Genomic DNA, 57,671 nt, shown 5'->3' with positions numbered 1-57,671 from the left:
TGCGAAAAAGCAATGATGTCATTTCCGGCCTGACGACATCGGCCATGATCTGGGGGGCAGCGGGGCTCGGGCTTGCTACGGGAGCCGGTTTTTATAAAGAAGCGTTTGCCAGTCTTCTGTTCATCCTGATCAGCGTGGAGTTTCTCCCATGGGTGGTCAGAAAAATCGGCCCCGACCGCCTGCAGGAAAAAGACATCCGCATCAGAATGTCGCTTTCTGATAAAGACAAAATGACAGAGATTTTAAAAGAAATGAAAAGAAGAGATATCAAAGCACACTCCGTTCGGATCGACGACCTGGGCGAAAAGGATTTTCCAATTATGGAAGTGAAGGTCCGCGTCCATAAAAACAGATACACGACCGATGTCTACTATGACATTAAAGCCATTGAAGGCGTAGTCGGCGTGAAGTGTGATACATTATAAAAGCCAATGGGACTGGAATCCCATTGGCTTTTTCTATCTACACCAGTGCTGAAAAATCAAATGCTGTAATCGGCGTGCCATTCTCTATATCTCTTCTGAAACCGGCCAGCATTTCTTTTTCTTCTTCTCCTATTGTGTTAAGGTCAAACATCTGATGCAGCAATCCGTAAATCAGCATATGGCGAAGGCGGAGGAAATCAGGTATTATCATCAGCCATGCAGGGTCAAGCTCATTTTCCTCCCAGTACCCTTTCATAAAATGCGTCATAAATTCTTCTGTAAACGCAGCTTTATCATCATATGGCACAACAGGATACCACAGGACATTGTAGAGAAGAATGCTAATATCGTTAACAAACCAGTTGTAGCCGATATCATCAAAATCAAATGCCGTGATTTTGCCATGATCCCAGTTAAAATTGCCATGGTGCAGATCCGCATGCACCAAGCCGTAGTTGTCCTGGCTTTTCGGGAGCCTCCGCAGTTCATTCATCAAAGAATCGGCTTGCTGAAACACCTTTATCTGATCTTCAGGCACATATTTTCTCAGCTTTAATTGCTCCTCTTCATCCCATTCCTGTCTTTTGAAAGCGGGATTGCTCAATTTGTAGCTTTTTGTCAGGCTGTGCATGCTGCCTGTGTATCTGCCAAGCTCATAAAATAGCGTTTCATTCCAGTCCGATTCATCCACTTTTTGCCCCGGAGCTTTCTCATACACTCTCAATAAAAATGACCCGCCGTTTCCGTCCGGCACTGCTTCTACGTCTTTTCCGTTCAGCGACGGGAGCGGTTTGGCTATTGAAATTCCCCCTATTGCAAGGTGACGGAGCCATTCCATCTCTCCCATTATATAATCAGAAGATCTCCGAATCGTATGGGTAATCTTTAAAATATAAGGTTGATTGTCTTTCATACATTCATATACATAGTTTTCCGCATCAGCCAGAAAACGCACCTGATCTTTTGAGAAACCGTATCTCGCTGCAGCTTCTGCCAAAACCTGCTCTTCATGAAATATTTTTTTGATATCTTTATGCACGTCTAACATCCTTTCATTGCTATAGATTTGATAATGATTGTTTTCACACGATTTCCAGCATCAACATACCTCCCCTTGATTTGTGTTTCGGCAGAAGCGAAAATAATTTCCCTTTTCCTGTTAATTGTAACATAAAAACCCTTGTGCCAATATGGCACAAGGGTTTTCTATCAGTCATAAATGTGAACAGTCGGCTCTTTATCTCCGGCATTGCGGATAATGACCGCTTCCTGTCCGTCTGAGGACGTGATATTGACTTCGACATCAACTGAGCTCTTAGAGTAGTAGTCCATCACTTCACCCGTTAAGAACTGGGTAAACGCGACAACTTCACTTTTTCCGTAGAATTGCATTGGTATGTCAATCTTCATTTTCTTCATTTCATCATTTTCATACAGCGCTGTACCGACAACGCCTGTATAGTTCGGGAAATATTCTTCAATTGAGTTTTTGAACCGCTTAAAGACCTCGGTGTCATCCGGGTATTTTTCTGCTGTGGTTGTATCTGCCGGATAGAATACATATTTTTCATTGATGTCATCCCAATTTGAGATATCAGTAGAGCCTGCTTTGACCTCTGTTTTGGCGATGAAGTTCCCCGGCACAATCGATGTTTTTGACGCCTGCTTGTAGAGCGCGACGGTAATCGGCACATTCTTCAAGTTATCTTTTTTGCGGAGGCGGTTAATAACCTCCTGTGCAATTTTTTCTCCCTGCTGGCGAAGCGTGCTGTCCTTAATCTCCACTTCTTTTTGCGGATCGCCTGTTTTTTCACGATAGTAATACACGGAGTTTAATGCCAGTCCGATCATGACGCCGCCAAGCTGGATAGAATTCTTGTCTTTTCTGACTAAATAATCGTGCTCAAGCATGGATGCTAAATAAATCGGGCTGCTTTCGTTCTTTTCTTCTGTTGAACCAGAACTCGGGAGCGCTGGATTCAAGCCTTCATTTTTGAAGTTTTTATCATCTTTTTCGGCTTTTTTCAAATCAGAGCCCGTTTTTTTCCGTGCCAGCCAGCTTAATACTGTATCCTCATCTAAGTATTGTCCTTCTTGGAACAGATAATCTTCAGTCGAGAAAGAATCTTGGGCAAGACGCATCAGCCCTGTTTCAAACTCGTCAATGTCCAGCCTAGTATTCAGCTGTTCCGTTGTTAAGCCGCGCGCTTTGCCTGCCTTAAATGGCAGCACCATTTTGTAATAGGAGTCAGAGATATTATATTTCGGGACAATCGCTTTTTCTGACGATTTCGCCGTCTTTTGCGTAATCTCTTCCTCCTTCTCCCCCCCGAAACCTGACGAGCAGGCAGACAGCATTAATACTGCCGCCGTTGCCGCCAATGCCAACGTCTTTTTCAATAGAAAACACTCCTCTTATTTCTTTAGCTCTCCCATTAACTGTTCTTCATTCCACACTTCAATGTTCAGCTCTTGTGCTTTTGTCAGCTTGCTTCCCGCCGCTTCTCCGGCGATGACTAAGTCTGTGTTTTTGCTGACGCTTCCAGTCAGCTTTCCGCCCAGCGCTTCGATTTGCGCTTTGGCTTCGTTTCTTGACAGCTCTTCCAGCTTTCCTGTCAGAACAATTGTTTTACCGGCAAAGTAAGAGTCGCTGTCCTCTGCTTTTACTTTTTTCGGGCCTTTGTAGAGCGTGTTTACGCCCAGCTCCTGAAGTTCATTCAAGAGTTCAAGCATTTCTTCTTTATGAAAATAGGTGATCACAGCATCAGCCATTTTTTCACCGATTTCATCTACCGCGAGAAGTTCCTCTTTAGAGGCTTTTTTCAGGTTCTCCAAGCTTTCAAAATGCATGGCAAGCGTCTTTGCGGCCTTTGATCCGATAAAACGGATGCCAAGCCCAAACAGCAGGCGCTCTAACGAATTTTCTTTTGATTTTTGGATGGAGCTGATCAGGTTTTCAGTGGACTTTTCGCCCATGCGCTCGAGCTGGATGACTCGTTCCTTCGTCAGCTTATATAAATCTGCCACATTGCGGACAAGGTTTTCCTCAAACAGCTGTGTGATCACTCGTTCGCCGAGCCCATCAATGTTCATGGCATTGCGGGAAACGAAATGGATCAGCCCTTCCCGGATTTGCGCCGGACATTCAGGGTTAATGCAGCGAAGCGCCACTTCTCCTTCGATCCGGACGAGCTCACTGCCGCATTCAGGACATTCCGTCGGCATACTGAATTCCTTTTCTTCTCCTGTGCGCTGTTCAACGAGGACATTCACAACTTCCGGGATGATATCGCCCGCTTTTTTGACGACAACCTTATCCAAAATCCGAATGTCCTTCTCTTTAATTAAATCTTCGTTATGAAGGGATGCTCTTGAGACCGTTGTGCCGGCAACTTTTACCGGCTCAAGAATCGCGGTCGGCGTGATCACACCCGTTCTGCCGACATTTAATTCGATATCGAGAAGTTTCGTCACGACCTCTTCAGCAGGAAACTTATACGCGATGGCCCAGCGCGGGCTTTTCGCCGTAAAACCGAGCTCCTCCTGCTGATCGAGGGAATCGACTTTAATGACAATGCCGTCTATTTCGTACGGCAGGTCCGCGCGCTTCGCCTGAAGCTCATCGATTAGCGTAATGACTTCTTCTATGTCGCCGCATTTTTTTCGTTCCTGATTCGTTTTAAATCCGAGTTCGTCGAGAAAATCAAGCCCTTGGCTTTGCGTCTCCACACCCATCTCGTCAAGCTCCGCTATACTGTAGACGAAGATATCGAGGTTTCGTTTCGCTGCAATTTTCGGATCGAGCTGCCTGAGAGATCCCGCCGCGGCATTTCGCGGATTGGCGAACGGCTCTTCCTCATTTTTAATCCGTTCCTCATTGAGTGCTTCAAACGAACGCTTCGGCATATACGCCTCGCCGCGCACTTCGATTGACAGCTCACGGTTCATTTTAAGGGGGATATTGCGGATCGTCTTCAGATTCTCCGTGATATCCTCTCCCGTCGTCCCGTCACCTCTTGTGGCCCCTCTGACAAAATAACCGTCTTCATAACGGAGAGAAACAGCAAGACCGTCTATTTTCAGCTCCACATTATACGCCACATCATCGCCGACGGCTTGGCGCACACGGCGGTCGAAATCACGAAGATCATCAGCATTAAAGGCGTTGCCCAGACTGAGCATCGGTGTGCCGTGGGTGACTTTTTGAAACGCTTCAAGCACGGCTCCGCCGACGCGCTGCGTAGGAGAGTCAGGCGTTCTGAGGTCTGGATGCTCCTCCTCGATCGCGATCAGCTCCTGCATCAATCTGTCATATTCCGCATCAGGGACGCTCGGTTCATCTAGGGTGTAATATTCATAGCTATACTTGTTGATGGTGCGGCGCAGTTCTTCTGCCCGCTGCTTCGCTGTTTCTTTGTCCATCTGCTTCTTCCTTTCCTCTTCGATTACTGCTTTTCAATAGGAGCAAATGCTGCTAACAGGCGTTTCACGCCAACAGGGCTCGGGAAGGCAATATCGAGCTCCGTCCCTTCTCCTTCGCCTTTCACGCTGACGACAGTTCCTGTTCCCCATTTTTTATGGCCCGCCTTATCTCCGACTGCCCAGTTTAAGGTGTCGCCGCCTGTTTTGCTGGCGTAGGATACGGGGCGTGAAACAGGGCCGCGTCTCGGCTGCATTTTTCTCGCAGACGTCGCTCTCGTTTCTTTTTTCTCATTTAGGTTTTCCAATAAATCATCCGGTATTTCAGCAATGAAGCGAGATTCCGGGTTCATATTTGTCCGGCCAAACAAGGTGCGCATTTTAGCATTGGTCAGATAAAGCTCCTGTTCAGCCCTTGTAATCCCAACGTACGCAAGGCGGCGTTCTTCTTCCATTTCCGCTTCCTCCATGAGTGAACGGCTATGCGGGAAGACGCCTTCTTCAAGCCCCATCAAGAAAACAACCGGGAACTCCAGTCCTTTCGCGGCGTGCAGTGTCATCAGGGTGATCGCATCCTTGCCGCCTGACTCTTCCTCCTTCTGATCGAGCTGATCAATATCTGCGATTAACGCCAAGTCTGTCAGGAACGCAACGAGTGTCTTGTCTTCACTTTTCTGTTCAAAGTTTTTCGTAACAGACAGGAACTCGTCGATATTTTCTAAACGGCTTTGGGCTTCGATCGATTTCTCAGCCTTCAGCATTTCTCTGTATTCCGTCTTATCAAGAATTTCTTCTGTCAGCTCTGTAATGGATAAGTAATCCTGCATATTTGTCAGGTTTTCAATCATCTGTCTAAAGCTGTCAAGCGCGTTTGCCGCTTTGGCACTGACGCCGATAAAATCAACCTGCTGAATCGCTTGGAAAAAGGACAAGCCGTTTATGGCCGCATACGAAGCGATTTTTTCAAGTGATGTCGCGCCGACTCCGCGCTTCGGCACATTGACAATGCGCGTGAAACTGATATCGTCATCCGGATTGGATACGAGGCGCAGGTACGCAAGAATGTCTTTAATTTCTTTTCTGTCATAGAACTTTGTGCCGCCGACAATGTTATAGTTCAAACCCGCTTTGAGAAGCGTTTCCTCAATCACACGGGACTGCGCGTTTGTCCGGTATAAAATGGCGATATCCGACAGCTTCCGCTTGCCTGTGCTGTGAAGCTGATGAATTTTGCCGGCCACAAACTGTCCTTCACCGAACTCATTATCACCGCGATAATAGGAAATCTTGATGCCTTCATCGTTTTCCGTCCACAAATTTTTCGGTTTGCGGTTAGAGTTGTTTTTAATGACCTCGTTAGCCGCGCGCAAAATCCGTTTCGTTGAACGATAGTTTTGTTCTAGCAAAATCACGCTTGCATTCGGATAATCTTTTTCAAATGAAAGAATGTTGGTGATATCCGCGCCGCGCCATCTGTAGATTGACTGATCAGAATCCCCCACAACGCAAAGGTTCTGGAAACGCTCGGCAAGCTGCTTAACGAGCATGTATTGCGCCCTGTTCGTATCCTGATACTCATCAACGTGGATGTACTGGAATTTGCGCTGATAAAATTCAAGCACTTCAGGCACTCTGTCAAACAGTTTAATCGTCGTCATAATTAAATCGTCGAAATCGAGCGACTGGTTTTTCAATAGCTTCTTCTGATAATCAGCATATACATCGCTGACCACCTGATCGTAGTAGCCGCCAGCAACTTTAGAGAATTCCTCCGGTTCGGTCAATTCGTTTTTTGCACTGCTGATCGTGCCGAGGATGCTTCTCGGGTCAAACTTCTTCGGATCAAGATTGCGCTCCTTCAAAATCCCCTTGATCACTGAAAGCTGGTCCGCCGTATCAAGAATGGAGAAATTTCGGTTGATCCCAATCCGGTCGATATCTCTGCGCAAGATCCGCACGCACATACTGTGGAATGTGGAAATCCAGATATCGTCCGCGCCGGGTCCAAGGATGCTTTCTACACGTTCTTTCATTTCGCGTGCCGCTTTATTTGTAAATGTGATCGCCAGAATGTTCCACGGCGCCACATGCTTTTCTGCCATTAAATAAGCAATTCTGTGTGTCAGGACACGCGTCTTTCCGCTTCCCGCTCCCGCCATCAGCAAAAGGGGCCCGGCCGTTGTTTTGACTGCTTCCTGCTGAACGGGGTTTAAACCGCTTAGTAATTGATTGCTAATATAATTCAAAATTTGTTCACCCGCCTATACAAAACATATGTTCTATCATAAACCAAATCCGTACAATTTACTACTCGCCTTTCACAGCCGCTACTGTTTTCAAAGCCCTGTCAAAATCTTCATACACAGCATTGCCTACAACGATCACGTCCGCATGCTCTGCGTACTGCTTGGCCGTTTCCGCATCCTTGATGCCGCCGCCGTAAAACAAGGTGGACGTTTCCAATACAGCCTTCGTTTTCTTGACAGCTTCTATGTCTCCAAGCACGCCGCTGTATTCTAAATAAAAAATCGGCAGTTGCAGCAGCTCCGACACACGCGCATAGGCGACAATATCATCCATATTCAGATCGGCGTCCGCTTCAGTCAGTGCCGCGGCTTTGCAATCTGGATTTGCGATGCAGTAGCCCTCCGCCACGATTTCTTCCATAGACATCAGTTCTCCGTATTCCTTCATGGCTTTCTGGTGCATTCCGACAATCCAATCCGCGTTTTTGCTGTTTAATACACTCGGAATAAAATATAAGTCAAAGCCGGGAACGATCGCTTCAATCGCTGATACCTCAAGGACACACGGTACCAAAAACCGTCTTACCTTAGACATCATCCGCAGGACATTATCCTCTGTCACACCATCACTGCCTCCGATAATGACCGCATCCGTTCCTGATTCGCAAAGAATCTCCAGCTGTTCGTCAGGCAAATCTTTATTTGGATCGAGTTTAAAGACATGCTTCCACTCTGTTACATCGTACACGTCATACGTTCCTCCATTCGTTTGTTACCATTTAAACATTATAACAAATTCACATAGCGCGGAAAAACGGAAAAAGCCGTTAATCTCGTTATTCACTGAAAAAGGTGTTTTGATTCTATTTTCATAAAAAAAGAGAGCATATGGCAGTACCTGCATGGTGAGTCCTGTATCGGCAGGAGCACACATTTTTCACCAGATTCCTTCTGCTATTGTTTGGAAAGTGTTCTACTGTGGAAATGGTTACATAAAAAGGGAGGCTGAGAGATGGAAACCATCATAATAGCACTCATCGCATTTATCATTGGGATCATCGCTATCCCGATCGTCTTGTTTGCCTGGATCTACATAAAGGATGAAAAACAGCAGGAGCACTCAATTCTTCGCAACTATCCCGTCATCGGAAGGTTTCGGTATATCCTTGAAAAAATCGGGCCGGAGCTCAGACAGTATTTATACAGCAATGACAATGAAGAGCAGCCATTTTCACGAAAGGAATATGAGCAAACCGTCATCTCCGGCAAATACAAAAGCAGAATGATGGGCTTTGGATCTGTAAGAGATTTTGATAAACCTGGCTATTATATCCGTAACGCTATGTTTCCAAAACAAAGGGAAGAAATGCACGTAAATCAAACGCCAAAAATTGAAACCCAAATCTATAAAATGGATGCTGACAATCTATTCAAACGCAAGGAGCATGCCGAACATATCAAGGCAGACCCGTATTTTCTCCATCCTGATGATGTACAGGTGATTGGCGAGCATACATGCGAGAAGCCATTTTATGTGAAGGGCTTAGTCGGCCAGTCCGCCATGAGCTACGGTTCTCTTGGAGAACGGGCTGTTACGGCGCTCTCAAAAGGGCTCCATCAGGCAGGCGGCACCTGGATGAATACAGGTGAAGGAGGATTGTCTGAGTATCACTTAAAGGGCGGCGCCGATATCATTTGCCAAATCGGACCGGGCCTATTCGGCGTGCGCAAAAGAAACGGGGAATTTTCGTGGGAGGAATTTAAAAGAAAAAGCAGGATTGGCCAAATTAAAGCGTTTGAGCTAAAGCTGGCACAAGGAGCGAAAACCCGCGGCGGCCATGTGGACGGCGCCAAAGTATCAGAGGAAGTGGCAGATATTCGGAATGTCGAACCTGGAAAGTCGATTGACAGCCCGAACCGCTTTTATGAATTCTCAAACCCTCCTGAAATGCTCGACTTTATTGAAAAACTTAGAGATGTCGGACAAAAGCCAGTCGGCATCAAACTGGTCGCAGGGCATCCTGAAGAATTGCATGAGCTTTTCTCTCATATGCAGAAAAGCGGAAAGCATCCGGATTTTATCACGATCGACGGAAGTGAAGGCGGTACCGGAGCTTCCTTTTACGAGCTCGCGGATACAGTCGGCCTTCCGATTATGACAGCGTTGCCTATTGTTGACACGCTTCTTAAACAGTACGGCTTGCGCAGCCAGCTGAAAATCTTTGCTTCCGGAAAGCTCCTGACTCCTGATAAAATCGCGGTCGCCTTAGCCCTCGGCGCTGACTTTGTCAACATCGCACGCGGCATGATGTTTTCCGTTGGCTGCATCCGCGCTCTCGTCTGCCACACCAACACCTGTCCGGCAGGTGTGGCGACGACAGATCCGAAATTGCAAAAAGCACTGAGCGTTGAGGAAAAACAGCATCGTGTCTGCAACTACGTTATTTCCCTGCGCGAGGGACTGTTTAACCTTGCAGCCGCAGCGGGGATCAATTCGCCGATTCATTTTTCCAAGGAGCATGTTGTCTATCGGAAAGAGGATGGCAGTCTCATCGATATCGACAACCTGATCCATCAATTTGTTTCATAAAGAAACCGCCCTTGCCGAACGGCAGGGCGGTTCTATGTTATTTTGAAGAAGACTCAGTTTCCGTCTCCTTCACACGGTCAAGCGCCATTTCATAAGCGTCATTTCCGTAATTTAAGCAGCGTTTCACACGGGAAATCGTAGCCGTGGAAGCGCCTGTTTCTGTTTCAATCTTATGATACGTGTTTCCTTCGCGAAGCATGCGCGCCACTTCAAGGCGCTGAGCCAGCGATTGAATTTCGTTAATTGTGCATAGATCATCGAAGAATCGGTAACATTCCTCCAGGTCTTTCAGCGATAAGATCGAGTTAAATAACTGGTCCAGCTCTTTGCCGCGTAATTTATCGATTTGCATCGTTACACACCTTCTCCTTTACTAATGGAAGCCGCATCAAGATCAGGTACGATATTGATCCAAGTCTTTCCTGGCACAAACGGAAGCCACTTGCCGTCTTTTACCGGCACAATTCTGCCATTCACTTGTTTCCAGTCTGTTTCAATGACGTTTCCGTGCTGAAACAACAGACCTTTTCCTCCTGATTCCAAGTCGATGTCCCGCCTTCCATCTTGATCAATAATATGATGGCTGGCTTCAACAATGAAAATATTTTGCATTGCAACCGGCTTTCCGGTTTCCCGGTCTGTCGTTATGACACCATCAGAGCTTCTTGTATAAGATTCAGCTTTTTTATCATAGTTGTATTCGACAAGATTTGTAACGTTTTTTGTTCCATAATCTACCCGAACATTGTAAGATTCATTTGCAGGTTTTGCATCTGATGTTTGAAACAGCAGCGGATTTGTTTCCTGCTTCAGCTTATAACCCTTTTGTTCTGCCGCCTTTTTTATGTAATCATAAGACGTATAGGAATTGTGGGGCGGTTTGCTGAAATCAGCTCTCCAAAATAAGCTTCCGTCAAAATCCAATCCGTTTATATAATCGGCAGCTCCGGATTCTAGCTGCTCTTTGGCGCCGGGACTCCAGCCGTGATGGACAAATATGCTGTCAAAGCCATTGCTGAGAGTGACGAAACATTCCCGCGCGCTCCGCACAGGTCCGACAGTTTCAGGCATCTGGCTTTGGAAAATGGCCAGAAATCTTGTGATTTGCCCTTCGGCTAGCGCTTCTATGACAATGTCGGCTTTAGACAGACCCGACTGCGGCCTCGCCTTCGGGTGATTGTTCACCACAACAGCAACAGGCCGGCGTTCAGTCACCTTCTGTTCAGTCTTTAGCCCCGTTAAAGGAGCTTTCAGCTTCTTTGCAGTATCCGGGACAGCATCCTTCTGCTGGCAGGATACCAGCAGAAAAAACACGAAACACAGCGCGCAAACTGTCATCCATTTTATCATATGTCGGCTCCCTGCTCTTTTATATTTTAACGCATTATCGATGGAAAGAGTACAGTTTTTTTCATGACGTCGAAGATTCCTCTTGGCGTAATGCGTATATACGGAAGGTGCGTACTTTGCAAAAAGAGCAGCGTATAGATAGGATCGCAAAACTCATAGCCTCTTTCAGTCAAAAGATCTCTCAGCTTTTGTTCCTTCTCAAGCACGACTTCATATGCTTCCGAAGAGGCGCAGCCGCACAGCGCAAGCGGAATTTCATACAGAATGCTGCCATTTTCCGCCAGAACAATTCCTCCTCCAATTTCTTTCATGCGGGCGAAAGCGAGCAGCATATCCGCTTTATTTTTTCCAATCGCGACAATGTCGCCCGTCGTCGTAAAGGAACTTACAAATCCCTGCACGCTTGAGGCAAACCCTTTTATCATCGTATTGACGCGCCATTTCCCGTGTCTGTCGAGCATCGTCAAATAACTTTCATCATGGTCAAAGGAGAGCTGTTCCATCGAATTGTCGATCTCAATCATATATGGCTCCATAATAACCGCATTCCGCATTTTCACGCCCATCGGCATAGAAAACTGCAAGTCATCCATCGTCATATCATATGAAAGCTCAAGCGGGACAAGACCGCCTTTGTGCCAGTCCGTCTTTGTAAACGCCTTCAAATCACAGCCGTCTTCACGCAGAATGGTCCCTTTTGACAGAACAGTCACGGGATTCGGATTTAACGGATCTTCCAATATGTTCAGCGATGCCAGTCTACCCGGTCCGACAACTCCTAAATAATCATCCATTTGGTAATACTTTGCGATATTAAATGATGCCATATTGTAGGCATCGATTGCAGGTACGCCTTCTTCTAAAGCGATGCGAATCAGCTCGTTTGTCATGCCGCCTTTATAGAAATTCGGGGTTGCGCCATCTGTCGTGTAAAAGAAGTGGTCATAATAACGGAAGCCCTTCTCATGCAGCTCTTGCAAGATTTTTCTTACATCGGGGCGAATGGAAGAGTTCCGAAGGGAAACATAATAGCCCAGTTCCAGCCTTCTCATCACTTCATCACCTGTCATCGCTTCATGATCACAATCCGCACCGAACAGCTTCATTTTTGTAAGCGTTTTATCAGATGCGCCGGGAAAATGCCCTTCAATGCGTTTTCGCTGTTTCTTTGTAGCTTGCATGCAGTGGAGCATTAAATCATCACCATCTACCAAGCGAGGCCATCCGGTCATTTCTCCGCCTTGAATCACATCCGGATGTTCAATCCACTGTTTTCTGACGTCAAATGGAAGGACGTGGTCCTCGTTCAGAACCTCGGTCTGGAGGTCATAGCGTGACCACCAAAAATACTGGACAGGCTGCTTTTTGAGTTCATTCAAAATCGTAAGCGCTTTCTTTTTTCCGCTTTGCAAAAGCAAAAATAAGTTATCATTCACGAATGTCGTTGTTCCGTATTGAGACACATATTCCGCCAGTGTTTGGGGATTATATATTTGAAAAGGATGTGCGTGCGGTTCAATATAACCTGGCACAATGTATTTTCCTTCACAATCAATCGTATGAATTTCTTCGGCTCTATTCGGAAGTTCATGACCCACATAAACAATGCGGTCCTGATAAATCCAAATGTTTTTTTTCAGCCATTGTTTTACATATGGATTTAAGACGAGAGCATTCCGTAAAAGGAGCGTTGGAAGCAGCTTTGAGTCTACAACATCAACCTGTGCCCTGATGTCTTTGTTTTTCCAGTTAAAGGTGCGTTCGGACATTCACATACTCTCCTTTACATGTATTAGACTCATGGTATCACATCCTTCCTCATCACGCACGATAAAAACGTTACAAATTTTTGAAGGTTCGGTTAAAAAACTTTTTTAAGTAAAAGGAGCGGATTTCCTTGAAGCCAAACATCAGTCTCATCAATGCCGTGTTCAGAATCGCCTGCGGATTGACGATTATGTCAGCCGCCAGTGCAAAGTTTACGAAAAAACCTTGGTGCAGAATGCATCTCTTTTACATCTTTATGGGGGCCATGAAAGCGGGTTCGGGAATCTTGCGCTTCTGTCCTGTGACCTACATGTTTCAACACAGTGATTCTGGAAATAACGAGCATCAAAACGGATAAATGGAAAAGCTTGATCACAAAACGTGATCAAGCTTTTTTTTATGCCCACCCTTTGTTTTCATATAGAAATATCCTGCAGCTGCCAGCACTGCCGAATAAAGCAGTGCCCAGCCGCTGAATGAATAAATCACCGCGCACGCGACAAATGCCCCGAGCGCCATCCACCAGCCTATATCTCTCCTGCCCAGCAGTTTCAGTGCTGCCGCCATTGTACATATGTAAGATGCGATAAATGCCGCGCTCGGCCCTTTCAACAGAGTCGTCAAATCGATTTGAAACAGACCATGCGCCGCAAGCACTAAGCCAAACACTGCGGCCATCGCTGTCAAAACGCGAATAGGCGTACGTTTTGTCGCACTGAGTTTTCCAAAATATACAGGAATGTACCCCTCTTTCGCCAATGCGTACACCATTCTTGAAAAACCAGCAATATTGGCATGGATGGTGGCGAATGTAATAAACAGCGCTAAACATACCGTAACATATACACCGCTTTCCCCTGCTCCTTTTGAGATGAGCATGGCAAGCGATGCAATTTCTCCATTCTCTCCATATGAATGAGTCCCCACCGTCACAAATGACAGCATGATATACAGCCCTGCCACACAAGACGCTGCCAAAAACAAGCTGAGCGGGACATCTTTTTCAGGGCGATGAAATTCCTCAGCCAATGGGGTAATCATTTCCCAGCCTACAAAAGAGAAAAAAATCATAACAGAAACAGATCCCGCGGCAGACCAGCCATGCGGAAGAAACGGTTTGAATTCTGCTATCGTGACGTGTGGCAATGACACAGCAATAGAAGTGACAAGCAGAAATACAATGACACATATAACGAGTGTACTGATGTTTGCTGATAGTTGAATCCCTTTCATATGAAGCAAAATAGATATAGCCAGCATACAACCAGCAATCGATGTAACCTGCCAATCGGCCGCCTCTGTGACGTAACTGACGTAATGCGCGCCAGTCAAAGCGATGATGGGAACGCCGATCGGAACGGACCCTAACATGATCCAGCCCAAAATAGCCCCGGCTTTTTTCTGAAAGGCCAGCTGCACATAAGCAGTGATTCCTCCCGCACTAGGCGCAATTTTCACAAGCCGTGCCAGCGTGCCGACGAGAAGAAAAGATAAAAAAGACATGAATACTCAGACAAATAAAGAAGCCGGACCGGCCGTATCCGCGGTAACAGACGGCAAAATTAATATCCCGCATCCTAAAACCGCCCCAATCGTTAACGCCGTCCCTTGTATCCAAGTAATAGAGCGCTGTAATTCTGGCAACATGATGCCTCCTCTCTGATTGATGGCTTTATTATAGAAAAAATAAGACGGCATCCATATGCTACAATGAAGGTAAGTCAACAGCATTGCCTTATTATCAAAGGAATTTTCATTCATTCGCCTAAATATGTAAAGGAGCCGGACAAATGGACGATACAGACCTTCAGATTCTCTCGCATTTGCAGCGAAACGGCAGATTAACGATGGTTGAGCTGGGAAAGCTTGTCGGACTCAGTTCGCCAAGCGCGGCGGAGCGTGTCAGGAAGCTTGAAGACAAAGGAGTGATTACCGGCTACAGCGCGAATATCTGTTACGAAAAACTAAACAAGCATGTCACCGCTTTTATTCTCATGGAGCCAAAAAGCTGTAAGCACTACGCCGCCTTTGCAACATCGCATCCTGATGTAGCAGAAAATCACCGCATCACAGGGATGTACAGCTATGTGACAAAGGTCGTGACTGAATCGGTACATACGCTTGAGGATTTTATTGACGCCTCGATGGCCCATGGAAAACCAACCACACTCGTTGTGCTTTCTTCTTCCAGCTGCCATCCCGCTTTTTGATAACAAAAAAACCCGCAGCTAATCTGCGGGTTTTCCTCAGTTATTTTTGAGCAGCCTTTAAAGCGCGTGCCCCAATGTCTTTTCTGAAAAAGAGTCCCGGTTTGAAAATTTCATCAACCGCTTTGTACACTCGGTCTCTAGCCGCTTCAAACGATTCATCAAAAGCTGTCACATTGGCGACGCGCCCCCCGTTTGTAACGAACTCTCCGCCTTCTGCTTTCGTTCCGGCATGGAAGACCACGACCTGCTCAGTTTCCGCAGCAAGGCTGCCGATCGGCGTGCCTTTTGCGTAGCTTTCCGGATATCCTTCAGAAGCAAGCACCACACTAACAGCAGCGGTATCCTTCCATCTTAAGTCAACTTCCTTATCATCTAAAAGATCAAGAAGCACCTGTACCAGATCAGATTCCATGCGCGGAAGCACGACCTGTGTTTCCGGATCGCCGAAACGGGCATTAAATTCAATGACCTTCGAGCCGTTTTCAGTAAGCATCAATCCAGCGTACAAAACGCCAGTGAAGGAACGGCCTTCTTGTACCATTGCTTTTGCGGCCGGCTTAACGATCGTTTCTACAGCATGGCGGACCGTTTCTTCCGAAATTTGCGGAACTGGAGAGTAAGCGCCCATTCCGCCCGTATTCGGGCCTTTGTCTCCGTCAAACGCACGCTTGTGATCTTGGGCAATCACCATTGGATACACCTTTTCCCCTTTGACAAAGGCCATCAGAGAAAATTCTTCACCAGAAAGATATTCTTCAATGACAACGGACGCGCTCGCATCACCGAACTTTTCATCTTCAAGAAAGTCATGCAGACACGCAATTGCTTCTTCCTCTGTCATAGCCACAGTAACGCCTTTTCCAGCTGCAAGTCCATCTGCTTTTATCACAATCGGAGCACCTTTTTCCTGCACATATGCCTTCGCCTCTTCAAAGGATGTAAACGTGTCGTATTCTGCGGTCGGAATGTCGTATTTCTTCATTAAATCCTTAGCGAACTGTTTGCTTCCTTCGATGATCGCCGCGGCTTTTGACGGGCCGAACACGCGCAGACCCGCTTTTTCGAATTCATCCACCAGGCCTTCAATTAAAGGAACCTCAGGGCCGACAATGGTTAGGCCGACCTGGTTTTCTTTTGCAAACGAGACAAGCCCTGCGTGGTCGCTTTCCTCAATGTTTACAAGCTGTGCGGAAGCTTTCATGCCGTCATTTCCAGGAGCTGCAAATACATTCTCGACGAGGCTGCTTTGCGCTGCCTTCCACGCCAGTGTATGTTCTCTTCCGCCTTTACCGATAATTAATACATTCACGTCGTTTTCATCCCCTTAATGTTTGAAGTGTCTGATGCCGGTGAATACCATGGCAATGCCGTATTCATCCGCTTTTTTGATGGAATCCTCGTCACGCACAGATCCCCCCGGCTGAATGATAGCCGTAACGCCCGCTTTTGCTGCTTCTTCAACAGTATCCGGCATTGGGAAAAATGCATCAGATCCGAGCGCGCTGCCTTTCGCTTTTTCCCCTGCTTGCTCGATTGCGATTTTTGCCGATCCGACGCGGTTCATTTGGCCTGCTCCCACGCCGACTGTCATGTTGTCCTTCGCGAGAACAATCGCATTTGATTTCACATGCTTCACGACTTTCCAAGCAAGCTTCAAGTCTTCCCACTCTTGCTCGTTCGGCTCTCTTTTTGTCGGAATGCTAATCTCAGCATCATCAAAGCCGTGCATATCTAAATCTTGAATCAATAGCCCGCCTTGAACGGATGTCAGCTGTTTTTCCTTTTGAACAGCAGCAGATACGTCAAGCGTCAGCAGGCGGAGATTTTTCTTCGCAGTCAGGACGTCGAGCGCTTCTTGGCTGAATGAAGGCGCAATGATGATTTCTAAGAAAATGTTATGAAGCGCTTCGGCAGTTGTCTTGTCCACTTCACGGTTCAACGCGATAATGCCGCCAAAGATAGATGTTTTATCCGCTTCAAACGCTCTGTCAAACGCTTCGGCGATCGTTTTTCCTGTTCCCACGCCGCACGGGTTCATATGCTTCACGGCAACCGCAGCCGGTTCAGTGAATTCACGAACGATTTGAACTGCCGCATCCGCGTCTTTAATGTTGTTGTAAGAAAGCTCTTTTCCGTGAAGCTGTTCTGCTTGCGCAATGGAGCCTTTGACAGGAAGAGCTGTTTGATAGAAAGTTGCTTCCTGATGCGGGTTTTCTCCATAGCGAAGCGATTGTTTTTTCTCAAATGTCACAGTGAATTGCTCTGGTTCTTTTTCACCGACAACATTTGTCAGATAGTCAGCGATCAGTGCATCATATGCCGCAGTATGACGGAATACCTTTGCCGCGAGCTCGCGTTTTTTCTGAAGAGATACGCTGCCTTCTTCTTTGATTTGATTCAGCACTGGGCTGTAATCGGCCGGATCGACGATAACCGTGACATCCTGATGGTTCTTTGATGCCGCACGCAGCATGCCAGGTCCGCCGATGTCGATATTTTCAATCGCTTCTTCATACGTGACGTCTTCTTTAGAAATCGTTTCTTTAAATGGATAGAGGTTGACGACAACGAGGTCAATCGGCTGAATTCCGTGTTCATTGATCTGCGCCATATGCTCTTCATTGCCGCGAACCGCCAGAAGGCCGCCGTGAATATTCGGGTGTAGGGTTTTTAACCGGCCGTCCATAATTTCAGGGAAGCCTGTCACTTCAGAAATTCCGATCACATCCACACCGTTTTCTTGAAGAAGCTTTTTCGTTCCGCCTGTGGAGATGACTTCAACGCCAAGATCTGTCAGTTCTTTTACGAAAGGAACAAGATTTGTTTTATCTGAAACACTGATTAACGCACGTTTAATGGTCATGCCTTTTCACCTCTGTTATTTAATCCTAATAGCTGTTTAATCACACTCGGATACCATTTATGCTCAAGCTTGTGAATCCGCTGTTCGATTGTTTCCAATGTATCATGTTCATCAATTTCGATTGCCTTTTGAGCGATGATCGGACCTGTATCCATTCCTTCATCGACATAATGCACGGTGATTCCAGCCACCTTCACACCCGCCCGGTATGCCTGTCCGACTGCGTCGATTCCAGGAAACGCCGGAAGAAGCGACGGGTGAATGTTAATGATTTTTCCTCCATATGCTTGAAGGAGCGTATCACCGATCAGCCTCATATAGCCGGCAAGAACAATCAATTCAACCTCGTGAAGACGAAGCTGTTCAATGATGGCTTGTTCAAATGCAGCCTTGTTTTCATAAGACTTGGGCTCAAATGCAAAGGAAGGAATATGGAATGCTTCCGCCCGTTCGATGACTTTCGCCTGCGGTTTGTCGCAAACGAGGAGCGCTGCTGACGCATCCCAGTTCTCCTCCTTCAAACGCGTGACGATGGCTTCGAAGTTTGAACCGTTTCCTGATGCAAATACCGCAAACTTTTTCATGAAAGTGCCGCACCGCCGAATGTGACGCCTTCACCTTTTTTCACACGCCCGATTAAATAGGCTTTTTCGCCATGGCTTTCAAGCGTTCCGATCACATCTGTCAGATGCTCTTCTTTGACAGCCAAAACAAAACCAATACCCATATTAAAGACGTTGAACATGTCTTCTTCCTTTAGCTTGCCGTACTCTTGCAAGAAAGAAAAAATTGGCGGGATCGGCCATGAGCCATGATCAATTTCCGCACTTAAGCCTTCCGGAAGCATACGCGGAATATTTTCAATAAATCCTCCGCCTGTCACGTGCGCCATGCCGTCGATTTTTCCGCTTTTGACCGCGGCAAGCACAGGCTTCACGTAAATCCTTGTCGGTTCAAGCAATTCCTCGCCAAGCGGGCGTTCAAACGGCTCATATGTTGTATCGAGGTCCAGCTCCGCATCATCCAGAAGCACTTTTCTGACAAGGGAAAAGCCGTTACTGTGAAGGCCGCTGGAGCTGAGGCCGATCAACAGATGGCCCTCTTCGATATTTTCTCCAGTCACGATTTCGTCCTTTTCTGCCACTCCGACTGAGAAACCGGCAATATCGTATTCATCAGCTGTATAGAGTCCCGGCATTTCAGCCGTTTCACCGCCGACTAAGGCTGAACCTGATTGCTCACAGCCTTCCGCAACACCTTGTACAATCTGTTCAATTTTCACTGGGTCCGCTTTGCCGACCGCTAAATAATCGAGGAAAAACAGCGGCTCTGCACCTTGTGCCAGCACGTCATTGACACACATTGCAACAGCATCCACGCCAATCGTGTCATGCTTATCCATGGAAAAAGCGAGCTTTAATTTTGTGCCGACACCGTCCGTTCCCGAAATGAGAACTGGTTTTTGATAAGAAAGCTCAGACAGGTCAAACATGCCGCCAAAACCGCCAAGGCTGCCCATAACGCCAAGCCGTTTCGTGCGCTCCACGTGTTTTTTCATTCGTTTTACAGCTTCATATCCGGCTTCGATGTCAACTCCTGCGTTTTTATATGCTTCAGACATCCTATTCACTCCTTTAAGGCGCTTTTCAAAATATTTCCCCGAACGAGGGCAGAAAGAGAAAGGCAGCCGAACTGCGCTGCCTTTATGTCATTTTTCAAGTTTTATTTGGTTAATACTGCTTCTTTTACGTGAGGAAGCACTGTATCGTGGTAAATTTCAGTCGGATATTTTCCTGTAAAGCAAGCGAGACACTGTCCGCAATTCGAGTCATCGTATTTTCTGCCGATGCCTTTCAGCAGCCCTTCCACACTCAAAAATGAGAGGGTATCGGCTCCGATTTCCTGACGGATTTCTTCAACAGAATGCGAAGACGCGATTAATTCTTCATGTGTGGACGTATCAATGCCGTAAAAGCACGGATGAGCGATCGGCGGTGAACTGATTTTCACATGCACCTCTGTCGCACCCGCTTCTCTAAGCATCGTGACAATCCGGCGGCTAGTTGTTCCGCGTACGATAGAGTCATCCACCATCACGACGCGTTTGCCTTCTACAACCCCGCGCACCGCAGACAGCTTCATTCTGACGCCTTGCTCACGCAGAGCCTGGGACGGCTGAATAAACGTTCTGCCAACATAGCGGTTTTTGATTAAACCGAGCTCATACGGAATGCCTGTTGCCTCTGCATAGCCGATCGCCGCAGAAATACTGGAATCCGGAACCCCGGTTACGACGTCAGCTTCAACTGCGGATTCCTGAGCCAGCATTTTTCCAAGGTTTTTACGGGCACTGTGTACGTTAATACCGTCAATATTGCTGTCTGGTCTGGAGAAATAAATGTACTCCATGCTGCAAATGGAACGGTTGATATTCATGGAAAAACGCTCTGATTTCATTCCTTCATCATTAATGATCAGCATTTCTCCCGGCTCTACCTCGCGAAGGTACGTTGCGCCGACGACGTCAAATGCGCATGTTTCTGATGCGACCACATAAGCGTCGCCCATCATGCCGATGGATAGCGGTCTCAGCCCGTTTGGATCAAGTGCGACAATCATTTCTGTTTCGGTCATGATCAGGAACGCGTAGGCGCCTTTCAGCATAGAAAGCGAGTTTTTAATTTGGTCCTTCAGCGTGAAATGTCCGCTTCTTTTGATCAGGTGAGCCAAAACCTCTGTATCCGAAGAGGTTTGAAAAATACTCCCTTGATTTTCGAGCTGCTGCTTCAGCTGAGTGGCGTTGACAAGGTTTCCGTTATGAGCAAGCGCCAGGCTGCCGTTGTTTTGGGAACGGAAGAGGAGCGGCTGAACATTTTCGTATCCGCCGCCTCCAGCCGTTGCGTACCGAACGTGCCCGATAGCGCCTTTTCCCTTTACTTTGCTGAGTTCGCCGTTTTGAAATACTTCAGTGATCAGCCCTTGGCCTTTGTGCGCCGTCAGCTTTTCACCGTCAGTCGCTACGATGCCCGCACCCTCCTGTCCTCGGTGCTGAAGGCTGTGGAGACCGTAATACGTGATCTGCGGGGCTTCTTCATGTCCCCAAATCCCAAAAACGCCGCATTCTTCATTTAAGCCTTTGATTTCAGCAAGCATGGGATAGCTCCTTTCCATACGCGTTCAAGCTCTTTCGTTTGCGCATGAATCATTTGTTGTCCGTCTTGGTTTTGAATCGCCAGAATTCCGTCAGCTGTTACCTCACCAATATGAACCGCATCTTTGACAGTTGCTTCAAACGCAGCTTGATGTTCTTTTTTCACTGAAACGACGAAGCGGGATTGAGATTCAGAGAATAATAATGCCGCTTCCCCTTCTACAGTCACATTAGCGCCAAGGTTTTCCGTCGTCATGACACTTTCCGCAATCGCTACGCCTAAGCCGCCTTCAGACACATCATGCGCAGATTGAACGAAGCCTTTTTTAATCGCGTCAAGCAGTGCTTTTTGACGAGACAGCTCTACATCAAGATCGATTTGCGGCGCTTTGCCGTAAATACGGCCTTCTGTCATTTTTTGCAGCTCGCTTCCGGCAAACTCTGGTTTTGTTTCACCGATCACATATACGAGATCTCCCGCTTGTTTGAAATGCTGTGTTGTAATGTGTGCTGTATCTTCAATTAAGCCAACCATGCCGATAACTGGTGTCGGATAGATCGCCGTGCCGTTTGATTCGTTATAAAGCGATACGTTACCGCCGATAACCGGTGTGCTGAGAACATTGCACGCTTCGCTTATGCCGTCTGCCGCTTTTTCGATCTGCCAGAAGATTTCCGGCTTCTCCGGGTTTCCGAAGTTAAGGTTATCTGTGACCGCAAGCGGTTCTGCGCCTGAGCAAATGATGTTGCGCGCTGCTTCAGCGACAGCAATTTTCCCTCCGACTTCAGGATCAAGATAGAGATAACGCGCGTTACAGTCTGTCGTCATCGCCAGCGCCTTTTTCGTTCCGCGGATTCTGAGAACACCAGCATCAGACCCAGGAGCGACAACTGTATTCGTGCGCACCATGTAGTCATACTGATCATAAACCCACTCTTTACTCGCAATCGTCGGCTGCTGAAGAAGGGCCTTCAGCGTTTCATTCGCATCTTCAATTTGCGGAGCCGGAACGTCCGTTTCCAAAAACTCGCGATAATAAGCAGGCTCTTGAGAAGGCTTATGGTAAACCGGTGCTTCTTCTGCCAAGGCATCAACAGGCAGCTCGCACACAACCTCTCCTTTGTGTGTCAGGCGAAGCATTTTATCATCTGTCACATGTCCGACAGAAACCGCTTCAAGATCATACTTGTCAAAAATATCGATGATTTCCTGCTCACGTCCGCGCTCAATAACCAAAAGCATCCGTTCTTGTGATTCAGAAAGCATCATTTCATACGCGGTCATGCCTGTTTCTCGCTGAGGAATCAGGTCAAGGTTCATTTCAATGCCAGAACCGGCTTTACTTGCCATTTCTGCACTTGAGCTTGTTAAACCGGCAGCTCCCATATCCTGAATGCCGACTAAGGCGTCGCATTGGATGACTTCCAGACATGCTTCAAGCAAAAGCTTCTCCATAAACGGATCGCCGACTTGGACAGCAGAACGCTTTTCTTCAGACGAGTCTGACATTTCTTCAGAAGCAAACGTAGCGCCGTGGATGCCGTCACGCCCTGTTTTCGCTCCTACGTACATTACTGTGTTGCCGACACCCTTTGCCTGGCCTTTTTTGATGTCTTCATGGTTGATTAAACCGACGCACATGGCGTTGACGAGCGGATTTCCTTCATAGCTGCTGTCAAACTGCACTTCTCCGCCCACTGTCGGGATGCCGATACAGTTGCCGTATCCGGCGATACCCGCTACTACTTCTTCAAACAAGTACTTCACGCGTGGTGAAGTCAGTTCACCAAATCGAAGAGAGTTCAATACAGCGATTGGGCGTGCACCCATTGAGAATACATCACGGATAATTCCGCCTACGCCAGTCGCAGCGCCTTGGTAAGGCTCGAGAGCTGATGGGTGGTTATGGGATTCAATTTTGAACACAACCGCTTGGTTATCACCGATATCAACGATTCCGGCGCCTTCCCCCGGCCCCTGCAGCACACGCTCGCCGCTTGTCGGGAATTTACGCAGAATCGGCTTTGAGTTTTTATAGCTGCAATGCTCAGACCACATGACAGAAAAAATTCCGATTTCTGTGTAGTTCGGCAATCTTCCAAGAATGGATTCTATCAATGCAAACTCATCATCACTGACACCCATTTGCTGATACAGTTTCTCTTCTTTTATTTGTTCTTTACTTGGTTCAAGCAGTAGTGACATGAGTTTCCCTCCAATTTTTCACGATAGACTGGAACAATTTAAGACCGTCGGCGCTTCCAAGCAGTTCATCGACCGCGCGCTCAGGGTGAGGCATCATGCCTAATACATTGCCTTTCTCATTCACGACACCGGCAATGTCGCTGACACTTCCATTAATATTAGAGCCGTATGTGAAAGCAATTTGATTGTTTTCCTTTAATGTAGCAAGCGTCTCGTCATCACAGTAGAAATTCCCTTCACCATGGGCAACCGGGATTGTAATCGATTCTCCCTTTTCGTAGGAAGCTGTGAATAATGTTTCGTCGTTCTGAACAATCAATTCAACCGGACGGCAAATGAACTTCAGATCTTTGTTGCGTCTCATTGCGCCTGGCAGCAGCCCAAGCTCCTGTAAAATCTGGAATCCGTTACAGACGCCAAGAACAGGTTTTCCTTCAGCCGCTGCTTGTTTGACAGCTGGCATAATATTCGCAAATCGGGCGATGGCACCGCATCTTAAGTAATCGCCGTAAGAAAATCCTCCCGGAATTAACACGCCGTCGAAGCCGTCAAGACTTGTTTCCTCATGCCAGACGTATTCCACTTCATGGCCGAGCTCATCCTTTACAGCATGATACATATCGATATCACAGTTGGAGCCGGGTAACACAATCACCGCAAATTTCACTGTGCGACTACCTCCTCAACCTCGTATCTGTAATCTTCTATCACTGTGTTCGCAAGAAGTTTTTCGCACATTTCTTTCACTAGCACGTCAAGATCACGGTCAGATTTTTCAATGGTAAGCTCCATGTATTTCCCGATGCGCACATCTTGAACTTCGTTATAAGTTATACTGTGCAAGGCATGCTGGACAGCGCTCCCTTGTGGATCTAGTACACTTTCTTTTAAGCTGACATAAACTTTTACTTTATACATGATGAATGCCTCCCAGTCTTTTGAAAATCTCTTCGTATGCGTCGGTTAAGCTTCCCAGATTGCGTCTGAATAAATCTTTATCCAGCTTTTCGTTCGTGTCTTTATCCCACAAGCGGCATGTGTCAGGAGAAATTTCATCCGCCAAAAGCACTTGCCCTTCTGCATCTAAACCGAATTCAAGCTTGAAATCTATTAATCTGACATGACAATCGTCGAAGATGCTTTGAAGCTCTTCATTTACTGTTTTTGTAATGGACTTAATGGTTTCTACATGCTCAGGAGTCGCCGCCTTCAAAAGCCAAATATGATCTTCTGTGATGAGCGGATCACCCAGCGCGTCATCCTTGTAGTAAAACTCGATAATCGGCTGCTCAAGCTCCGTGCCTTCTGGAATGCCGAGACGTTTGGACATGCTTCCTGCCACAACATTTCTGACCACGACTTCAAGCGGCACGATCGTTACCTTTTTAATGAGCTGTTCTGTTTCAGAAATGCGCTCGATAAAGTGATTGTTAATGCCCTTTGTATGAAGATGTTTGAAAATCAAGCTTGAAATCTCGTTATTTAAGCGCCCTTTCCCGCTGATTTCTGCTTTTTTCTCGCCGTTAAAGGCAGTGGCGGAGTCTTTATACACGACATACAGCGTGTTTTCGTCATCGGTTTTGTAGATCTTTTTTGCTTTTCCTTCGTATAAAAGTTCATTCTTCACAATATTCACGGAAGGCCTCCTAACCCGAATGTTGGGAATTTTCAAACTGCGGCGGCTTAGAAGAAGCCGCTAAAAGCTTCTTCTATGCTAAACCTAAACGTTCAAAGATCAGATCAACATTTTTCAGATGGTAATTGTAATCAAAGCAGTCAGCAATTTTTTCCGGACAAAGACGTGACGTGATTTTCTCTTCCGCTTCCACAAGCTCGCGGAACGGCACTTGTTTTTCCCACGCTTCCATTGCCTTCGGCTGCACTGTATCATAGGCTTCTTCACGAGTCAGGCCTGTGTCAATCAAAGCAAGCAGCACGCGCTGAGAATAGATAAGGCCGAGAGTGCGGTCCATGTTGCGTTTCATGTTTTCCGGGAAGACCGTTAAGTTCTTCACGATGTTGGAGAAGCGGTTCAGCATGTAGTTCAGCGCAATTGTCGCATCCGGAAGAATAATCCGTTCTGCTGAAGAGTGAGAAATATCGCGCTCATGCCATAATGGAACATTTTCGTAAGCTGTCATCATGTAGCCGCGGATCACGCGCGCCATGCCTGTCATGTTTTCAGAGCCAATCGGATTTCGTTTATGCGGCATTGCAGATGAACCCTTTTGCCCTTTCGCGAAAAATTCTTCAACTTCACGTGTTTCACTCTTTTGCAGTCCGCGGATTTCCACAGCAAATTTCTCGATGCTTGTCGCGATCAAAGCAAGTGTTGCCATATAGTCAGCATGGCGGTCACGCTGAAGGGTTTGAGTTGAAATCGGTGCTGCTTTCAATCCGAGCTTCTCACAGACATATTGTTCAACAAATGGATCAATGTTCGCATATGTGCCGACAGCGCCGGAAATCTTTCCAACCTCAATGCCTGCTTTCGCTTGTTTAAAACGCTCAAGATTACGTTTCATTTCTTCATGCCAAAGCGCAAGTTTTAAGCCGAAAGTTGTAGGCTCAGCGTGTACGCCGTGCGTGCGCCCCATCATGACTGTGTATTTATGTTCTTTCGCTTTTTCTTTTATAATGTCAACAAATCTCTCAAGATCCTTGAGCAGAATATCGTTTGCCTGTTTTAATAAGTAGGAAAGTGCCGTATCAACAACGTCAGTTGACGTTAATCCGTAGTGCACCCATTTTCTTTCTTCGCCCAGTGATTCGGAAACGGCGCGTGTAAAAGCGACAACGTCATGGCGCGTGTCCTGTTCGATTTCTAAAATGCGGTTGATGTCAAATGACGCGTTCTCACGCATAACCTTTACATCTTCTTTCGGAATGACGCCAAGCTCCGCCCACGCTTCACAGGCAAGAATCTCTACCTCCAGCCATGCTTGAAATCTGTTTTCATCCGTCCAAATCGCGGACATTTCAGGTCTTGAATAACGTTCGATCATTCTGCTTGTCCTCCATCTCTATTCATCCATTTATTTGTGATCTCCTGAATCCATTCGTCTTCAGGCTGCTTCATAAATGTAATATGCCCCATTTTGCGGCCTTTTTTGATTTCATGTTTTCCGTATATATATAGCTTTGCCTCTTTTAAAAGCTCCGGGTCTTCCTCAACAAGCTTTACTTCATCGCCGAGAAGATTCACCATCATGCCCGGCTTCAGCAAATCTGTCTTCCCAAGCGGAAGCCCGCATACCGCTCTGATATGCTGCTCAAACTGGCTCGACTCGCAAAGGTCCAGCGTATAATGCCCAGAATTGTGCGGTCTTGGCGCCAGTTCATTGACCAAAAGCTCTCCGTCCTCTGTCAGGAACATCTCAACAGCAAGCGGTCCGACAAGGTTAAGCTCATCTGCAAGCTTAACTGCGAGATCAGCAGCCTTCTGCTGAATCCCTTTCTCTACCCGTGCGGGCACGATGCTTTGGAAAAGAATATTGTTGTGGTGAATGTTTTCAGCTGTCGGAAATGTTGAAATTTCACCGTTTACCGATCTAACGACGATCACCGACAGTTCCATTTTAAAAGAAACCCAGCTTTCAAGAATGCAAGTTCCGTGTTCTAACAGAGCGGCTGCCTGCTCCATTTGCGCCTCTTCTTTTATCACAAATTGGCCTTTGCCGTCGTACCCGCCGCGACATGTCTTCAGAACTGCGGGCAACCCGAGCTCCTGTACCGCCTGTTTCAATTCATTCTTTGTTTTGACGATGCTGTACGGTGCGACTTCACAGCCCGCGGATTGAATTGCTTTTTTCTCTGTTTCACGGTTTTGGGTAATGAGCAGCAGCTCACTTCCTTGCGGGAGATACGCATGATCTTTCAGCCAATGCAGCGCATCATAGTCGATGTTTTCAAACTCATATGTGATGATATCGCTGATTTCTGCCAATTTTCGAATCGCTTTACGGTCATTATAATGAGCGGTAATTTCGACATCCGCAACCTGCCCGCACGGCGAATCTTTCACCGGATCAACGACCGCGACTTTATACCCCATTTGTTTGGCGGACACAGCCATCATTTTCCCAAGCTGGCCGCCGCCGATAATGCCGATTACAGCTCCCGGATAGATGATTTGTTTAGACAAGCTGATCACTGCTTTCTAACACTGTCTGTTTTGTATTTTCTCTTCTCTCATCCAGCTTACGGGCAAGGTCTTCGTCAAATGCTGACAAAATTTGCGCCGCTAACAGGCCTGCGTTCACAGCACCCGCTTTGCCGATGGATGTTGTCGCAACAGGCACGCCTCCAGGCATTTGGACGATGGAAAGAAGTGAATCCATTCCGTTCAGCGCCTTGGACTGAACCGGAACTCCAATGACTGGCAGTGTTGTTTTCGCAGCCGTCATCCCTGGCAGATGCGCCGCTCCTCCGGCACCGGCAATAATCACCTTGATGCCTCTTTCTCTAGCAGTTTCAGCATATTCAAACATGAAATCAGGCGTCCGGTGAGCGGAAACGACCTTTTTTTCGTACGGAACATTGAGTTCGTCAAGTATGTCGCATGCGTGTTTCATTGTCTCCCAATCGGAAGTGCTTCCCATGATGATTCCTACTAGCGGCTGCATTCTGTTCCCCACCTTCTAATGCTTTTGTTTTCAGAAAATAAAAAATACCCGCTCTGCATTGCACTTATGAGGAAGCAATACAAACCGGGCATGGTACATGTATCGTCAGTCGTTCGCTTCTGCGATATATCCATGTCAGTTTTATCGATCACTTTCCTGCATAGTCCGGCAATTTACGGTTGCCGGGTAGAAACTTATGGGCCATATTCCCAAGATTATATGAGGTCGTGTTTTGATTTCATGTTTATCTTAACAACGGACATGGATAATGTCAACGATATTATCGAACGATACAAAAATTCATTCTACTAATGTTCGTGTTTTAGATCAATTTCCCTTCAAATACGATTTTTTTCCCGCACGGAACGATCTGAATTGACCCATTTTCCTTTTTTTCCATAAAAATAGGCTCTTCCATTCGCCTTACAGGCAGATATCCTTCTTCTTTCATTTGCTGAAGCACCGCATCAATCGTTTGCTGCTCTGTCACTTCAAACTTTTTCTTCTTCGGCTTTGCCATTATTCTTTAATTCTCCTCTTCTTTACCGCTTTGACCCAGAAGCCGCCGTGGATTGTTTTTGGTTCGTACGCAATAATAAAGGCTTTTGAATCAAGTGTTTTAATCGTATCATATAGCTGGAGTTCATATTTTCTCGGCGTCAGGATCTGAAGGGCTGTGCGGTCGCCTTCAAGCCCGCCTGCCACCCAATTTGTCACGCCGTAGCCTTTTTCACGGAGCTGCTTCGGAAGATCAAGATCGAGCTCCTTCGTAATCACATTGACCATAATATAGCCAAGCGCCAATTTTTCTTCTATTTTCATGCCGACAATTACGCCTAGACCGTAACCGAGCGCATACGCGATCACATTTTGAATCTGGTCTAAGTTATCGAGCACCAGACTCAGCCCTGTCACATAAACCAGTATTTCAATCGTACTGATGCCGGCCGCTAAATAACGCTGTCCTTTCAGCGTTAAAATCATTCTTATCGTAAAAAATGACACATAGACAATATTAATAATGAGAATTATGAGAACCATGGCTATCCCATTTGATAAGATGGTTTGCATCATTTTATTCATCCCCCTACTCTTCAGCTTGCACAAAGCATTCATATTCTACTAGAGAAATGAGCCGTTTACAATCAGCTTCGCCCGTAAGTTTAAGCAAAATATTTCGACATGCTTTTATGAGTTGAACAGTAGTAGTTTACCCTCTTTCTCGCCTTTTCAAAATCAAAACAAAAAAGCCCGCTTTTCAGCAGACTCACCTCTTTATATCTATTGTCAGATCTCTTTTTTCATTTTCTGAAGGGACTTGTATTCTTTCTCAAGCTCACTCAGCGTGTAGTCAGCAAGCTGTTCCCCTCTTCCTTGATAAAATTCCGAGAGCAGTAATTTGGTTTTTAAAAATTGTTTCTTTTGATTAATTGCTCGGCGAAGCACATCAGCCATGTCCATCATCCTCCTTAAACATAAAGGTTTTTCGCTGGACGTTTTCAGCATTTTCCCCATCATACACGGGTTAATCCTACAAATCAACTATGTTTTTTAGATATATTTGTAAAAAGTGTGACATAAAAAAACCGGCTAGGATTAGCCGGTTTTTTCATTAAAGCGGAATCAGCGACGCCGTAAAATATTCCGAAATAAAAGGCCAAGTCACTGCCGTAAACAGCAGCGCTATCGCAACCACTGCAAATACACAATAGATATAATCAATTGGTGCATCTTGTGCCGCCTGGTACACACGCTGTACATACAGCGCGATGATAAAAAAGATGGAAAACAAGATCAGCACCGTAAACAGTACTGTCAGCATTGGGATATTTACGATCGCAAAGATCAGCCAAAGGATTGAAACAGCAATTATCGGTACAAGCAATGAACCCAATACGGCAGCTGCTTCTCTGAACGTCACCTTCTGCTTCATCATATAGCGGGAGACAGCCCATATAGCAAAGACCATTACCGCGAAAAAGATCAGCAAATACACAAGAACAACTAAAAACCCGTCATAGAAAGCATGATGGCGTTCTCCGAAACCGAGCGGCCGATTCCAGCTTGCCTTTAACTGAAACCAATTCCCAATTGAAAAAATGATACTGAATATAAGCATTGAAATCAGACCGTACTTATAATGAGAAAAACCATCCGTTACGACAGTTTTCGCCGGAGATTTTAAAATCGAGAACGCAAATCCGCAATATCTGTTGATGGCTGCCCAAACAGACGCAAGCTTGTCTTTAACAGTTGATTCACCGCGTTCCTGGCGCGGTTTCTGCTTTTGTTTTTGCTTCTGCTTGCTTTGCCGGCTCGCCTTTCTGGACATTCTCGATAGCGGTTCTTCATCTGCATCTATTCTTTCACTCTGGTTAATTTCTTCTTCAAACGTTTCTTTTCTTTCTTCCGTCATGTCAGCAACTCCTATCAAAAAAATACGGCGGAATACCATTCAGCAAGAAAATAAAACACTTATATAAGGTACCGAAGCCTTCCTGAACAGTCAAGTCATTTCCATTTAAGTAAAGCATGGCGGCACATCTACATGACGGTATATCGTATGAAATGGTTTTATCTTTTGCAACAAAAAAACCAGCTGCCTGTGCAGCTGGTTTTTCATTCCTTATTTTAAGAAGATAAAGTACAGGATAAATACGATAAACAGCCCGTACATGATTGGATGAACCTCTTTGGCTTTTCCTTTGCACACCATTGTAATCGGATAGAAAATAAATCCGATGGCAATACCAGTCGCGATGCTGTACGTTAACGGCATCATGATCATGGTAAGGAAAGCAGGAACGGCCACTTCGAACTTATCCCAAGCGATTTTGCCAAGCGGCGCCACCATCAATGCACCAACAATAATAAGCGCCGGCGCTGTTACATTTGACGTAACGACTGATAGGAGCGGAGAGAAAAACGTAGCCAGTAAAAAGAGAATCCCTGTTACAATTGCGGCAAATCCTGAACGGGCACCCGCAGCGACACCTGAGCTTGATTCCACGTAAGAAGTTGTTGTAGACGTACCAAGCACGGCACCGATCACAATAGAAGATGAATCAGCTAAAAGCGCACGGCCCGCACGCGGCAATTTGTTTTCCTTCATTAAACCAGCTTGTGTTGCCACAGCAACAAGTGTACCAGCTGTATCAAAAAATCCGACAAACAAGAATGTTAAAATAACGATCAGCATTTGTACGGAGAAAATATCCGGGAGGTGAATCCACGCTTGTCCGAAAGTCGGCGCAAGGCTTGGCACACTGCCGACAATTTGAGTCGGAACCGGAACCAAACCGAAAATCATGCCGGCAACCGCTGTTAACAGCATCCCGATAAACACGCCTGCGTTCACGCGAAGCACCATTAAAATAACCGTGACAATCACACCGAAAATCGTTAACAGCACAGGACCGCTGTGAATGTTTCCGATCGTGACGAGCGTAGAAGGATTCGCTGTAATGATTCCTGAACCTTGTAATCCAACAAATGTAATAAACAGGCCGATCCCCGCACCGACTGCCAATTTCAGCTCAGGCGGAATGGCGTTGATGATTTTTTCACGAAAACCTGTTAAAGAAAGAGCAACGAAAATAAGACCTGAAATAAAAACACCAGACAAAGCTGCCTGCCATGAAATACCCATACCAAGGACAACAGAAAACGCAAAAAACGCGTTCAGCCCCATACCCGGCGCGATGGCAATCGGATATCTCGCTATTAATCCCATTAAGATACAGCCTGCTGCAGACGCCAGCGCTGTCGCTGTAAAGACTGCACCCTGGTCAATTCTCAGCGCCTCCGGAAAATCTTTCACGCTCTCCAAAGCAAGCGTAATCGGATTGACGAACAAAATATATGCCATAGATAAAAAAGTCGTTAATCCGCCAATGATTTCATTGCGATAGCTGGTGCCCAGCTCATCAAACTGAAAAAACGTTTTCAAGCTATTTGACTCCCTTCACTCTTTGCTATTTATTCTGTCCTGAAAACGCCAAATAAAAAACGCCCCAATACATTTTGGGACGCTTGACTACAGACGGATTTCAGTTTGAATAAATAAACGTGTTTTATTTATATCAAACGAAAGAAATGTTTACGTAGTCAAGCCATTTACGGTAGCTTGGTAGAGACTTGCGAGCCATATTCCCGCGATTATACGAATTCATCTTATTTGATTTCTGTGTCTATTGTACCAACTTCATTTTGAATTGACAATATAAACAACGAACATTACTTATTAAAAAAATTGGTTTATTCGTCTATTGACTAAATTGGCAACAATGATAAAAACCGTATGCATGACTTCATACGGCTTTTCAACTTATGATTATTTTATCTTGAAGGCTGACTCACCTGATGCACTGGTACAGTAAACGAGAATGGCTTTAGTTGAATCAGGTCATTTAAAACGCCTTTATCAATATACAGACCGTATTCATTAAACTCAAAATGCTTTAAAGACAGCTTATCAAGATAAGCGTCATCCAGTTCAAAAGTTGATACCATTTCGGCTGTGTCCATATTCTTCACTTCAGCTTTATTCCATTTCAAATAATAACCTTCTTCATAATAAGCCATTGGATCAGACCATGATTGCATTTTTTTCATATCACCAAGGCCAATCATTTCACCTATATTCACTAAGTCATCTTTTGACATATTTGAAGTATCAACTCCAGTGAAACGGTAATGAACCAATACTTCCCTCCCCTCTTGTTTAATGTTATTGATTTCTATCCCTATGTTTTGATGCTTTGTTTCCGAAAGACGATACGGCATCTCTGCATTTAGAGGGACGATTTCACTGCCCTCAGCCTCAGATCTAATATCTGCAATTAATGTTAGCTTTTTCGCTTTTGGATTGATTGGTGATTCTAACTGTGTTTGTCCTTTTGCTCTTACCGTTCTCTCGTTTACCTTTATGCGATCTCCAAGTTCGATGTTTGATGCTGACATCTCATATGTGTTTCCTAAATCATCTTTAACTTCGTTAATTTCAACCGTATCATGCTTTGCTATGCCTTGATAATCGATTGTAAATTGAAGGACAGATCCAAGTTTCCCGTTTTCCACTTGAATATTGGAAAATTGATAACGATTATGATAAGCCGATATAACTTTTGAGCTTTCTAAATAACCCGCATTCTTTTTGGTAATAGGCAGTTTGAATCTCCAATTTCCCTGTATTTCATTGATATGAGTAATTACAAAGGGCACGGTTTCCCCATTTTTTATTTCAGTACCATTTGTATAAATCCTTAATTGTCCTGCGTATTGCTTGTTATTTAATTTTTTAAGCATTAAGGAATCGTAGTTGATTGAAAAGTTGTCGCTATAACTCGTTTCGTCGACATCATACATGATCTCTTTTTCATCAGAGTGGAAGTTATCAACAGTGAAGTTATAAACAAGCTGTCCGGCATCGTAATAGGAGCTGTTTACAGAAACAGTGATTCCCCTGGAGTCTGCTTTTTCATTTAAAGCTGTGACCAAATTGCTTTTAAACAATGATAGACCAACTTTATCTTGAAAATCCTTATAAATTTGTCCGACAATGGGTATGCTCCCCATCGCTTTGTTTACAGAGGGAAGAAAAAGACCAGATGATAAATACAATATACATACCACAGCAGCAATAGCCATTCCATTTGTAATAGTTCGTGCCCATTTAAAACGGCGCCTTGTGTTACTTTCATTTTCAGCACGAACGACAGCTTGATGTATTGCCTTTTTGAGTGCTTTCTTTGGCACTGCTATGTCATCATACATCTGCTTCATTTGGTGTTTGTCCATTTGTTTTGATCCTCCTTTTCCAGCTCCTGTTTCAATGCTTTTCTCGCTCTATGTAAATGGGTTTTAATTGTGCCTTCTGCCATTCCTGTTTGTTCAGCTATCATTGATATTGAATAATCTTGAAAATAATAGAGCTGAATCGTGAGCTGAACATGTTCATCAAGTAAATCAATCGCATTTCGCAAGTCTATGTATTCCTCAATATTTGCTTGATTAGTTCCAGCATCATGATGTTTCTCAAACGGAACCAAATCTCCTTTCTTTTTATTCATGGCAAAAATGGTATGAATCAATATTCGAGTAAGCCACGTTAAAAAATACTTTGGCTCTTTTAGTTTTTCTATACTGATAAAAGCTTTATAAGCTGTTTCCTGTACAGCATCAAGTGCATCTTCTTTATTTCTTAAATAGAGATAAGCTGTTTTATATAAAGTCTCCTGATGTGCCAGCATAAGCTTTTCAAAGGCCCGAGCATTTCCTTTTCTCGCCTTTGTAATCAATCTTTCTTCCTTCACCTTATCCACCTCCTATGTTGTTAGATACGAAAACTGTCGAAACGGTTTCAAAAAGTTAACAAAAAAAACGCCCCTTTTGAAAGGGACGTTTTTCCTTTGTTATTTACTTATTCCCACTCAATCGTCGCAGGCGGCTTACTTGTAATATCGTACACCACGCGGTTAATGTGCTTCACTTCGTTTACGATACGTGTCGAAATGACTTCAAGCACATCCCACGGGATACGCGCCCAGTCAGATGTCATGCCGTCGATTGATGTAACGGCGCGGATTCCGATTGTGTAATCATATGTTCTTGCGTCACCCATAACACCAACGCTGCGGATGTCAGGAAGAACAGTGAAGTATTGCCAGATATCACGCTCTAACCCGTGATTTGCAACTTCTTCACGCAAGATTGCATCTGATTCACGAACGATTTCCAGTTTTTCTTCTGTTACTTCGCCAAGAACACGGATTCCGAGGCCCGGTCCTGGGAACGGCTGACGCCATACGATTTCATCCGGAATGCCGAGCTCTGTGCCAAGCGCGCGCACTTCGTCTTTGAAGAGCGTGTTTAACGGCTCGATCAGCTCAAACTGCATGTCTTCAGGAAGTCCGCCGACATTGTGGTGAGATTTGATCGTTTGCGCCGTTGCTGTACCGCTCTCGATGATATCTGTGTAAAGCGTACCTTGTGCAAGGTAGTCGATGCCTTTGAGCTTGTCCGCTTCATCATCAAACACGTAAATGAATTCATTACCGATGATTTTGCGTTTTTGTTCAGGATCAGAAACGCCTTTTAGTTTGTTTAAGAATCGATCTTTTGCGTCTACTTTAATCACATTCATGTTAAAGCCTTCGCTGAATGTTTTCATAACACCCTCAGCTTCGCCTTTACGGAGAAGACCATGGTCTACAAAGATACAAGTCAGCTGGTCGCCGATCGCTTTATGAATCAAAACAGCAACAACAGAGGAATCAACGCCGCCGCTTAGCGCGCAAAGAACCTGTTTGTCTCCGACCGTTTCACGGATTTTTTGCATTTCGATTTCGATAAAGTTCTCCATTGACCATTCGCCTTCGCATTCGCAAACACCGAATACAAAGTTTTTCAGAAGATCATTGCCGTATTCAGAGTGGCGCACTTCCGGGTGGAACTGAACGCCGTACCATTTTTTGTCCGCTTTGCTCATTGCTGAGTTCGGGCAGTGATGGCTTGTCGCGTCAACAGTGAAGCCTTCAGGAACTTCTACAACCAAATCACCGTGGCTCATCCAAACCACTTGTTCATTTGGAAGATCTTTGAACAAATCAGGTGTGCCTTCGATGCGGATGTTTGCTTTCCCGTATTCACGCTGGCTTGCTGCTTCAACTTTACCGCCAAGGTAATGAGTCATCAGCTGCATGCCGTAGCAAATTCCCAAAACAGGAATATCAAGCTCGAAGATTTTCTCGTCACAGCGGAAAGAGTTTTCATCATACACACTGTTTGGACCGCCGGATAAAATAATTCCTTTTGGATTCATTTTTTTAATTTCTTCAGCCGTCAATGTATGTGGATGCAGCTCGCTGTAAACACCGAATTCACGGATACGGCGTGTAATCAGCTGGTTATACTGACTGCCGAAATCAAGGACAAGAATCATTTCATTCACTAACTTTGTCATGGTTGTCACCTAATCTCCTCTAAGTTTTTTGACACAGAAAAAAACGAGGACAGATATGAAGCTCGCTCCGCCCTCTTGGCAAGGCCGTTTGCCGGAGTCAGGCCAACTCGCTCCCAGACTCCGATAATATTCACTAATTCTAACAACACGTTGATAAGCGGTCAAGACCATCTTCTTTTAATTAAATTTTCCCATAACTCTCTGGAATCATTCCAAAGCACTGAAGAATCTTCATTTCTGTAAAGCGCCCTTTCATAGCTTAATGTCAGCTTTGACATGTCTTCTATGTCGTATTTTTCATCAATTCGTTTTGCATAATCACGCAGCGTTTCACTGCCTCGTTTCGGCAGCCCTTTTCTCTTCAGTTGTTTCAGAAGCGCGTCATATGCCTCAAAAAACGCGTGCTGATCGCTGCGCCGCTTCAATTTCCTCACGGCGAAAACAGGAATCCATAACGAGCGGAAAACATACAGCAATACAGCTGCCACCAGGAGGACTGCAAGAACCGCAAGCGCTGCATACAAGCCCGCACCTGCATTAGTATGTGAAGCGGACGGCTTTTTAGAAACAGCTGGCTCCCGTTTTTCCTTTTGTTTTTCTTCTTTTTGCGGCTGTTTTTTCTCTTCTTTCTGTTTCTCTTTTGCTTTCTTCGGCGAGCTGCTGTTATCGCTGCCGGAGTCCTTTGTGTCAGAAGAAGTAAATTGAGCCGGATTTGTAAACCCTTTAGTCGGCTCAAATGTAACCCAGCCCTGTTCCGGGAAATACACCTCTACCCAGGAATGGGCATTGTTATTTGTCACTTCGTAAATGCTGCCATTTTTGTTCCCTGCTTCTTTGTATTCGCCGGACGTATAACCCTTTACCCAGCGGGCCGGAATGCCGGCCGAGCGCAAGAGCACCACCATGGCGGAAGAAAAGTTATCACAATAACCCATTTTCGTTTCAAAGAGAAATTGATCGACATAATCTTCATCATTCTTCGGAATGGTCACGTTTTCTGTTTCATATGTGAACGCATTTGACCCTAAATAGTCCTCAACCGCTTTCACCTTATCAAACATATTGTCGTGATCCTGAGTCAGTTTGATCGCAAGGGTTCTCACCCGCTCTGGCAGTGAATCTGGAAGCTGCATGTAGCGATCGCTGAATGTGTATTCCTCACTGTTTTTTCTCACTTTTACCTTTCTCAGTTCATCCAGCTTATAGACCGGGGAATTGTACGTTACAGTATAATTTCCCATATTTCTGATTTCACCGGCTTGTTCACTGATCGGAGAAATTTGCTCCGTGTTGCCGTTCATTTCAAGTGAGACAGCCTGCTTTGGCTGAATGGTTTCCGCACCAATCGGATACATCAGATGATTATACCCGTAGTGCTTATCGACTTTTACACGGACGGTGCGGCGCTCTGTCGCAACCTTATGGTCAAACCACAGATTTTCAACTTTTCCATTGCTAAGCTGATACGACATGCCTGTGTCTGTTTCAATCCAGCCTTTTCCGGTATACGTGTCCTTCGTTTCCACACGGAAATACGTACGCTCTTTTCCCTGCCATGTAAAAACAGGTGTAGCATCCTGCTGGAACGGGCCGCCGAGTGATTCATCATGATTCCCGTATCCGATTTTGCTTTCCCCTGCAGACACGCGGTCTTGATGAGTGATTTTTTTAAGAAAAGGCACCGGATCAGGCCAGGCCGGCTCTGATTTTGGAGCGGCGAGTCCGAATCCCGTTGCAGCCAAAACCAATACAGATAAAGGAAGAAACCATTTCAGGACAGATGTTTTTGGCAGTGTGATTCTTTCCATCAGCTTAATGCGTTCCAAGTATAAAAGGCCCAGCATAAAGAAGCCGATCAGCACGATACGGATGACGGCAAAAGTGGCATCATATGGCGTAAAGGTATCAAGAATCGTAATATACGCTACTGTCATCAAAAAGAAAAACAAAATTCTTCTCTGGTAAATCACCCAATAATGCAGGAGATAGACCAGCAGCCACAGCAGCACAAAAAACAGCAGGGTCCGAAATGAAGGGATCATGTCATTCCATTGCCCAGATTGAATCAACGTGATATTCAGATAGACATCCTGCAAAAAAGAGCTGACCCAGCTCAAGTCGAATATAGATCCTTGATAAAACAGGATGTGTATCGAGATCAATGTAAATATGACACAAAAAGGAACGGTGACAAACCACCTCATCCTGAAAAAAGTCAGCAGAAACGTCAAACCGATAAAGACACTAAAAAAGCCTGTATGTTTCGTTTCAGTAAAACTGTCAAGCGGCCTGAGCCACTCCCACAGCAATAAAAAAGCCAGAAAATAAAATAACAGCAAGCTCAAACGGCTTCCCTTGTGATCATCGTGCGGCATGTGAACCAGTCACCTCTCTTTCTAAACAACACGCGAAACTCGCCCGCCCCTCATGACCCGAACTCTGATTTGGCGTTTCATCATGCGTTCAATCATGGCATTTTCAGCTTGAGAGAGCTCAGCATCTTTCTCTTTTGCCAGTATCACCGTAACCCGGCCGCCTCCTATTTCTGCGAGGTGCAGCATATCTTCCGTTAACTGTCCCGTGACAACAACTTGATCAGCTTGGCGAACAGATGGCTTTCCCAGCTCTTCCCGTGCATATCGGCTTATCGGGTCTGCCGCATCACAATGAGCGATGGCTAAATGCCGAAGCATGTGCTTAAAATGCTGATCCCCTTCCTGAATAGGGAAAATGTTTTTTTCCTTCCCGATGGAAGCCAGGCCAGCGCCCGCGCCGTTTTTTAAAACAGAATAAAGAATCGAAGCTGTCACTGAAACGACCTCTTCGAATGCGTCAGAGGAAAAACGGTCCATCAGCAGAAACAGATTTTTGCTGCGAGAAGGCTCAAATTCCTTCGTCATCAGCTGGCTCCGCCGTGCAGAAGTCTTCCAATCTAACGCAGCAAACCGGTCTCCCGGCTGATAATTCCGCACACTTGCTGCGACTGAGGAATGGTGCTCATGAATTGGAGAAGAACCGCTTACACCGTCTTCCTGATGCCTCTCATTCACCTGATAGGAAAAACGCTGATAGAATGGATAAACAAACAGGGTATCATCCAGCTCAAAAAATGCAGTTTTTTCAATCAAGCCAAGAACATCCCCGGTTCGCACCCTGACAGAATGAAAGTGATGCTCTCCGCGCGGTACCCGAGCTAATTCATACGACATCGTTATGCTCCGTTTAAACCAAGGAAAAACGAGCCGTTTGGCCGCGGCTCCGTCTCGATTTAATGACTCGATACCTTCTGGCAGGCAATCTTCAATCACCATATACATCAGGGGAAATGGCAGCTTTCTTCTCAGCGTAACCGTTACGCCCAGCCTGTCCCCCGCATGCAATTGTGTTTTATCCATTTGCCTTGAAGCCTGAAAAGAACGGAGCGGATACAAGGCCAACAGCCCGGCATACAAGACAAAAGGGAGAAACGCGTAAAACAAAAACCAGCTGACAAAGCCGCCCTGAAACATCGCATAAGAAAAAACAGCAGCCGTCAATAAAGTTAATATAATCAGCTTCCAACCATATACGAGCCATTGCCATTTCTTATTCATCAGCGGACCGACGACCTTTGAACCGGCACCTTCACAGCTGACATGATCTCCCTTACGATCGCTTCTGCCTGAATCCCTTCAAATTTTGCCTCAGGATGAAGCATCATCCGGTGCGGCAGCGTGAAAGGAGCTAAATATTGAATATCATCCGGTATGACATAGTCGCGATGATGCAGCAGCGCGTATGCCTGTGCCGCTTTCATGAGGGCGATTGAGCCGCGCGGACTGACGCCTAATTGAACAGAAGGATGCTGTCTCGTTTTCTGCACAATTTCAACGATATATTCCTTAATGCTGTCATCAGCACGGACATTTTGCACTTCCCGCTGTAAACGGATGAAGTCTTCTTTTGCAATAACCGGCTCAAGCGTCTCAATCGGATGGCTTTTTTCCTGAAGAGATAAGACGTCAAGCTCTTCATTAAAGGACGGATAACCCATCCGAAGTTTGAATAAAAAACGGTCAAGCTGAGCTTCCGGCAAAGGATAGGTCCCTTCATATTCGACCGGGTTTTGCGTTGCCATCACAAAAAAAGGAGCGGCAAGCTGCATCGTATGGCCATCTACCGTGACGCTTCCCTCTTCCATCGCTTCGAGCAAAGCCGACTGTGTCTTCGGAGAGGTACGGTTGATTTCATCGGCCAGCACGATATTTCCCATAATTGGGCCGGGACGATATTCAAATTCCATCGTTTTCGCATTATAGATAGATACCCCTGTTACATCAGATGGCAGCAAATCCGGAGTGAATTGGATTCTTTTGAAATCAGCGCCGATTGACTTTGCCAGCGCGCGGACCATCATCGTTTTTCCGACTCCGGGTACATCCTCAAGCAGTACATGCCCTTTGGCAAGAAGGGCTGCTAAGCTGAGTATGGCGATGTCTCGTTTTCCAACCATTACTCTATTAATATGTTCAACTGCTTTCCCCAGCAAAGGATGCAGGTCTTCTTGATATGCCATTCTTTTCCTCCTAATCATCTACAAAATTCATCATAATGTAACCTAACTTTACCACAAAAAGCAATCTGTATAAAAAAACGATTCTAGCAAATTGTTTCCAATAAAGCTGGCCAAAACACACAAAAAAGCTTCCTGTGGCAGGAAGCTCAATTATTTGTGTTCTAAAGGCTCCATATGAACATGCGAATAATCAATCGCATGCTCCTCCTTCATTCTCCGCTCAATTTCATTGGCTATATCGTGGCTTTCCGTAATATTTAAATCTGCCGATACCTCAACCACCACATCAACATGAACCGTACTGCCCAAGTATCTTGCTTTTATGTCTTTTAAACGGCTCACACCGGAGATTTTTTCGATTGTCTGTTTATAAGCGGAAATGTCCTTTATGTCGAATCCATCTGTCAAAGAGTGAGATGACTCTTTAAAGATATCCCATGCGGTCTTGCAAATAAGCAGACCGATCACAAACGCAGTGACCGTATCAATCCAAGCAAGATGGAATTGAGCAGCTACAATGCCGATAAATGTGCCGATACTGACGAATGCGTCTGATTTATTATCAGCAGCCGCAGCAAGGAGCGCCTGGCTCTTCACCTTTTTGGCCAGCCTTTTATTGTACCGGTAAACGATCAGCATCAGGACTGCCCCGCCCGCTGCCGTCCAAGCCGCAATCATATCCGGTGTCTCTTGTTTAGCAGAAAAAATAGATTCTCCGGCGCTGAACAGCACTTGCAGGCCGACAACCATCATAATAAACGATGCGATAAGCGATGCAATCGTTTCCGCTCGAAAGTGGCCGTATGGATGATCTTCGTCAGGAGGCTTTTGAGAGATGCGCAGGCCAATCAGCACAGCAACAGAAGCAATAATGTCAGTTGTGTTATTTAACCCGTCTGCCGTAAGTGCTTCCGAGTGAAAAAGATAACCGATGATCAGTTTAATTGCGGAAAGAACTAGATACGCGGCAATGCTGACCAGCGCTCCGGATTCTCCCTTTTTCAGTTCATCATATCTCTCCATACAAAACCTCCTCCCCGCTCACATTTTCCTATTATTATCTTACAAAGCTGATCCGCAGTGGGTCTACAGAAACATGATTCACCCGCCACAGAAAAATAGTGACGATGGAACACTTTTTCTCTCATCCAATTTATTTGCTCCGCCAAAAAGCCCATCAGATCCAATGACACCAGCGCTTCTCGCATTCTATCGAATTGTAAATAGTATACAAAATCACACAGCAAATAAAAAACGAAACATTTTTTCCACACATTCGCTGAAAGCGCAAACAAAACACTACAAATTTGAAATAAGCTGGTATATTTTCTTACACGAATTTTCGACAAACTGTATATTTATGATAGAGTTTCAATTATCATAATATTCAGTAATGATTGCATTTTAAAAGGAGGTAACTTATGAACCAATCTCAATCAGGATTAAAAAAGGAATTAAAGACCCGCCATATGACAATGATTTCGATTGCCGGTGTAATCGGAGCCGGCCTATTTGTAGGCAGCGGTTCAGTGATTCACTCGACCGGTCCGGGTGCCGTTGTTTCTTACGCGTTAGCCGGATTATTGGTGATTTTTATTATGAGAATGCTCGGTGAGATGTCTGCCGTAAACCCGACGAGCGGATCGTTTTCTCAATACGCTCACGACGCCATCGGACCGTGGGCAGGATTTACAATCGGCTGGCTGTACTGGTTTTTCTGGGTGATCGTCATCGCGATCGAAGCCATTGCCGGTGCTGGCATTATTCAATACTGGTTCCATGATATTCCGCTGTGGCTGACAAGTTTGATCTTGACCATTGTGCTCACCCTGACAAACGTCTACTCCGTTAAGTCTTTCGGTGAGTTTGAATATTGGTTCTCCCTCATTAAAGTTGTGACTATCATTGCTTTTCTAATCGTTGGTTTTGCCTTTATTTTTGGCTTTGCACCGGGCAGTGAGCCAGTCGGTTTTTCGAATCTTACAGGCAAAGGCGGATTTTTCCCGGAGGGCATCAGCTCCGTATTGCTCGGCATTGTCGTTGTCATCTTCTCTTTTATGGGAACTGAAATCGTTGCCATTGCAGCAGGGGAAACATCCAACCCGATCGAATCTGTGACAAAAGCCACCAGATCCGTTGTATGGCGCATCATCGTCTTTTACGTGGGCTCAATCGCCATTGTCGTAGCGCTGTTGCCATGGAATTCAGCAAATATTTTAGAAAGCCCTTTCGTCGCTGTACTTGAGCATATAGGAGTGCCCGCAGCCGCACAGATTATGAACTTTATCGTCCTCACAGCCGTACTCTCTTGCCTGAATTCAGGTTTGTACACCACATCCAGAATGCTGTATTCTCTTGCAGAAAGAAACGAAGCGCCGCGCCGTTTTATGAAATTGAGCAAAAAAGGCGTTCCCGTACAAGCCATTGTGGCCGGGACATTTTTCTCTTATATCGCGGTCGTAATGAACTATTTTTCACCGGATACCGTCTTTTTATTCTTAGTCAACTCATCAGGCGCAATCGCTTTACTCGTCTATCTTGTCATCGCTGTTTCCCAGCTGAAAATGCGGAAAAAACTCGAAAAAACAAACCCAGAAGCATTGAAGATCAAAATGTGGCTCTTCCCTTTCCTAACCTACTTGACCATCATCGCCATTTGCGGAATTTTAGTGTCCATGGCGTTTATTGATTCCATGAGAGACGAGCTGCTGCTTACAGGCGTCATCACGGGAATCGTTCTGATTTCTTACCTTGTGTTCAGAAAACGCAAGGTGAGCGAGAAAGCGGCTGCCAACCCAGTCACACAGCAGCAGCCCGATATCCTGCCTTAATGCTGATCAAATCCTAAACGGCCAGCCGTTTAGGATTTTGTTATTTTCTTTCTCGGGCAGTCTGCAGCACGAAGATTTTTTGTAACCATCACGTCCTTATTGTCATTAACTATAATACCAATTTGGAAAATTTAGATAAGGACAGATGAAAATGACACTTGAAAAATTTGTGGATGCTCTCCCAATCCCAGATACACTAAAGCCAGTACAGCAATCAAAAGAAAAAACATACTACGAAGTCACCATGGAGGAATGCACCCATCAGCTCCATCGCGATCTCCCTCCAACCCGCCTGTGGGGCTACAACGGCTTATTTCCGGGGCCGACCATTGAGGTTAAAAGAAATGAAAACGTATATGTAAAATGGATGAATAACCTACCTTCCACGCATTTCCTTCCGATTGATCACACCATTCATCACAGTGACAGCCAGCATGAAGAGCCTGAGGTAAAGACAGTTGTTCATTTACACGGCGGCGTCACGCCAGATGATAGTGACGGGTATCCGGAGGCTTGGTTTTCCAAAGACTTTGAACAAACAGGACCTTATTTCAAAAGAGAGGTTTATCATTATCCAAACCAGCAGCGCGGGGCTATATTGTGGTATCACGATCACGCCATGGCGCTCACCAGGCTAAATGTCTATGCCGGACTTGTCGGTGCTTATATCATTCATGACCCAAAGGAAAAACGCTTAAAACTGCCTTCAGACGAATACGATGTGCCGCTTCTTATCACAGACCGCACGATCAATGAGGATGGTTCTTTGTTTTATCCGAGCGCACCGGAAAACCCTTCTCCGTCACTGCCTAATCCTTCAATCGTTCCGGCTTTTTGCGGAGAAACCATACTCGTCAACGGGAAGGTATGGCCATACTTGGAGGTCGAGCCAAGGAAATACCGATTCCGTGTCATCAACGCCTCCAATACAAGAACCTATAACCTGTCACTCGATAATGGCGGAGAGTTTATTCAGATTGGTTCAGATGGAGGGCTCCTGCCGCGATCTGTTAAACTGAATTCTTTCAGCCTTGCGCCTGCTGAACGTTACGATATCATCATTGACTTCACAGCATATGAAGGAGAATCGATCATTTTGGCAAACAGCGCGGGCTGTGGCGGTGACGTCAATCCTGAAACAGATGCTAATATCATGCAATTCAGAGTCACAAAACCATTGGCACAAAAAGACGAAAGCAGAAAGCCGAAGTACCTCGCCTCATACCCTTCGGTACAGCATGAAAGAATACAAAACATCAGAACGCTAAAACTGGCAGGCACCCAGGACGAATACGGCAGACCCGTCCTTCTGCTTAATAACAAACGCTGGCACGATCCCGTCACAGAAGCACCAAAAGTCGGCACAACTGAAATATGGTCCATTATCAACCCGACACGCGGAACACATCCGATCCACCTGCATCTAGTCTCCTTCCGTGTATTAGACCGGCGGCCGTTTGATATCGCCCGTTATCAAGAAAGCGGGGAATTGTCCTATACCGGTCCGGCTGTCCCGCCGCCGCCAAGTGAAAAGGGCTGGAAAGACACCATTCAAGCGCATGCAGGTGAAGTCCTGAGAATCGCGGCGACATTCGGTCCGTACAGCGGACGATACGTATGGCATTGCCATATTCTAGAGCATGAAGACTATGACATGATGAGACCGATGGATATAACAGATCCCCATAAATAACCAGACAAACTTGCCTCTAGCAGGCAAGTTTTTTCTTTATGGAACCTTTGGCCCTATTTATCGTATTACGTAAAAACAGCAAAAGGAGCTGCTTTTTATGCTGACACACGACCTACATGAAAAAATAAAGCAATACATTTCCATTTATGCTGAATTAAAATCAAAATTAAAATGGAAAGTTTCACACGATCAGATATTAATGCTCATTTCTTCTGCATATATTGTGAATAAAAGAGAGTTTGATTTTCAGCGCTTTTATGATTTGAGCAGCTATATCAAATCAAACATCGGCAGCTTCTCAACACTCAATTCACACCACCGCTTTACTGTTGCATCTATTCTGGACATTCATTTTCAGCATAAGGCAAAACAAACATTTCATACTTTCATCGATGTATACAATGAAATGGTGAAGCTAGGATATAAGCGGGATATGTTCACATACCTTTCCGCTCTGATCTTGCTCACCGGCAAATCTGAAACGACAAACCAAAAAGAACAGATGAACATGGGGCTAGCAGTTTATCAGCAGATGAAGAAAAATCATTATTTCCTCACTTCAACTCAGAATGTTCCGCTTGCCATACTGCTTGGAGAAAACGAAAAAGGTTTGCAGGCGCTACAGAAGGCGGAAACATGCTATCAGCTGCTGGCAGCCAACGGCTTTAAAAAAGGACAGTACTTACATCAGGTCAGCCATATTCTGGCCTTGCAAAGTGAAAAAGAGCCCGAAATGCTTGTTTCCGCTTGCAAACAGATATATCAATCGATCACTGAATCTGTCAAAAAACCAAAGGATTATCATTATCCAGACCTTGCTCTCCTCACATTTCTGGAAGAGCCAGATATCAAAACGGTTTTGTGCATCACTGACGAATTAAACCAGGAAAAAGCTTTTAAATGGCAAAAGGAAATGAATTTTAAAATTGCTGTCAGCCTCTATCTCAGTGAGCATATGGAGAAAAATCTGCTGATGGAATCAGGACTATACACCGCTATCGAAACAGCCATTCAAGCGCAGCAGGCAGCCGCGACAGCTGTCATCATCAGCTCAACAGCAGCCAGCCATACTCATGATGGAAACTAAAGGAGGAGAAACATGCCATACATCACATTAGAAGATCAGACACGCCTTTACTATGAAACACACGGGAGAGGGACGCCGATCCTGTTTATACATGGGGTGCTGATGAGCGGACAATTTTTCCACAAACAATTTTCGGCACTTTCTGCCAATTATCAATGTATTCGTCTTGATCTTAGAGGACACGGCGAATCTGACAAAGTGCTTCACGGCCACACCATTTCCCAATATGCACGTGACATAAGGGAATTTCTAAATGCAATGGAGCTTGACCATGTCGTTCTTGCCGGCTGGTCAATGGGCGCTTTTGTCGTATGGGATTATCTCAATCAATTTGAGAATGATAATATTCAAGCCGCTGTGATCATCGATCAATCCGCTTCCGACTATCAATGGGAGGGCTGGGAACACGGTCCATTTGATTTTGACGGCTTAAAAACAGCGATGCACGCCATTCAAACTGACCCGCTGCCTTTCTACGAAAGCTTCATCCAAAATATGTTCGCAGAACCGCCTGCCGAGACCGAAACAGAATGGATGCTGGCAGAAATCCTCAAACAGCCGGCTGCCATTTCTAGCACGATTTTATTTAACCAAACGGCCGCTGATTACCGGGGCACCCTCCAAAACATCAATGTGCCGACATTGCTGTGCTTCGGGGAAGACAAGAAATTTTTCTCTACAGCAGCTGGGGAACACTTGCGGAGCAATATTCCAAACGCGACACTCGTTACCTTTCCTAAAAGCAGCCATTGCCCGTTTTTAGAAGAGCCAGATGCTTTTAACAGCACACTCCTCTCCTTTTTAGATGGGGTTATTGGAAAGTCATAAAGAAAAAGGAATTAGGAGATTAGGGAAAAGTATGAGACAATAAGAAATGTGCAGTAAAATACATGAGGGAAGAAGTGACTTTATGTCTTACTATAACAAACGAAATCAAGAACCGCTGCCAAAAGAAGATGTGAGTACTTGGGAATGCACAAAAGAAGACTGTAATGGCTGGACCCGAAAAAACTTCGCCAGCAGTGATACGCCATTGTGCCCTTTGTGCGGAAGTAAAATGGTCGACGGCATCCGTTCATTAGTGAATCTCCAAAACAACAGCCAAACGAAAACAAGCTAGTTCTTCCCTATAACAAATGCAGTCTCCTGCAAGCAAACAAACTCCGAACGGAGACAAAATTCTATATTTCAGAATAAAAACCTCTCATTGCAAGAGGCCAAATACGAAGAAAGAAGCCCAAAACTGTAAACGTTTAGGGCTTTTTTGTCTGTTTTAATGGTATAATATGGATATAAGAGGAGTGATAACGTGATCTCAAACCAGCAGCAAAAAGACTTGAAAAAAAGAGCTGCGTTCAAAAAGCTGAATGTTGCAATGAACTCATATGTTGAACTTCTGTTTTTGTCGGTACCTCTGATTCATATCTTTAAATGGCTCGGATCATTAGCTCTGCACCTCATCCATTAAAAAAGCCACTCAGCTCATGCCGAGTGGTTTTTATTAGTTAATCACAGAAAAGCTGTTGATGATGCCGTTTGGATTTTCCCATACTTTTTTGAAGGTCTTATTTTCAAGGCTATAGGAATAAATCGTCCGCACCTTAGCTTCACGCCCTGTTTCGTCCTTCAGCTTTTTAGCCCCCTTGGCTTCGGCAAGAAAATAAATGTTCTTCCCATCCTTAGAAAACTGAGGCTGTGCGTCAATTAACAGCTTAAATGATTTTTGATTTGAGATGATGCTTTCATATTTTTTCGTATCCGCATTGAGCATTTGAATAGAAGCGGTTTGCTCCGTTCCTTTCTGCGTATATGATGTGAATAAAATACGTTTATCATCATCAGAAACAGCAATATCGCTGATAAATTGGTTCAGGCTTTTCAGCTCATTAAATTTATGTTGACGGCCTTCCGCAAAATGAATCGTTGTCGGTTCAGGATCGATGCCCTTTTCGTTTGCTTCATCTGTTTTCTTGTAGTCTTCTTCTACAGAATAATGAAGCAATGCAAATGAATCGTTTTTTTGGTTATAAAAGAAGCTGCTGACGGTGTTATCCTGATCATTAGCGGCAGGATAAAGATTTTTGTACTTTTTCGTTTTCAGATCAAAAGCGGCGATCCGAAAATTGCTTTCGTCCGATTTTCCTAAGCGGAAATAGATGGTTGAACGGTCCTTTGATAAAAACAAACTGTCTGCACTCTCCGCGCCTTTATAAAGCACCGTCTTTTTATTAGACTTTAGATCCAGTTTAAAAAGCCTCATTTCATTCTGTTCATTATTGCCCGTATAATAGAGCACCTGCTGTTTTTGATCCAAGGCAAATGCCGGATAGCTGGTCAGCTTCTCCTCATGGATCACCTTGTCATTTTCATAATACTTTGTCAGCAGATCCGTATCTGTAATTGAAACCAGCAGCTCATCACCGCTTTCGGTATTGACTGAAACATCAGCAGCCTTCTCATGGCCTTTATCCTTTGCAACATAAAACGCAACTCCAGCGGCAGCTGCCGCTATTATCACTGCTAATAATAATATGATTCTTTTTTTCATCTTTTATCTCCACCAATAGAAAAAGCAAGAATGTGACTTCTTGCTTTCCAGATTATATATGTACATTAATAGCTGTAATGCCCCGCTACTTTACCTTTGCTTAATGGGTATCCAAGCGCTTTAAACGCTTTAGGGCTAACATCCAGCACTGCATTAGGCATTCTGCCAACATCATTTTTATAAACCGTAATCACCTTTTTAGGCTTCGCTTTTGCATAAGCTCTGATTTTTGTCCCGTTTCTAGGAACATCAAATCCGATTTTGGTCGCACAATCCCAATGTCCAAGTTTCTTACCTGAAGAGCCTTTTTTCCCGACTCCATTATACCAAGTAATATTTCCGTTCACATGTTTCGCACTGGCATCTGATGAAAAACTAAAAGCTCCCAAAGTACTTCCTACTAAGATAAAAGCGGCTAAAATGACTTTCTTCAACATTTCGTCCCCCTGTTTGTTAACATCTAGGAAGATTATACACGATCAACCAGCTATTTTTTATTTCAATATCCTTACAGTAATGTTACAAAGTCAAAAAAGTTACCTCTGTTAAATTAAACCATGGAAGATTATCCTATTATAATAGCAGTATTAGCGTTATAATTATTGATAGAGTAGTTGTCGCATTCAATATGAACGAACCATTACCGTATTGTTCAAACCAAATTCATAGCTATGTAAACGATTGATACTCTCATATAAAGAAAAAAGAGTGTGCGAGACCCTTTTTTCTTCAAAGTTTCTTTTTTCAAAAAAACGTAGATTATATTATATAAAAATTTCATTTCTTTTTTGGTTTTAAAAATGGCGATTTTGTGAACAGTTCATATTGACCGGTGCGGAATTACTCACATCAAAAGCTATAGGAGTGGTAATCCATGAAGGCAGCAAGATGGCATAACCAAAAGGATATCCGTATTGAACATATCGAAGAGCCAAAAACGGAGCCGGGAAAAGTAAAGATCAAAGTCAAATGGTGCGGCATCTGCGGAAGTGATTTACACGAATATCTGGGCGGCCCGATCTTTATTCCGGTTGACAAACCGCATCCATTAACAAATGAAACGGCACCTGTCACAATGGGGCATGAATTCTCCGGTGAAGTTGTCGAAGTCGGAGAAGGCGTTGAAAATTATAAAGTTGGAGACCGCGTCGTAGTCGAGCCGATTTTTGCTACACACGGCCACCAAGGCGCCTACAACCTTGATGAACAAATGGGATTCCTCGGCTTAGCCGGCGGAGGCGGCGGTTTCTCTGAATACGTCTCTGTAGATGAAGAGCTTTTGTTCAAACTTCCTGATGAATTATCATATGAACAAGGCGCGCTCGTTGAACCTTCTGCAGTTGCTCTATACGCTGTCCGCTCAAGCAAACTCAAAGCAGGCGACAAAGCGGCTGTATTCGGCTGCGGCCCGATCGGACTTCTTGTCATTGAAGCGCTGAAGGCTGCCGGTGCAACTGATATTTACGCTGTTGAGCTTTCTCCTGAACGCCAGCAAAAAGCTGAGGAGCTTGGCGCGATCATCGTTGATCCGTCTAAAACAGACGATGTAGTCGCTGAGATTGCAGAACGTACAGGAGGCGGTGTTGACGTAGCATTCGAAGTCACGGGTGTCCCAGTGGTGTTACGACAAGCCATCCAGTCCACTACAATTGCCGGTGAAACCGTCATCGTCAGCATTTGGGAAAAAGGTGCTGAAATCCATCCGAACGATATCGTAATCAAAGAACGTACAGTAAAAGGAATTATCGGATACCGCGACATCTTCCCGGCTGTATTGTCATTAATGAAAGAAGGCTATTTCTCAGCCGACAAACTCGTAACGAAAAAAATCGTACTAGATGATTTGATCGAGGAAGGCTTCGGGGCTCTTATTAAAGAGAAAAGCCAAGTCAAAATCCTTGTCAGACCTAACTAATTTGAAACCAAAAAGAATCCGCACTCGGGTGCGGATTCTTTTTTTAATTATCCAATCACTTCAGCCCCAGAATCCTTCTTTGCCCCGCCGTGATCATAAGCCCGGAAGTTTTCCTCCAGCTGCTCAAGCGAAAGCCCTTTCGTTTCCGGCAAAAACCTCTTCACAAACAAGACAGAGCAAATTCCTAATCCAACGAAGATAAAGAACGTTGTGGACAGCCCGATGGCTGCCAGCAATATTGGAAACGTGAAACTGACTGCAAAATTCACCATCCACAGACAGAATACCGTAACACCCATTCCCAGTCCGCGAAGGCGAAGCGGGAAAATTTCAGATAGCATCAGCCAAGTCACTGGTGAAATGGCGCCCTGCTGAAAAGCAAGAAATGTGACCGTTAATGACAGGACTACATATGGAAGTGCCGGTGATCCTTCAAGTACAAGTGAGAATATCCCGATTAGCAATAACGCTGTTGTCGTACCGATCAAGCCTGTCATCAGCATCGGCCGGCGCCCCACTCTTCCCAGCAACCAGATTCCGACGAATGTTGCCAATACCGAAATCACGCCATTCGCAATATTTCCGATTAAAGCGGCTTCCGTTTGGAAACCAGAATTTCTTAGAATTTCAGTCCCATAATACATAATCGAATTAACACCTGTAATTTGCTGTACAATCGCAATCCCTAATCCAATAAACACAATACGGCGCACCCATGGGACTGAAAGATCTTTAAACGTTGCTTTATCAAGCTGATCTTCTTTTTTGAAAGCGAATTCAATTTCTTGCAGCTCAGCTGCTGCCCGCTTTTCATCCCTGATTTTTTTCAAAACACGCAAAGCATCTTCTTTTCTCCCTTTCGAAACAAGCCAGCGGGGACTCTCGGGCATTCTGATCATGCCGAAAAACAGGAACACGGCTGGAAGCGACGCAATGACCAGCATGAACCTCCACACATGGGAGTTGTCTCCCATTGTTGTTCCAAGGATTGCATTAAAAACAAAGGCCAAAAGCTGTCCTGATACAATCATCAATTCGTTCTGCGTCACCATCCGTCCCCTGCTTTCCACAGGAGACATCTCTGCTAAATAGGCAGGCACCGTTACGGATGCACCCCCAACCGCAATACCAAGCACAAAACGGGAAATAATCATGACCGTAACATTTGGAGCAAACGTACACCCGATCGTTGAAATGAAAAATATAACAGCGAGGAACAAAATATTTTTGCGGCGGCCGTTAAAATCAGACATCCTGCCGCCAAACACAGCACCCAGCGCGGCTCCAAAAAGAAGTGAACTGGTGACAAGGCCCTCTGTGAAGGCATTGAGATTAAGCTGATCCGGCTCTCCCATATACGGTAAAGCTCCATTGAGCACACCGGTATCATAGCCAAAAAGAAGCCCGCCGAAAGTGGAGACTAAAATAATTGTACGTAAAAATGACATTTGATTGCCTTGTTTATTCATACTGTTTCCCCCAGTCTTTTTCAAAATGCGTATGTCAAAAACTTATTCCAGGGCTGCTGCCTTCCTCACATTTTGTAAGCAGGCTTCAGAAAATAGTTGTTCATGTTTTTATCCAATAACCTCATAACCTTCCCTTCTTCTTAGCATGTCAGTCCCAATGGAAGCGATTTCATTTCTCACTAAAAGAGAAATGGTCATTTCTTTGTGCATAACCTTGTAAATTTGGCATTTAATAGTCACTTGATAGTTCAATTGTAGTGATATGATAGTTATATTTTTGTTACATCTGATATTATCATAATTATAAAAACGCTTTCAGTCAATATAAATTTCTGAAAATTTTTTACTCTATAAAAGGAAAATCACCAATTCAAGGGGAAAATGAACGTTTTTCTTCATGAAAATGTGTGAATCAAGTCAAAAATCCTGTGATTTTTTGTTCATATCGATAAATGAGTAAGTGTTGGTTAACTTCTCCTATTTTTCTCTGTAAAATCAAACATTCGCTCAATTGTTTCAGACTCAGGATAAAAGGAAATAGAGAAGAAAATAAAAGAAGGCTGACTTAAGGGAGGCAACCAAAATGAATGAGGGTTATATCATTGCAGGCCTTTTATTATTGACAGCGGGGATGATTGATTTTTTATGGACCACGTTATGGTTAGAGAGCGGTGCAGGCCCGATCACAAGATGCCTGTCTGCCTGGCTGTGGAAGGGCTGCCGCAGAATCAGCGGTGACCACGCAAAGGTTCTAAGTATGGCTGGTCCTCTGCTGTTATGCCTGACGTTAGTGATATGGATCAGTCTATTTTGGGGCGGGTGGGTTTTGATTTACTCGAGTGACCCTCACTCACTTATGGAAACTCAATCAAAAGAACCTTCTTCCTGGTCAGACCGAATTTATTTTTCCGGCTATGTCATGTTTACATTAGGAAATGGCGACCTCGCTCCGAACGGAGGCCTATGGAAGCTTGTCACGATTATTGAAACAGCTCAAGGACTGCTTACCATCACGTTTTCTGTCACGTATTTGATTTCCGTCTTGAGTGCGGTTAATCAAAAACGCTCCTTTGCCCAAAGTGTATTAAGTCTAGGGCATGACGGAACAGAAATCGTCCATAATGCATGGAATGGCAAAGATTTTCACGACATTGATTTTCTTCTTGTCGCTGCCTCATCAGAACTGGGAAAGCTGACCGCTCAGCATAACGCCTTCCCCATCCTTCATTTTTACCACAGCACGCAGCATCAGGAATCATCCATTATAGCTGTTGCTGTATTGGATGAAGCTCTAACCATTTTCAAATACGGAATTCCTGAACAATATCAGCCGAATCAGCTTCATATCAAAGAAGCGCGCTCAAGTATCAAAAACTATCTGGATACCGTTCATACTGCCTATATCCATCCTGCAGAACAAGCGCCGCCGGAACCAGACATCTCAAAGCTTCAACAATCAGGCATACCGGCTTTATCAAAGCAAACATTTCAAATTGCCGTCAATTCAATAAAGGAACGTCGTCAATTGCTGCTGGGAATTATCCAAGCGGGTGCTCGAAAATGGCCTGTTCAGGAGCAAGCAATAGGTAACGCTTATTCTTCTAAATAAAAAAGTCCCGAGCGCTGATCACTCCGGACTTTTCACTGTATGAGTCTTACACAAGCTTCTGGCCGCAATTCGGACAAAAATTGGCTTCGCCCGTTTTTGTTCCGCAGTTTGGACAGAAATTCGGTTTGCTTCCGCTGCCAGTTGACTGTGGGCCTGATGACTGTGCCTGCTGATTTTGATTCATTTGGTTCATCATCTGATTGGCCATATTCATTCCCATCATCATTCCAGCCATATCCGAAGCCGCTCCGCCTCCGCTCATCTTTCCGGATGCCATTCCATCCGTCATTGATATTTGCTGGTATCTGTTCACATCCCCAACCATACCGTAGGAAGCGTTCTTTGTAATCATATCTTGAACCTCTTGAGGGTAATTAAAGCTCATGATTTGAAAACCAGTGACCGTCATCCCGTCGCTTATTAATTGCATATCTAAGTCCTCTTGAATTCCCTTGGCAATATCAAAAGCGTTTGCTTGAAGATTAAACATATCTTTCCCTTCTCTTGTGATCCACTTCATGAGAAGCTGATCCAGAATAGAAATGATACGGGTTTTAATATCCTCTACAAAATATTGATCTTTCACGCCAGCGATTTTATCAATCAGGCTGATATAGTCCTGCACCTTGAAATTAAATGTGCCGTTTGCGCGAATGGGCATCCCGCCTGGCATTCCCGCTGCCGGAATATTTATCGCCTGTTTTGTTCCCCATCTTACGGTAAATTCCTTCGTATTGACAAACAGCACCTCAGCTCGCATGCCGTTGTTAAAGCCAAACTTAAAGCCCTTTAACGTTGAAAGGAATGGAATAATTTCTGATTCAATATCATAATCGCCATCATCTTGAAAGACTCCTTCAACCCGCCCATTGTTCAAAAAGACAGCATCCTGTCCGGGACGAATGATTAAACGGCTCCCTTTTTTGATTTCACGATTTTTCCATTTATAAAAAATCATATCATCTCTAAATTCTTCCCACTCTACTACATTCGCTAATTGATTTCTGAAAAACGACATTACGCCTCTCCCTTTCTCTATTTCTTACATTTAAAAACTGCCCCGGCTCCCACTGTATGACGTGCCGCCTTTCGTAACACCGCCATCGCTGCCGCTGTCTTTATCTGATGGTTTTCTTTCTCTTGTTACAGTCGTTCTAATATAAGTGTCGTATTGATCAATCACATCAGACGTACGCTGATCCATATATGTATTTCCATTAACCGTTACTTTGCCGCCTGCATGATAAAGCATGATTGAAACCGCAATTCCCCCGACTGCGATGGCAGCAATCAGCTGAAACCACCATGTAAAGAATATGTTGTCGGGGTTTACTCCCGGTTTTATGCCCATATCTTTATAGGAAAGCTGAATATATGTCTCAAAAGCTTCAAAATAATTTTCATTGGATAAATCAGATGAAATCGTATTTCTGATGCTATTGAGCCTGCTGTTGTCCAAATACTGTTCGGCTTTTTTGAAGCCTGCGATAAACACTTCTCTGTTTGTCATATCAATGGTCAGAATGGCTGTACTGCCTTTTCCGTAACGATCATAAAAATCGCCGGTATAGTCTGCAATATCTTCACCGTTTGTGCTTTTGATCGTAATAATGATGAAATCAGTGTCTCTCTTTGCACCCAGCTCTGCCGAGAGAGATTCAAGTTTTCCGATCTCCGCTTTTGACAATAGATGAGCGCGATCGTACACATGCTGCTGCGATTCAGAGGCTCTTGCCGCTTCGATACCCAGTAAAGGCATCATGATGAAAACAGCCAGCACAACAAAGATCGCTTTCCCAAAAAATCCACGCATCAAAATCCGCCTCCCATCATCAATGAGACGAGCTTCAACGCAAGAAATGTCCCGCCTGCTATTCCGCTAAACCATGCCGCCACTTTTCCTCGACTAATCGGCGGCTTTCCAACAACCTTTCCTGTTTGCCCGTTCATCGCAAAGATATGCTCCGCTCTTTCATAATCGTAACTGACCATCCAAACAGGAAGCAAAACGTAAAAGCTGTTCACGTTTTTCGTGTGAATATGTTTGTCCCTCACATTGACTGACGTATATCCGGAAAAAGTAGAATGGATGTATGAATCTATATAACTGCTGATTTTCTCTTTTGCCCTCGGAAAAAGCTCCTCATCGGTATAATTGTACTTTTCCGCAATATAACCGGCCAAATATGCCGTTTGAAAGTCCTTCAGCTCTTCGTATGAATAAGGCTCCAATTTGTCCATTAATTCGTCTTTCATTTTTTCAGAGGCATCGACAGGGATTTTCAAATAATCGAGATTGATATCACGAAACGCTTCAAAGTGCTCTGTTTCCGTGCAAATATAATCCCCTTCTTCATACCGGTGGACCCTGGTACAGTTTGCTCTCACCTGTACTTCACTATTTAAATCAAACATCCAAAACGGAATATACATGCCGGTGATGCTTTTAATGCGATCGGCAGACATGAAACCTCTTGGTGTCAGAAGGCCTTTTTTGCACCACTTTCGAAATGCCTGCTCCGCTTCTTGCTTGCTGATTGTAAATGGAATGACCTTCGCCGGCGCCAAATGTCCTGATAAACGATCGGCAAGTATTGCAGCACCTCCGCAGAAGCTGCACGTCGTTGCTGTCGTTTCAGCTTCCGTGATCAAAACGGCACCGCAGTTTTCACATTGATATTCTTTTGCTTCATCATCAGAAAACCGTGCCGCAATGTTTTCTTTCGGAAGGCTTTCAATATTGTCCTGTCTTCCGCAGCTGCTGCAGGATAACGAGCCGGTTTCACTGTCAAATGCCATATCACTGCCGCAGTTCGGACACTTATAAGATATTATCATTACCGTTCCCTCTCACATCTTATGATAAAATGACGCCGCAGCCGAGAGCTGCGGCCTCCTATGTATTACTTATCGAGCATCATTTTCGCTTTTAACGCCGCAAGTTCATCATCAATCTGGCTTGAACCGCCAGTGTCATACTTTGCAGTCAGATCAGCCATATCATCCTGCGGAGCGCTGTTCAGTTCAGCCATTGCATTGGCCTGATCAAGTGCCTTATTTACTTTGTCCTCCATTCGGCCGAATGCAGACATTGATTGGCTTGTACTTGAAACAGAAGCGCCCAGTTTGTTCATTCTTTCTTGCGTTTTCGCTACTGCCCACTTCGCCTTGATCATATTTTTACGTGCTTCCAGCTCTCCAATGTCAGATACCAATTTGTCATGCATCTTTCTCATCTGTGCGGCATTGGTTGCAGCAATTTGATTCGCCGCCTGCAGCTCAGAAAGCTTTGACTCCAAAGATGTTTTTCTTTCAAGAAATTTTCTCGCATCGCTCTCATTCCCGGCTTGCAGCGCCTTCATTGCATAGCTTTCCATCTTTTCCATATCCGCCTGGCATTCGTGATATTCTCTTTTTGCTCTCTGCTCCTCGGCCATAACAGCTGCTGTTTCTGCCTTAACCTTAGCCAAATCGCTATTCATATTTCTTAAATATTGATCTACCATTTTCTCCGGATTTTCAGCCTTGTCCAATAAAGCATTGATATTCGCAGACATAATATCTTTAAATCTTCCAATTATACTCATTATATCGTTCCTCCTAAAGCTAATTCGGTAACCCTTGTTACATATACTATTTATTATCGTTAAAAGTTTCACTTTTTTAATAAAAAATGACATTCCAAACAAAAAATACACAACTTTTTACCTGAACAAAAATGTAAGCAATAAAAAAAGATGCCCCCAAAAGTCCAAAGACTTTCAAGAAACATCTTCAATGATTTACAAAGAAACTTCGATCTCATCCAAGCTCGGCAGTGCATCAATCGCTCCAATTTTAGTGCACACAAGAGCTCCGACCTTATTGGCAAACGCCACAATCTCACGCAGTTTCACAAAATCTGTTTCTACAGATTGAATCTGATCCGTGTTTGCCAATTGATATAAAGCCGCACCGACAAAAGCATCTCCCGCCCCTGTTGAGTCAATTGATGTCACAGGAATGCTTGGAATGATTTCACGGTCTTTTCCATTGGAAAGAAGCGTTCCGCTTTTCCCAAGTGTCACAGCGACAATGTTGGCTCCGATCTCATGAAGGATCGCAACTCCCTTTTCATGATCCTTCACACCGCTTATAATCTCAAGCTCC

The 57,671-nt window shown here is 44.9% G+C and carries 53 protein-coding genes, 1 pseudogene and 2 riboswitches (2 of these 56 running past the window's edge); of the genes and pseudogenes, 13 read left to right on the top strand and 41 right to left on the bottom strand.

Translation table 11 applies throughout. The features are described 5' to 3' along the window. On the top strand, positions 1-425 hold the 3' portion of the coding sequence (locus MHH82_RS40330) for an MgtC/SapB family protein (RefSeq protein WP_010886431.1). The gene continues 274 nt to the left of window position 1, outside the view; the window shows 425 of its 699 coding nt (coding positions 275-699); the start codon falls outside the window, past its left edge; it ends in the stop codon at positions 423-425. 37 nt (positions 426-462) lie between these two features. Here MHH82_RS40330 and MHH82_RS40325 read toward each other — a convergent pair whose 3' ends face one another. The 5 genes from MHH82_RS40325 to MHH82_RS40305 form a co-directional block, all read right to left on the bottom strand. Then, positions 463-1,473, bottom strand: coding sequence for a phosphotransferase enzyme family protein (locus tag MHH82_RS40325; RefSeq protein ID WP_072175454.1), 1,011 nt, complete (start codon positions 1,471-1,473; stop codon positions 463-465). A gap of 161 nt (positions 1,474-1,634) precedes the next feature. Continuing rightward, positions 1,635-2,825: a CamS family sex pheromone protein gene (locus MHH82_RS40320; RefSeq protein WP_072175453.1), complete on the bottom strand. Its 1,191-nt coding sequence runs from the start codon at positions 2,823-2,825 to the stop codon at positions 1,635-1,637. A gap of 15 nt (positions 2,826-2,840) precedes the next feature. After that, positions 2,841-4,847, bottom strand: a complete 2,007-nt coding sequence (ligA, locus tag MHH82_RS40315) for an NAD-dependent DNA ligase LigA (protein ID WP_014479075.1) — start codon at positions 4,845-4,847, stop codon at positions 2,841-2,843. A 23-nt stretch (positions 4,848-4,870) separates the two neighbouring features. Continuing rightward, positions 4,871-7,090 (bottom strand): DNA helicase PcrA, encoded by a 2,220-nt coding sequence (pcrA, locus tag MHH82_RS40310; RefSeq protein WP_072175452.1) that lies wholly within the window; start codon positions 7,088-7,090, stop codon positions 4,871-4,873. Positions 7,091-7,151: 61 nt separating this feature from the next. Continuing rightward, positions 7,152-7,838, bottom strand: a complete 687-nt coding sequence (locus MHH82_RS40305; RefSeq protein ID WP_003233922.1) for a heptaprenylglyceryl phosphate synthase — start codon at positions 7,836-7,838, stop codon at positions 7,152-7,154. 264 nt (positions 7,839-8,102) lie between these two features. Here MHH82_RS40305 and MHH82_RS40300 point away from each other — a divergent pair, with 264 nt between their 5' ends. After that, positions 8,103-9,680, top strand: a complete 1,578-nt coding sequence (locus MHH82_RS40300; RefSeq protein ID WP_072175451.1) for an FMN-binding glutamate synthase family protein — start codon at positions 8,103-8,105, stop codon at positions 9,678-9,680. 37 nt (positions 9,681-9,717) lie between these two features. Here the strand turns inward: MHH82_RS40300 and MHH82_RS40295 are convergent, their stop codons facing one another. From MHH82_RS40295 to MHH82_RS40285, 3 genes are read right to left on the bottom strand one after another with little or no spacing between them, the layout of a single operon-like run. Then, entirely contained in the window at positions 9,718-10,032 is a 315-nt protein-coding gene (locus MHH82_RS40295) for a YerC/YecD family TrpR-related protein (RefSeq protein WP_003219429.1), read from the bottom strand. A gap of 2 nt (positions 10,033-10,034) precedes the next feature. Beyond that, the gene (locus MHH82_RS40290; protein WP_072175450.1) at positions 10,035-11,030 is read right to left on the bottom strand and encodes a DUF3048 domain-containing protein; all 996 of its coding nucleotides are present in this window, start codon (positions 11,028-11,030) and stop codon (positions 10,035-10,037) included. 26 nt (positions 11,031-11,056) lie between these two features. Further along, positions 11,057-12,799 (bottom strand): adenine deaminase, encoded by a 1,743-nt coding sequence (locus tag MHH82_RS40285; RefSeq protein ID WP_072175449.1) that lies wholly within the window; start codon positions 12,797-12,799, stop codon positions 11,057-11,059. Between the two features lie 128 nt (positions 12,800-12,927). Here MHH82_RS40285 and MHH82_RS40280 point away from each other — a divergent pair, with 128 nt between their 5' ends. Continuing rightward, positions 12,928-13,155, top strand: a complete 228-nt coding sequence (locus tag MHH82_RS40280) for a YgaP family membrane protein (RefSeq protein WP_003233931.1) — start codon at positions 12,928-12,930, stop codon at positions 13,153-13,155. 14 nt (positions 13,156-13,169) lie between these two features. Here MHH82_RS40280 and MHH82_RS40275 read toward each other — a convergent pair. After that, a pseudogene (locus MHH82_RS40275) lies at positions 13,170-14,444 on the bottom strand (APC family permease). Positions 14,445-14,587: 143 nt separating this feature from the next. Between MHH82_RS40275 and MHH82_RS40270 the strand changes: the two are divergent. Further along, the gene (locus MHH82_RS40270; RefSeq protein WP_015252648.1) at positions 14,588-15,007 is read left to right on the top strand and encodes an Lrp/AsnC family transcriptional regulator; all 420 of its coding nucleotides are present in this window, start codon (positions 14,588-14,590) and stop codon (positions 15,005-15,007) included. Between the two features lie 40 nt (positions 15,008-15,047). Here MHH82_RS40270 and purD read toward each other — a convergent pair whose 3' ends face one another. From purD to mneS, 24 genes are all read right to left on the bottom strand, one after another. Further along, the gene (gene purD / locus MHH82_RS40265) at positions 15,048-16,316 is read right to left on the bottom strand and encodes a phosphoribosylamine--glycine ligase (RefSeq protein WP_072175448.1); all 1,269 of its coding nucleotides are present in this window, start codon (positions 16,314-16,316) and stop codon (positions 15,048-15,050) included. Between the two features lie 15 nt (positions 16,317-16,331). After that, positions 16,332-17,870: a bifunctional phosphoribosylaminoimidazolecarboxamide formyltransferase/IMP cyclohydrolase gene (purH, locus tag MHH82_RS40260; protein WP_049140794.1), complete on the bottom strand. Its 1,539-nt coding sequence runs from the start codon at positions 17,868-17,870 to the stop codon at positions 16,332-16,334. Continuing rightward, entirely contained in the window at positions 17,867-18,454 is a 588-nt protein-coding gene (gene purN / locus MHH82_RS40255) for a phosphoribosylglycinamide formyltransferase (RefSeq protein ID WP_032722972.1), read from the bottom strand. The genes purH and purN overlap by 4 nt, the downstream gene beginning before the upstream one ends. After that, complete coding sequence (purM, locus tag MHH82_RS40250; protein WP_003233945.1) at positions 18,451-19,491, bottom strand: phosphoribosylformylglycinamidine cyclo-ligase; 1,041 nt, start codon at positions 19,489-19,491, stop codon at positions 18,451-18,453. The genes purN and purM overlap by 4 nt, the downstream gene beginning before the upstream one ends. 101 nt (positions 19,492-19,592) lie before the next feature. Next, the gene (purF, locus tag MHH82_RS40245; protein ID WP_041851232.1) at positions 19,593-21,023 is read right to left on the bottom strand and encodes an amidophosphoribosyltransferase; all 1,431 of its coding nucleotides are present in this window, start codon (positions 21,021-21,023) and stop codon (positions 19,593-19,595) included. Next, positions 20,999-23,227: a phosphoribosylformylglycinamidine synthase subunit PurL gene (gene purL, locus MHH82_RS40240; protein ID WP_021481303.1), complete on the bottom strand. Its 2,229-nt coding sequence runs from the start codon at positions 23,225-23,227 to the stop codon at positions 20,999-21,001. The genes purF and purL overlap by 25 nt, the downstream gene beginning before the upstream one ends. After that, positions 23,211-23,894 carry a phosphoribosylformylglycinamidine synthase subunit PurQ gene (gene purQ, locus MHH82_RS40235; RefSeq protein WP_003243954.1) on the bottom strand — a complete coding sequence of 228 codons (684 nt, stop codon included), beginning with the start codon at positions 23,892-23,894 and terminating at the stop codon, positions 23,211-23,213. Before purQ ends, purL begins: the two co-directional genes overlap by 17 nt. Further along, the gene (purS, locus tag MHH82_RS40230; RefSeq protein ID WP_340796855.1) at positions 23,891-24,145 is read right to left on the bottom strand and encodes a phosphoribosylformylglycinamidine synthase subunit PurS; all 255 of its coding nucleotides are present in this window, start codon (positions 24,143-24,145) and stop codon (positions 23,891-23,893) included. Before purS ends, purQ begins: the two co-directional genes overlap by 4 nt. Continuing rightward, positions 24,138-24,863, bottom strand: a complete 726-nt coding sequence (gene purC / locus MHH82_RS40225) for a phosphoribosylaminoimidazolesuccinocarboxamide synthase (protein ID WP_072175447.1) — start codon at positions 24,861-24,863, stop codon at positions 24,138-24,140. Before purC ends, purS begins: the two co-directional genes overlap by 8 nt. 73 nt (positions 24,864-24,936) lie before the next feature. Continuing rightward, complete coding sequence (purB, locus tag MHH82_RS40220) at positions 24,937-26,232, bottom strand: adenylosuccinate lyase (RefSeq protein WP_072175446.1); 1,296 nt, start codon at positions 26,230-26,232, stop codon at positions 24,937-24,939. Further along, positions 26,229-27,371, bottom strand: coding sequence for a 5-(carboxyamino)imidazole ribonucleotide synthase (gene purK / locus MHH82_RS40215; RefSeq protein WP_072175445.1), 1,143 nt, complete (start codon positions 27,369-27,371; stop codon positions 26,229-26,231). The genes purB and purK overlap by 4 nt, the downstream gene beginning before the upstream one ends. After that, a complete protein-coding gene (purE, locus tag MHH82_RS40210; protein ID WP_003244134.1) occupies positions 27,364-27,852 on the bottom strand; it encodes a 5-(carboxyamino)imidazole ribonucleotide mutase in 489 nt (162 codons plus the stop codon). Before purE ends, purK begins: the two co-directional genes overlap by 8 nt. Positions 27,853-27,993: 141 nt before the next feature. Beyond that, positions 27,994-28,095, bottom strand: a riboswitch (purine riboswitch). A gap of 79 nt (positions 28,096-28,174) precedes the next feature. Continuing rightward, entirely contained in the window at positions 28,175-28,372 is a 198-nt protein-coding gene (locus tag MHH82_RS40205; RefSeq protein ID WP_003219403.1) for an NETI motif-containing protein, read from the bottom strand. Further along, positions 28,372-28,926 (bottom strand): DUF2179 domain-containing protein, encoded by a 555-nt coding sequence (locus MHH82_RS40200; protein ID WP_015482896.1) that lies wholly within the window; start codon positions 28,924-28,926, stop codon positions 28,372-28,374. Before MHH82_RS40200 ends, MHH82_RS40205 begins: the two co-directional genes overlap by 1 nt. A gap of 213 nt (positions 28,927-29,139) precedes the next feature. Further along, positions 29,140-29,307 carry a Fur-regulated basic protein FbpA gene (locus MHH82_RS40195; RefSeq protein ID WP_003244066.1) on the bottom strand — a complete coding sequence of 56 codons (168 nt, stop codon included), beginning with the start codon at positions 29,305-29,307 and terminating at the stop codon, positions 29,140-29,142. 157 nt (positions 29,308-29,464) lie between these two features. Next, positions 29,465-30,268 carry a hypothetical protein gene (locus MHH82_RS40190; protein WP_014476025.1) on the bottom strand — a complete coding sequence of 268 codons (804 nt, stop codon included), beginning with the start codon at positions 30,266-30,268 and terminating at the stop codon, positions 29,465-29,467. A gap of 210 nt (positions 30,269-30,478) precedes the next feature. Beyond that, positions 30,479-31,801: a hypoxanthine/guanine permease PbuG gene (pbuG, locus tag MHH82_RS40185; RefSeq protein WP_041851234.1), complete on the bottom strand. Its 1,323-nt coding sequence runs from the start codon at positions 31,799-31,801 to the stop codon at positions 30,479-30,481. Between the two features lie 135 nt (positions 31,802-31,936). Then, a riboswitch (purine riboswitch) is annotated at positions 31,937-32,038 on the bottom strand. A gap of 152 nt (positions 32,039-32,190) precedes the next feature. Beyond that, positions 32,191-33,651, bottom strand: coding sequence for a DUF4179 domain-containing protein (locus tag MHH82_RS40180; protein WP_072175444.1), 1,461 nt, complete (start codon positions 33,649-33,651; stop codon positions 32,191-32,193). After that, entirely contained in the window at positions 33,633-34,166 is a 534-nt protein-coding gene (locus MHH82_RS40175; protein WP_017695646.1) for a sigma-70 family RNA polymerase sigma factor, read from the bottom strand. Before MHH82_RS40175 ends, MHH82_RS40180 begins: the two co-directional genes overlap by 19 nt. A 107-nt stretch (positions 34,167-34,273) precedes the next feature. Then, a complete protein-coding gene (gene guaA, locus MHH82_RS40170) occupies positions 34,274-35,815 on the bottom strand; it encodes a glutamine-hydrolyzing GMP synthase (protein ID WP_031315522.1) in 1,542 nt (513 codons plus the stop codon). A gap of 161 nt (positions 35,816-35,976) precedes the next feature. Further along, the gene (locus MHH82_RS40165; RefSeq protein WP_072175443.1) at positions 35,977-38,190 is read right to left on the bottom strand and encodes a DUF4129 domain-containing transglutaminase family protein; all 2,214 of its coding nucleotides are present in this window, start codon (positions 38,188-38,190) and stop codon (positions 35,977-35,979) included. A 21-nt stretch (positions 38,191-38,211) separates the two neighbouring features. Next, positions 38,212-39,408 (bottom strand): DUF58 domain-containing protein, encoded by a 1,197-nt coding sequence (locus tag MHH82_RS40160; protein WP_049140787.1) that lies wholly within the window; start codon positions 39,406-39,408, stop codon positions 38,212-38,214. Further along, positions 39,408-40,370 (bottom strand): AAA family ATPase, encoded by a 963-nt coding sequence (locus MHH82_RS40155; protein WP_041337788.1) that lies wholly within the window; start codon positions 40,368-40,370, stop codon positions 39,408-39,410. The genes MHH82_RS40160 and MHH82_RS40155 overlap by 1 nt, the downstream gene beginning before the upstream one ends. A gap of 150 nt (positions 40,371-40,520) precedes the next feature. Beyond that, positions 40,521-41,393 (bottom strand): manganese transporter MneS, encoded by an 873-nt coding sequence (gene mneS, locus MHH82_RS40150; protein ID WP_015382984.1) that lies wholly within the window; start codon positions 41,391-41,393, stop codon positions 40,521-40,523. Between the two features lie 73 nt (positions 41,394-41,466). Here mneS and MHH82_RS40145 point away from each other — a divergent pair, with 73 nt between their 5' ends. From MHH82_RS40145 to MHH82_RS40115, 7 genes are all read left to right on the top strand, one after another. Further along, a complete protein-coding gene (locus tag MHH82_RS40145; RefSeq protein WP_072175442.1) occupies positions 41,467-41,754 on the top strand; it encodes a hypothetical protein in 288 nt (95 codons plus the stop codon). A gap of 37 nt (positions 41,755-41,791) precedes the next feature. After that, positions 41,792-43,201, top strand: a complete 1,410-nt coding sequence (gene gabP, locus MHH82_RS40140) for a GABA permease (protein WP_003233998.1) — start codon at positions 41,792-41,794, stop codon at positions 43,199-43,201. A gap of 151 nt (positions 43,202-43,352) precedes the next feature. Next, positions 43,353-44,894 (top strand): outer spore coat copper-dependent laccase CotA, encoded by a 1,542-nt coding sequence (gene cotA, locus MHH82_RS40135; RefSeq protein WP_014479048.1) that lies wholly within the window; start codon positions 43,353-43,355, stop codon positions 44,892-44,894. Positions 44,895-44,991: 97 nt separating this feature from the next. After that, on the top strand, positions 44,992-45,981 hold the full coding sequence (locus tag MHH82_RS40130; RefSeq protein ID WP_026009853.1) for a DUF4003 domain-containing protein: 990 nt from the start codon (positions 44,992-44,994) through the stop codon (positions 45,979-45,981). A 12-nt stretch (positions 45,982-45,993) separates the two neighbouring features. Then, complete coding sequence (locus tag MHH82_RS40125; protein WP_165634610.1) at positions 45,994-46,809, top strand: alpha/beta fold hydrolase; 816 nt, start codon at positions 45,994-45,996, stop codon at positions 46,807-46,809. A gap of 82 nt (positions 46,810-46,891) precedes the next feature. Continuing rightward, positions 46,892-47,101, top strand: coding sequence for a cold-shock protein (locus MHH82_RS40120; RefSeq protein ID WP_003234008.1), 210 nt, complete (start codon positions 46,892-46,894; stop codon positions 47,099-47,101). A gap of 189 nt (positions 47,102-47,290) precedes the next feature. Further along, positions 47,291-47,449, top strand: a complete 159-nt coding sequence (locus MHH82_RS40115; RefSeq protein WP_003243985.1) for a hypothetical protein — start codon at positions 47,291-47,293, stop codon at positions 47,447-47,449. A gap of 33 nt (positions 47,450-47,482) precedes the next feature. Here the strand turns inward: MHH82_RS40115 and MHH82_RS40110 are convergent, their stop codons facing one another. Further along, complete coding sequence (locus tag MHH82_RS40110) at positions 47,483-48,529, bottom strand: PD40 domain-containing protein (protein ID WP_042977956.1); 1,047 nt, start codon at positions 48,527-48,529, stop codon at positions 47,483-47,485. A 65-nt stretch (positions 48,530-48,594) separates the two neighbouring features. Next, positions 48,595-48,966, bottom strand: a complete 372-nt coding sequence (walM, locus tag MHH82_RS40105; protein ID WP_003234013.1) for a cell wall metabolism protein WalM — start codon at positions 48,964-48,966, stop codon at positions 48,595-48,597. A 437-nt stretch (positions 48,967-49,403) separates the two neighbouring features. On the opposite strand from walM, the gene bdhA reads away from it, so the two are divergent. After that, on the top strand, positions 49,404-50,444 hold the full coding sequence (gene bdhA, locus MHH82_RS40100) for a (R,R)-butanediol dehydrogenase (protein WP_003234015.1): 1,041 nt from the start codon (positions 49,404-49,406) through the stop codon (positions 50,442-50,444). A 47-nt stretch (positions 50,445-50,491) separates the two neighbouring features. Here bdhA and iolT read toward each other — a convergent pair whose 3' ends face one another. Next, entirely contained in the window at positions 50,492-51,913 is a 1,422-nt protein-coding gene (gene iolT / locus MHH82_RS40095) for a myo-inositol transporter IolT (RefSeq protein ID WP_038827713.1), read from the bottom strand. Between the two features lie 583 nt (positions 51,914-52,496). On the opposite strand from iolT, the gene MHH82_RS40090 reads away from it, so the two are divergent. Then, a complete protein-coding gene (locus MHH82_RS40090) occupies positions 52,497-53,522 on the top strand; it encodes a potassium channel family protein (protein ID WP_128441415.1) in 1,026 nt (341 codons plus the stop codon). Between the two features lie 46 nt (positions 53,523-53,568). Here the strand turns inward: MHH82_RS40090 and MHH82_RS40085 are convergent, their stop codons facing one another. From MHH82_RS40085 to MHH82_RS40065, 5 genes are all read right to left on the bottom strand, one after another. After that, positions 53,569-54,540, bottom strand: a complete 972-nt coding sequence (locus MHH82_RS40085; RefSeq protein ID WP_340796825.1) for an SPFH domain-containing protein — start codon at positions 54,538-54,540, stop codon at positions 53,569-53,571. Between the two features lie 30 nt (positions 54,541-54,570). Then, entirely contained in the window at positions 54,571-55,335 is a 765-nt protein-coding gene (locus MHH82_RS40080; protein ID WP_064671844.1) for a TPM domain-containing protein, read from the bottom strand. Further along, positions 55,335-56,360, bottom strand: a complete 1,026-nt coding sequence (locus MHH82_RS40075; protein ID WP_029317392.1) for a TFIIB-type zinc ribbon-containing protein — start codon at positions 56,358-56,360, stop codon at positions 55,335-55,337. The genes MHH82_RS40080 and MHH82_RS40075 overlap by 1 nt, the downstream gene beginning before the upstream one ends. Before the next feature lie 65 nt (positions 56,361-56,425). Further along, a complete protein-coding gene (locus MHH82_RS40070) occupies positions 56,426-57,109 on the bottom strand; it encodes a PspA/IM30 family protein (RefSeq protein ID WP_049140778.1) in 684 nt (227 codons plus the stop codon). A gap of 195 nt (positions 57,110-57,304) precedes the next feature. Beyond that, positions 57,305-57,671 carry the 3' end of a carbohydrate kinase family protein gene (locus MHH82_RS40065; RefSeq protein WP_069703746.1) on the bottom strand. 596 nt of this gene lie beyond the right edge of the window, so only the last 367 of its 963 coding nucleotides appear in the window; its start codon lies beyond the right edge, outside the window; its stop codon occupies positions 57,305-57,307.

This window comes from Bacillus sp. FSL K6-6540 (assembly GCF_038007545.1).
This window is presented reverse-complemented; position numbering and strand designations above follow the sequence as displayed.

What these genes read in the sequence shown, in the direction of transcription:
- MHH82_RS40325 (WP_072175454.1), bottom strand. Translation starts at nt 1,473, where the DNA reads ATGTTAGACGTGCATAAAGATATCAAAAAAATATTTCATGAAGAGCAG.
- ligA (WP_014479075.1), bottom strand. Translation starts at nt 4,847, where the DNA reads ATGGACAAAGAAACAGCGAAGCAGCGGGCAGAAGAACTGCGCCGCACC.
- MHH82_RS40300 (WP_072175451.1), top strand. Translation starts at nt 8,103, where the DNA reads ATGGAAACCATCATAATAGCACTCATCGCATTTATCATTGGGATCATC.
- MHH82_RS40295 (WP_003219429.1), bottom strand. Translation starts at nt 10,032, where the DNA reads ATGCAAATCGATAAATTACGCGGCAAAGAGCTGGACCAGTTATTTAAC.
- MHH82_RS40290 (WP_072175450.1), bottom strand. Translation starts at nt 11,030, where the DNA reads ATGATAAAATGGATGACAGTTTGCGCGCTGTGTTTCGTGTTTTTTCTG.
- MHH82_RS40285 (WP_072175449.1), bottom strand. Translation starts at nt 12,799, where the DNA reads ATGTCCGAACGCACCTTTAACTGGAAAAACAAAGACATCAGGGCACAG.
- MHH82_RS40270 (WP_015252648.1), top strand. Translation starts at nt 14,588, where the DNA reads ATGGACGATACAGACCTTCAGATTCTCTCGCATTTGCAGCGAAACGGC.
- purH (WP_049140794.1), bottom strand. Translation starts at nt 17,870, where the DNA reads ATGACCATTAAACGTGCGTTAATCAGTGTTTCAGATAAAACAAATCTT.
- purN (WP_032722972.1), bottom strand. Translation starts at nt 18,454, where the DNA reads ATGAAAAAGTTTGCGGTATTTGCATCAGGAAACGGTTCAAACTTCGAA.
- purM (WP_003233945.1), bottom strand. Translation starts at nt 19,491, where the DNA reads ATGTCTGAAGCATATAAAAACGCAGGAGTTGACATCGAAGCCGGATAT.
- purF (WP_041851232.1), bottom strand. Translation starts at nt 21,023, where the DNA reads ATGCTTGCTGAAATCAAAGGCTTAAATGAAGAATGCGGCGTTTTTGGG.
- purL (WP_021481303.1), bottom strand. Translation starts at nt 23,227, where the DNA reads ATGTCACTACTGCTTGAACCAAGTAAAGAACAAATAAAAGAAGAGAAA.
- purS (WP_340796855.1), bottom strand. Translation starts at nt 24,145, where the DNA reads ATGTATAAAGTAAAAGTTTATGTCAGCTTAAAAGAAAGTGTACTAGAT.
- purB (WP_072175446.1), bottom strand. Translation starts at nt 26,232, where the DNA reads ATGATCGAACGTTATTCAAGACCTGAAATGTCCGCGATTTGGACGGAT.
- purE (WP_003244134.1), bottom strand. Translation starts at nt 27,852, where the DNA reads ATGCAGCCGCTAGTAGGAATCATCATGGGAAGCACTTCCGATTGGGAG.
- MHH82_RS40205 (WP_003219403.1), bottom strand. Translation starts at nt 28,372, where the DNA reads ATGGCAAAGCCGAAGAAGAAAAAGTTTGAAGTGACAGAGCAGCAAACG.
- MHH82_RS40200 (WP_015482896.1), bottom strand. Translation starts at nt 28,926, where the DNA reads ATGATGCAAACCATCTTATCAAATGGGATAGCCATGGTTCTCATAATT.
- MHH82_RS40195 (WP_003244066.1), bottom strand. Translation starts at nt 29,307, where the DNA reads ATGGCTGATGTGCTTCGCCGAGCAATTAATCAAAAGAAACAATTTTTA.
- MHH82_RS40190 (WP_014476025.1), bottom strand. Translation starts at nt 30,268, where the DNA reads ATGACGGAAGAAAGAAAAGAAACGTTTGAAGAAGAAATTAACCAGAGT.
- MHH82_RS40180 (WP_072175444.1), bottom strand. Translation starts at nt 33,651, where the DNA reads ATGGACAAACACCAAATGAAGCAGATGTATGATGACATAGCAGTGCCA.
- guaA (WP_031315522.1), bottom strand. Translation starts at nt 35,815, where the DNA reads ATGACAAAGTTAGTGAATGAAATGATTCTTGTCCTTGATTTCGGCAGT.
- MHH82_RS40165 (WP_072175443.1), bottom strand. Translation starts at nt 38,190, where the DNA reads ATGCCGCACGATGATCACAAGGGAAGCCGTTTGAGCTTGCTGTTATTT.
- MHH82_RS40160 (WP_049140787.1), bottom strand. Translation starts at nt 39,408, where the DNA reads ATGAATAAGAAATGGCAATGGCTCGTATATGGTTGGAAGCTGATTATA.
- MHH82_RS40155 (WP_041337788.1), bottom strand. Translation starts at nt 40,370, where the DNA reads ATGGCATATCAAGAAGACCTGCATCCTTTGCTGGGGAAAGCAGTTGAA.
- mneS (WP_015382984.1), bottom strand. Translation starts at nt 41,393, where the DNA reads ATGGAGAGATATGATGAACTGAAAAAGGGAGAATCCGGAGCGCTGGTC.
- MHH82_RS40145 (WP_072175442.1), top strand. Translation starts at nt 41,467, where the DNA reads ATGATTCACCCGCCACAGAAAAATAGTGACGATGGAACACTTTTTCTC.
- gabP (WP_003233998.1), top strand. Translation starts at nt 41,792, where the DNA reads ATGAACCAATCTCAATCAGGATTAAAAAAGGAATTAAAGACCCGCCAT.
- cotA (WP_014479048.1), top strand. Translation starts at nt 43,353, where the DNA reads ATGACACTTGAAAAATTTGTGGATGCTCTCCCAATCCCAGATACACTA.
- MHH82_RS40130 (WP_026009853.1), top strand. Translation starts at nt 44,992, where the DNA reads ATGCTGACACACGACCTACATGAAAAAATAAAGCAATACATTTCCATT.
- MHH82_RS40125 (WP_165634610.1), top strand. Translation starts at nt 45,994, where the DNA reads ATGCCATACATCACATTAGAAGATCAGACACGCCTTTACTATGAAACA.
- MHH82_RS40120 (WP_003234008.1), top strand. Translation starts at nt 46,892, where the DNA reads ATGTCTTACTATAACAAACGAAATCAAGAACCGCTGCCAAAAGAAGAT.
- MHH82_RS40110 (WP_042977956.1), bottom strand. Translation starts at nt 48,529, where the DNA reads ATGAAAAAAAGAATCATATTATTATTAGCAGTGATAATAGCGGCAGCT.
- walM (WP_003234013.1), bottom strand. Translation starts at nt 48,966, where the DNA reads ATGTTGAAGAAAGTCATTTTAGCCGCTTTTATCTTAGTAGGAAGTACT.
- bdhA (WP_003234015.1), top strand. Translation starts at nt 49,404, where the DNA reads ATGAAGGCAGCAAGATGGCATAACCAAAAGGATATCCGTATTGAACAT.
- iolT (WP_038827713.1), bottom strand. Translation starts at nt 51,913, where the DNA reads ATGAATAAACAAGGCAATCAAATGTCATTTTTACGTACAATTATTTTA.
- MHH82_RS40090 (WP_128441415.1), top strand. Translation starts at nt 52,497, where the DNA reads ATGAATGAGGGTTATATCATTGCAGGCCTTTTATTATTGACAGCGGGG.
- MHH82_RS40085 (WP_340796825.1), bottom strand. Translation starts at nt 54,540, where the DNA reads ATGTCGTTTTTCAGAAATCAATTAGCGAATGTAGTAGAGTGGGAAGAA.
- MHH82_RS40080 (WP_064671844.1), bottom strand. Translation starts at nt 55,335, where the DNA reads ATGCGTGGATTTTTTGGGAAAGCGATCTTTGTTGTGCTGGCTGTTTTC.
- MHH82_RS40075 (WP_029317392.1), bottom strand. Translation starts at nt 56,360, where the DNA reads ATGATAATATCTTATAAGTGTCCGAACTGCGGCAGTGATATGGCATTT.
- MHH82_RS40070 (WP_049140778.1), bottom strand. Translation starts at nt 57,109, where the DNA reads ATGAGTATAATTGGAAGATTTAAAGATATTATGTCTGCGAATATCAAT.